The sequence below is a fragment of the Streptococcus pyogenes genome (assembly GCF_002055535.1).
GTDB classification, from domain to species: domain Bacteria; phylum Bacillota; class Bacilli; order Lactobacillales; family Streptococcaceae; genus Streptococcus; species Streptococcus pyogenes.
The window spans coordinates 1-57,671 of sequence record NZ_LN831034.1; the positions used below are offsets into that span (position 1 = coordinate 1).

At 39.7% G+C, this 57,671-nt stretch carries 38 protein-coding genes, 28 tRNA genes, 6 rRNA genes and 1 pseudogene (1 of these 73 running past the window's edge); 70 read left to right on the forward strand and 3 right to left on the reverse strand.

Annotation, left to right across the window (positions count from 1 at the left end):
• From dnaA to B6D67_RS00235, 48 genes are all read left to right on the forward strand, one after another.
• Window positions 1-1,356 (forward strand): chromosomal replication initiator protein DnaA, encoded by a 1,356-nt coding sequence (dnaA, locus tag B6D67_RS00005; RefSeq protein WP_002987659.1) that lies wholly within the window; start codon window positions 1-3, stop codon window positions 1,354-1,356.
• 154 nt (window positions 1,357-1,510) lie between these two features.
• A complete protein-coding gene (gene dnaN / locus B6D67_RS00010) occupies window positions 1,511-2,647 on the forward strand; it encodes a DNA polymerase III subunit beta (RefSeq protein ID WP_010921762.1) in 1,137 nt (378 codons plus the stop codon).
• Between the two features lie 74 nt (window positions 2,648-2,721).
• Complete coding sequence (locus B6D67_RS00015; protein WP_002981933.1) at window positions 2,722-2,919, forward strand: DUF951 domain-containing protein; 198 nt, start codon at window positions 2,722-2,724, stop codon at window positions 2,917-2,919.
• A gap of 329 nt (window positions 2,920-3,248) precedes the next feature.
• Complete coding sequence (gene ychF / locus B6D67_RS00020; protein WP_011284395.1) at window positions 3,249-4,364, forward strand: redox-regulated ATPase YchF; 1,116 nt, start codon at window positions 3,249-3,251, stop codon at window positions 4,362-4,364.
• Between the two features lie 69 nt (window positions 4,365-4,433).
• Window positions 4,434-5,003: an aminoacyl-tRNA hydrolase gene (gene pth / locus B6D67_RS00025; protein ID WP_002981924.1), complete on the forward strand. Its 570-nt coding sequence runs from the start codon at window positions 4,434-4,436 to the stop codon at window positions 5,001-5,003.
• A gap of 2 nt (window positions 5,004-5,005) precedes the next feature.
• A complete protein-coding gene (mfd, locus tag B6D67_RS00030) occupies window positions 5,006-8,506 on the forward strand; it encodes a transcription-repair coupling factor (RefSeq protein WP_032465835.1) in 3,501 nt (1,166 codons plus the stop codon).
• 165 nt (window positions 8,507-8,671) lie between these two features.
• Window positions 8,672-8,944, forward strand: coding sequence for an RNA-binding S4 domain-containing protein (locus tag B6D67_RS00035; RefSeq protein WP_002987671.1), 273 nt, complete (start codon window positions 8,672-8,674; stop codon window positions 8,942-8,944).
• Entirely contained in the window at window positions 8,931-9,302 is a 372-nt protein-coding gene (locus B6D67_RS00040) for an FtsB family cell division protein (RefSeq protein WP_002981918.1), read from the forward strand. The genes B6D67_RS00035 and B6D67_RS00040 overlap by 14 nt, the downstream gene beginning before the upstream one ends.
• Window positions 9,299-9,424 carry an SP_0009 family protein gene (locus B6D67_RS10490; protein ID WP_002987677.1) on the forward strand — a complete coding sequence of 42 codons (126 nt, stop codon included), beginning with the start codon at window positions 9,299-9,301 and terminating at the stop codon, window positions 9,422-9,424. The genes B6D67_RS00040 and B6D67_RS10490 overlap by 4 nt, the downstream gene beginning before the upstream one ends.
• A gap of 12 nt (window positions 9,425-9,436) precedes the next feature.
• On the forward strand, window positions 9,437-10,723 hold the full coding sequence (locus tag B6D67_RS00045; RefSeq protein ID WP_010921766.1) for a serine hydrolase: 1,287 nt from the start codon (window positions 9,437-9,439) through the stop codon (window positions 10,721-10,723).
• Complete coding sequence (gene tilS, locus B6D67_RS00050; protein ID WP_010921767.1) at window positions 10,720-12,006, forward strand: tRNA lysidine(34) synthetase TilS; 1,287 nt, start codon at window positions 10,720-10,722, stop codon at window positions 12,004-12,006. Before B6D67_RS00045 ends, tilS begins: the two co-directional genes overlap by 4 nt.
• Before the next feature lie 4 nt (window positions 12,007-12,010).
• On the forward strand, window positions 12,011-12,553 hold the full coding sequence (gene hpt, locus B6D67_RS00055; protein ID WP_002981912.1) for a hypoxanthine phosphoribosyltransferase: 543 nt from the start codon (window positions 12,011-12,013) through the stop codon (window positions 12,551-12,553).
• Between the two features lie 21 nt (window positions 12,554-12,574).
• On the forward strand, window positions 12,575-14,554 hold the full coding sequence (gene ftsH / locus B6D67_RS00060) for an ATP-dependent zinc metalloprotease FtsH (protein ID WP_010921768.1): 1,980 nt from the start codon (window positions 12,575-12,577) through the stop codon (window positions 14,552-14,554).
• A 324-nt stretch (window positions 14,555-14,878) separates the two neighbouring features.
• Complete coding sequence (locus B6D67_RS00065; RefSeq protein ID WP_002987685.1) at window positions 14,879-16,270, forward strand: APC family permease; 1,392 nt, start codon at window positions 14,879-14,881, stop codon at window positions 16,268-16,270.
• A 564-nt stretch (window positions 16,271-16,834) separates the two neighbouring features.
• A 16S ribosomal RNA gene (locus B6D67_RS00070) occupies window positions 16,835-18,383 on the forward strand.
• A gap of 51 nt (window positions 18,384-18,434) precedes the next feature.
• Window positions 18,435-18,507, forward strand: a tRNA-Ala gene (locus B6D67_RS00075).
• Between the two features lie 298 nt (window positions 18,508-18,805).
• Window positions 18,806-21,708, forward strand: a 23S ribosomal RNA gene (locus B6D67_RS00080).
• An 85-nt stretch (window positions 21,709-21,793) separates the two neighbouring features.
• Window positions 21,794-21,909, forward strand: a 5S ribosomal RNA gene (rrf, locus tag B6D67_RS00085).
• Window positions 21,910-21,926: 17 nt separating this feature from the next.
• Window positions 21,927-21,999: transfer RNA gene (locus B6D67_RS00090), tRNA-Val, on the forward strand.
• Window positions 22,000-22,016: 17 nt separating this feature from the next.
• Window positions 22,017-22,089: transfer RNA gene (locus B6D67_RS00095), tRNA-Asp, on the forward strand.
• Between the two features lie 31 nt (window positions 22,090-22,120).
• Window positions 22,121-22,193 (forward strand) — tRNA-Lys (locus tag B6D67_RS00100).
• 5 nt (window positions 22,194-22,198) lie between these two features.
• A tRNA-Leu gene (locus B6D67_RS00105) sits at window positions 22,199-22,280 on the forward strand.
• Between the two features lie 10 nt (window positions 22,281-22,290).
• Window positions 22,291-22,363 (forward strand) — tRNA-Thr (locus tag B6D67_RS00110).
• A 12-nt stretch (window positions 22,364-22,375) separates the two neighbouring features.
• Window positions 22,376-22,447: transfer RNA gene (locus B6D67_RS00115), tRNA-Gly, on the forward strand.
• Between the two features lie 8 nt (window positions 22,448-22,455).
• A tRNA-Leu gene (locus B6D67_RS00120) sits at window positions 22,456-22,540 on the forward strand.
• Between the two features lie 16 nt (window positions 22,541-22,556).
• Window positions 22,557-22,630 (forward strand) — tRNA-Arg (locus B6D67_RS00125).
• Between the two features lie 6 nt (window positions 22,631-22,636).
• A tRNA-Pro gene (locus tag B6D67_RS00130) sits at window positions 22,637-22,710 on the forward strand.
• A 125-nt stretch (window positions 22,711-22,835) separates the two neighbouring features.
• A 16S ribosomal RNA gene (locus tag B6D67_RS00135) occupies window positions 22,836-24,384 on the forward strand.
• Between the two features lie 51 nt (window positions 24,385-24,435).
• Window positions 24,436-24,508: transfer RNA gene (locus B6D67_RS00140), tRNA-Ala, on the forward strand.
• A 298-nt stretch (window positions 24,509-24,806) separates the two neighbouring features.
• Window positions 24,807-27,709, forward strand: a 23S ribosomal RNA gene (locus B6D67_RS00145).
• 85 nt (window positions 27,710-27,794) lie between these two features.
• A 5S ribosomal RNA gene (gene rrf / locus B6D67_RS00150) occupies window positions 27,795-27,910 on the forward strand.
• Together the 16S, 23S and 5S rRNA genes with 28 tRNA genes alongside form the textbook arrangement of a ribosomal RNA operon.
• A 17-nt stretch (window positions 27,911-27,927) precedes the next feature.
• Window positions 27,928-28,000: transfer RNA gene (locus B6D67_RS00155), tRNA-Val, on the forward strand.
• 17 nt (window positions 28,001-28,017) lie between these two features.
• A tRNA-Asp gene (locus B6D67_RS00160) sits at window positions 28,018-28,090 on the forward strand.
• Between the two features lie 31 nt (window positions 28,091-28,121).
• Window positions 28,122-28,194: transfer RNA gene (locus B6D67_RS00165), tRNA-Lys, on the forward strand.
• A 5-nt stretch (window positions 28,195-28,199) separates the two neighbouring features.
• Window positions 28,200-28,281 (forward strand) — tRNA-Leu (locus B6D67_RS00170).
• Window positions 28,282-28,291: 10 nt separating this feature from the next.
• Window positions 28,292-28,364 (forward strand) — tRNA-Thr (locus B6D67_RS00175).
• A gap of 12 nt (window positions 28,365-28,376) precedes the next feature.
• A tRNA-Gly gene (locus tag B6D67_RS00180) sits at window positions 28,377-28,448 on the forward strand.
• A gap of 8 nt (window positions 28,449-28,456) precedes the next feature.
• Window positions 28,457-28,541: transfer RNA gene (locus B6D67_RS00185), tRNA-Leu, on the forward strand.
• A gap of 16 nt (window positions 28,542-28,557) precedes the next feature.
• A tRNA-Arg gene (locus B6D67_RS00190) sits at window positions 28,558-28,631 on the forward strand.
• A 6-nt stretch (window positions 28,632-28,637) separates the two neighbouring features.
• A tRNA-Pro gene (locus B6D67_RS00195) sits at window positions 28,638-28,711 on the forward strand.
• A gap of 5 nt (window positions 28,712-28,716) precedes the next feature.
• A tRNA-Met gene (locus tag B6D67_RS00200) sits at window positions 28,717-28,790 on the forward strand.
• 20 nt (window positions 28,791-28,810) lie between these two features.
• Window positions 28,811-28,884: transfer RNA gene (locus tag B6D67_RS00205), tRNA-Ile, on the forward strand.
• Window positions 28,885-28,906: 22 nt separating this feature from the next.
• A tRNA-Ser gene (locus B6D67_RS00210) sits at window positions 28,907-28,996 on the forward strand.
• A gap of 9 nt (window positions 28,997-29,005) precedes the next feature.
• Window positions 29,006-29,079: transfer RNA gene (locus tag B6D67_RS00215), tRNA-Met, on the forward strand.
• Window positions 29,080-29,099: 20 nt separating this feature from the next.
• A tRNA-Phe gene (locus tag B6D67_RS00220) sits at window positions 29,100-29,172 on the forward strand.
• A gap of 12 nt (window positions 29,173-29,184) precedes the next feature.
• Window positions 29,185-29,255 (forward strand) — tRNA-Gly (locus tag B6D67_RS00225).
• Window positions 29,256-29,289: 34 nt separating this feature from the next.
• Window positions 29,290-29,363: transfer RNA gene (locus B6D67_RS00230), tRNA-Ile, on the forward strand.
• A 9-nt stretch (window positions 29,364-29,372) separates the two neighbouring features.
• A tRNA-Ser gene (locus B6D67_RS00235) sits at window positions 29,373-29,460 on the forward strand.
• Window positions 29,461-29,543: 83 nt separating this feature from the next.
• Here the strand turns inward: B6D67_RS00235 and B6D67_RS10590 are convergent.
• Window positions 29,544-29,750, reverse strand: a pseudogene (locus B6D67_RS10590) (hypothetical protein); the annotation flags it as partial.
• A 155-nt stretch (window positions 29,751-29,905) separates the two neighbouring features.
• Window positions 29,906-30,187 carry a transposase gene (locus B6D67_RS10595; RefSeq protein WP_111689438.1) on the reverse strand — a complete coding sequence of 94 codons (282 nt, stop codon included), beginning with the start codon at window positions 30,185-30,187 and terminating at the stop codon, window positions 29,906-29,908.
• Between the two features lie 746 nt (window positions 30,188-30,933).
• Between B6D67_RS10595 and pcsB the strand changes: the two genes are divergently transcribed.
• The 11 genes from pcsB (at window position 30,934) to purH (ending at window position 45,453) form a co-directional block, all read left to right on the forward strand.
• Entirely contained in the window at window positions 30,934-32,130 is a 1,197-nt protein-coding gene (gene pcsB / locus B6D67_RS00240) for a peptidoglycan hydrolase PcsB (RefSeq protein ID WP_010921769.1), read from the forward strand.
• A gap of 252 nt (window positions 32,131-32,382) precedes the next feature.
• The gene (locus tag B6D67_RS00245) at window positions 32,383-33,345 is read left to right on the forward strand and encodes a ribose-phosphate diphosphokinase (protein ID WP_002986722.1); all 963 of its coding nucleotides are present in this window, start codon (window positions 32,383-32,385) and stop codon (window positions 33,343-33,345) included.
• A gap of 185 nt (window positions 33,346-33,530) precedes the next feature.
• The gene (gene recO, locus B6D67_RS00250) at window positions 33,531-34,286 is read left to right on the forward strand and encodes a DNA repair protein RecO (protein ID WP_002986719.1); all 756 of its coding nucleotides are present in this window, start codon (window positions 33,531-33,533) and stop codon (window positions 34,284-34,286) included.
• A 102-nt stretch (window positions 34,287-34,388) separates the two neighbouring features.
• Window positions 34,389-35,396, forward strand: coding sequence for a phosphate acyltransferase PlsX (gene plsX, locus B6D67_RS00255; protein ID WP_002987696.1), 1,008 nt, complete (start codon window positions 34,389-34,391; stop codon window positions 35,394-35,396).
• Window positions 35,389-35,631, forward strand: a complete 243-nt coding sequence (locus tag B6D67_RS00260; RefSeq protein WP_010921770.1) for a phosphopantetheine-binding protein — start codon at window positions 35,389-35,391, stop codon at window positions 35,629-35,631. Before plsX ends, B6D67_RS00260 begins: the two co-directional genes overlap by 8 nt.
• 150 nt (window positions 35,632-35,781) lie before the next feature.
• Window positions 35,782-36,486: a phosphoribosylaminoimidazolesuccinocarboxamide synthase gene (gene purC / locus B6D67_RS00265; RefSeq protein ID WP_015055882.1), complete on the forward strand. Its 705-nt coding sequence runs from the start codon at window positions 35,782-35,784 to the stop codon at window positions 36,484-36,486.
• 123 nt (window positions 36,487-36,609) lie between these two features.
• Window positions 36,610-40,335, forward strand: a complete 3,726-nt coding sequence (locus B6D67_RS00270) for a phosphoribosylformylglycinamidine synthase (RefSeq protein ID WP_015055883.1) — start codon at window positions 36,610-36,612, stop codon at window positions 40,333-40,335.
• 160 nt (window positions 40,336-40,495) lie between these two features.
• Entirely contained in the window at window positions 40,496-41,950 is a 1,455-nt protein-coding gene (purF, locus tag B6D67_RS00275) for an amidophosphoribosyltransferase (RefSeq protein ID WP_010921773.1), read from the forward strand.
• A gap of 27 nt (window positions 41,951-41,977) precedes the next feature.
• Entirely contained in the window at window positions 41,978-43,000 is a 1,023-nt protein-coding gene (gene purM, locus B6D67_RS00280; RefSeq protein ID WP_010921774.1) for a phosphoribosylformylglycinamidine cyclo-ligase, read from the forward strand.
• A gap of 167 nt (window positions 43,001-43,167) precedes the next feature.
• Complete coding sequence (gene purN, locus B6D67_RS00285; RefSeq protein WP_010921775.1) at window positions 43,168-43,722, forward strand: phosphoribosylglycinamide formyltransferase; 555 nt, start codon at window positions 43,168-43,170, stop codon at window positions 43,720-43,722.
• Window positions 43,723-43,905: 183 nt separating this feature from the next.
• Window positions 43,906-45,453 carry a bifunctional phosphoribosylaminoimidazolecarboxamide formyltransferase/IMP cyclohydrolase gene (purH, locus tag B6D67_RS00290; protein WP_011285343.1) on the forward strand — a complete coding sequence of 516 codons (1,548 nt, stop codon included), beginning with the start codon at window positions 43,906-43,908 and terminating at the stop codon, window positions 45,451-45,453.
• A gap of 57 nt (window positions 45,454-45,510) precedes the next feature.
• Here the strand turns inward: purH and scrM are convergent, their stop codons facing one another.
• Window positions 45,511-46,635 (reverse strand): peptidoglycan hydrolase ScrM, encoded by a 1,125-nt coding sequence (gene scrM, locus B6D67_RS00295; protein ID WP_010921776.1) that lies wholly within the window; start codon window positions 46,633-46,635, stop codon window positions 45,511-45,513.
• Window positions 46,636-46,887: 252 nt separating this feature from the next.
• On the opposite strand from scrM, the gene purD reads away from it, so the two are divergent.
• The 11 genes from purD to B6D67_RS00345 form a co-directional block, all read left to right on the forward strand.
• Complete coding sequence (gene purD, locus B6D67_RS00300; RefSeq protein WP_010921777.1) at window positions 46,888-48,153, forward strand: phosphoribosylamine--glycine ligase; 1,266 nt, start codon at window positions 46,888-46,890, stop codon at window positions 48,151-48,153.
• A 277-nt stretch (window positions 48,154-48,430) separates the two neighbouring features.
• Window positions 48,431-48,922 (forward strand): 5-(carboxyamino)imidazole ribonucleotide mutase, encoded by a 492-nt coding sequence (gene purE / locus B6D67_RS00305; RefSeq protein ID WP_002987716.1) that lies wholly within the window; start codon window positions 48,431-48,433, stop codon window positions 48,920-48,922.
• Window positions 48,909-49,982: a 5-(carboxyamino)imidazole ribonucleotide synthase gene (purK, locus tag B6D67_RS00310; protein ID WP_029714261.1), complete on the forward strand. Its 1,074-nt coding sequence runs from the start codon at window positions 48,909-48,911 to the stop codon at window positions 49,980-49,982. The genes purE and purK overlap by 14 nt, the downstream gene beginning before the upstream one ends.
• Window positions 49,983-50,008: 26 nt before the next feature.
• A complete protein-coding gene (locus tag B6D67_RS00315) occupies window positions 50,009-51,652 on the forward strand; it encodes an AIPR family protein (protein WP_010921779.1) in 1,644 nt (547 codons plus the stop codon).
• A 17-nt stretch (window positions 51,653-51,669) separates the two neighbouring features.
• Window positions 51,670-52,962: an adenylosuccinate lyase gene (purB, locus tag B6D67_RS00320; protein ID WP_010921780.1), complete on the forward strand. Its 1,293-nt coding sequence runs from the start codon at window positions 51,670-51,672 to the stop codon at window positions 52,960-52,962.
• 131 nt (window positions 52,963-53,093) lie between these two features.
• Window positions 53,094-54,005 (forward strand): transcriptional regulator Rgg4/ComR, encoded by a 912-nt coding sequence (gene rgg4 / locus B6D67_RS00325; RefSeq protein ID WP_029714263.1) that lies wholly within the window; start codon window positions 53,094-53,096, stop codon window positions 54,003-54,005.
• A gap of 83 nt (window positions 54,006-54,088) precedes the next feature.
• The gene (locus B6D67_RS10600) at window positions 54,089-54,184 is read left to right on the forward strand and encodes a quorum-sensing system DWW-type pheromone (RefSeq protein WP_198462994.1); all 96 of its coding nucleotides are present in this window, start codon (window positions 54,089-54,091) and stop codon (window positions 54,182-54,184) included.
• 46 nt (window positions 54,185-54,230) lie between these two features.
• Window positions 54,231-55,229 (forward strand): Holliday junction branch migration DNA helicase RuvB, encoded by a 999-nt coding sequence (ruvB, locus tag B6D67_RS00330; RefSeq protein WP_002986679.1) that lies wholly within the window; start codon window positions 54,231-54,233, stop codon window positions 55,227-55,229.
• 137 nt (window positions 55,230-55,366) lie between these two features.
• Complete coding sequence (locus B6D67_RS00335) at window positions 55,367-55,804, forward strand: low molecular weight protein-tyrosine-phosphatase (protein WP_002994668.1); 438 nt, start codon at window positions 55,367-55,369, stop codon at window positions 55,802-55,804.
• Between the two features lie 22 nt (window positions 55,805-55,826).
• A complete protein-coding gene (locus B6D67_RS00340; RefSeq protein WP_010921781.1) occupies window positions 55,827-56,228 on the forward strand; it encodes an MORN repeat-containing protein in 402 nt (133 codons plus the stop codon).
• Window positions 56,225-57,671 carry the 5' portion of an acyltransferase family protein gene (locus B6D67_RS00345; RefSeq protein WP_010921782.1) on the forward strand. Its footprint extends 329 nt past the window's final position, so the window shows 1,447 of its 1,776 coding nt (coding positions 1-1,447); its start codon is at window positions 56,225-56,227; the stop codon falls past the right edge of the window. Before B6D67_RS00340 ends, B6D67_RS00345 begins: the two co-directional genes overlap by 4 nt.

The window sequence follows — 57,671 nt, forward strand, 5'->3', positions numbered from 1 at the left end:
ATGACTGAAAATGAACAAATTTTTTGGAACAGGGTCTTGGAATTAGCTCAGAGTCAATTAAAACAGGCAACTTATGAATTTTTTGTTCATGATGCCCGTCTATTAAAGGTCGATAAGCATATTGCAACTATTTACTTAGATCAAATGAAAGAGCTCTTTTGGGAAAAAAATCTTAAAGATGTTATTCTTACTGCTGGTTTTGAAGTTTATAACGCTCAAATTTCTGTTGACTATGTTTTCGAAGAAGACCTAATGATTGAGCAAAATCAGACCAAAATCAACCAAAAACCTAAGCAGCAAGCCTTAAATTCTTTGCCTACTGTTACTTCAGATTTAAACTCGAAATATAGTTTTGAAAACTTTATTCAAGGAGATGAAAATCGTTGGGCTGTTGCTGCTTCAATAGCAGTAGCTAATACTCCTGGAACTACCTATAATCCTTTGTTTATTTGGGGTGGCCCTGGGCTTGGAAAAACCCATTTATTAAATGCTATTGGTAATTCTGTACTATTAGAAAATCCAAATGCTCGAATTAAATATATCACAGCTGAAAACTTTATTAATGAGTTTGTTATCCATATTCGCCTTGATACCATGGATGAATTGAAAGAAAAATTTCGTAATTTAGATTTACTCCTTATTGATGATATCCAATCTTTAGCTAAAAAAACGCTCTCTGGAACACAAGAAGAGTTCTTTAATACTTTTAATGCACTTCATAATAATAACAAACAAATTGTCCTAACAAGCGACCGTACACCAGATCATCTCAATGATTTAGAAGATCGATTAGTTACTCGTTTTAAATGGGGATTAACAGTCAATATCACACCTCCTGATTTTGAAACACGAGTGGCTATTTTGACAAATAAAATTCAAGAATATAACTTTATTTTTCCTCAAGATACCATTGAGTATTTGGCTGGTCAATTTGATTCTAATGTCAGAGATTTAGAAGGTGCCTTAAAAGATATTAGTCTGGTTGCTAATTTCAAACAAATTGACACGATTACTGTTGACATTGCTGCCGAAGCTATTCGCGCCAGAAAGCAAGATGGACCTAAAATGACAGTTATTCCCATCGAAGAAATTCAAGCGCAAGTTGGAAAATTTTACGGTGTTACCGTCAAAGAAATTAAAGCTACTAAACGAACACAAAATATTGTTTTAGCAAGACAAGTAGCTATGTTTTTAGCACGTGAAATGACAGATAACAGTCTTCCTAAAATTGGAAAAGAATTTGGTGGCAGAGACCATTCAACAGTACTCCATGCCTATAATAAAATCAAAAACATGATCAGCCAGGACGAAAGCCTTAGGATCGAAATTGAAACCATAAAAAACAAAATTAAATAACATGTGGAAAAGAATATCTTTTATGAAATAGTTATCCACAAGTTGTGAACATCCATTTAGTCTTGGATTCTCTCGTTTATTTAGAGTTATCCACTATATACACAAGACCTACTACTACTACTTATTATTATACTTATTAAATAAAGGAGTTCTCATGATTCAATTTTCAATTAATCGCACATTATTTATTCATGCTTTAAATACAACTAAACGTGCTATTAGCACTAAAAATGCCATTCCTATTCTTTCATCAATAAAAATTGAAGTCACTTCTACAGGAGTAACTTTAACAGGGTCTAACGGTCAAATATCAATTGAAAACACTATTCCTGTAAGTAATGAAAATGCTGGTTTGCTAATTACCTCTCCAGGAGCTATTTTATTAGAAGCTAGTTTTTTTATTAATATTATTTCAAGTTTGCCAGATATTAGTATAAATGTTAAAGAAATTGAACAACACCAAGTTGTTTTAACCAGTGGTAAATCAGAGATTACCTTAAAAGGAAAAGATGTTGACCAGTATCCTCGTCTACAAGAAGTATCAACAGAAAATCCTTTGATTTTAAAAACAAAATTATTGAAGTCTATTATTGCTGAAACAGCTTTTGCAGCCAGTTTACAAGAAAGTCGTCCTATTTTAACAGGAGTTCATATTGTATTAAGTAATCATAAAGATTTTAAAGCAGTAGCGACTGACTCTCATCGTATGAGCCAACGTTTAATCACTTTGGACAATACTTCAGCAGATTTTGATGTAGTTATTCCAAGTAAATCTTTGAGAGAATTTTCAGCAGTATTTACAGATGATATTGAGACCGTTGAGGTATTTTTCTCACCAAGCCAAATCTTGTTCAGAAGTGAACACATTTCTTTTTATACACGCCTCTTAGAAGGAAATTATCCCGATACAGACCGTTTATTAATGACAGAATTTGAGACGGAGGTTGTTTTCAATACCCAATCCCTTCGCCACGCTATGGAACGTGCCTTCTTGATTTCTAATGCTACTCAAAATGGTACTGTTAAGCTTGAGATTACTCAAAATCATATTTCAGCTCATGTTAACTCACCTGAGGTTGGTAAGGTAAACGAGGATTTAGATATTGTTAGTCAGTCTGGTAGTGATTTAACTATCAGCTTCAATCCAACTTACCTTATTGAGTCTTTAAAAGCTATTAAAAGTGAAACAGTAAAAATTCATTTCTTATCACCAGTTCGACCATTCACCCTAACACCAGGCGATGAGGAAGAAAGTTTTATCCAATTAATTACACCAGTACGAACAAACTAAGTAAGAAAAAGCTCCCTTTTAGGAGTTTTTTTGTTATTATAAATATTAACGATAATATAAGTGGAGAAAAGGGAATGTATCAAATTGGATCATTTGTTGAAATGAAAAAACCTCATGCTTGTGTAATTAAAGAAACTGGTAAAAAGGCTAATCAATGGAAGGTACTGAGAGTAGGAGCTGATATTAAAATTCAGTGTACTAACTGTCAGCATGTGATTATGATGAGTCGTTATGATTTTGAGCGAAAATTAAAAAAAGTACTGCAACCATGAAAGTCCTTTTAAATAAATAATTCTAGCTATATTTGCAACCAATACTTTGCTAAAAAATTGCTAGTATGCCGTTGGAAAATTAGCTATTCTAATGTTATCGAAAGAAGAAAGATGGCCATTGACAATGACGAAAGTTGTAGCACAGTTACTTAGTTTCTCGGCAAACTATATCAAAATGAGAATAATACACCAAACTTTGATAATTTAAATGAAGGTGAAAGAGTGGCATAATGATAAGCAAATCTGAAATTTTCTTCTTATTCATACCGCTTTTTCTTCTATTTTTTGGTATAATAATCTTGATTGAAATTTGAATGGAGATTCGCTAAATGGCTTTAACAGCAGGTATTGTAGGCTTACCAAATGTTGGTAAATCAACCTTATTTAACGCAATTACAAAAGCAGGAGCAGAAGCTGCTAATTATCCTTTTGCGACTATTGATCCCAATGTTGGTATGGTAGAGGTTCCAGATGAGCGTCTGCAAAAATTGACAGAATTGATTACACCTAAAAAAACAGTTCCGACAACCTTTGAATTTACTGATATTGCAGGTATCGTTAAAGGTGCTTCTAGAGGGGAAGGTCTAGGAAATAAATTTTTAGCTAATATTCGTGAAGTCGATGCTATTGTTCATGTGGTACGTGCTTTTGATGATGAAAATGTCATGCGTGAACAAGGTCGTGAGGATGCTTTCGTTGATCCTATAGCAGATATTGACACTATTAATCTTGAATTAATCTTAGCTGATTTAGAGTCAATCAATAAACGTTATGCGCGTGTTGAAAAAATGGCACGAACTCAAAAAGATAAAGAATCAGTAGCAGAGTTTAATGTTTTGCAAAAGATTAAACCTGTTTTGGAAGATGGGAAATCAGCTAGGACAATTGAGTTTACAGAAGATGAAGCAAAAGTTGTTAAAGGTCTCTTTTTATTAACAACTAAACCTGTTTTATATGTAGCTAATGTCGATGAAGATAAAGTTGCTAATCCAGATGGTATTGATTATGTCAAACAAATTCGTGACTTTGCAGCTACTGAAAATGCTGAAGTAGTTGTTATCTCAGCGCGTGCAGAAGAAGAAATTTCAGAGCTTGACGATGAGGATAAAGAAGAATTTTTGGAAGCTATCGGTCTTACTGAATCAGGCGTTGATAAATTAACCAGAGCAGCTTATCATCTCTTAGGCCTTGGAACCTATTTTACAGCAGGTGAAAAAGAGGTTCGTGCTTGGACGTTTAAGCGTGGTATAAAAGCTCCACAAGCTGCTGGTATTATCCATTCAGATTTTGAAAGAGGTTTTATTCGTGCAGTAACCATGTCTTATGATGATCTAATGACCTACGGTTCAGAAAAAGCCGTCAAAGAAGCTGGACGCTTGCGTGAAGAAGGAAAAGAATATGTTGTCCAAGATGGGGACATCATGGAATTCAGATTTAATGTGTAATTATATTAAAACAATATCAGAAGGTTGGAAGAACATTCCAGCCCTTTTGGCATTTTAGAAAGAGAAAATATGGTAAAAATGATTGTTGGTCTGGGAAATCCAGGCTCTAAATATGAAAAAACAAAGCACAATATTGGTTTTATGGCTATTGACAATATTGTCAAGAACCTTGACGTTACCTTTACAGATGATAAAAATTTTAAAGCACAGATAGGAAGTACTTTTATTAATCATGAAAAAGTTTACTTTGTGAAACCTACTACTTTTATGAATAATAGCGGCATAGCAGTAAAAGCATTACTAACCTACTATAATATTGACATAACAGATTTAATTGTTATCTATGATGATTTAGACATGGAAGTCAGTAAATTACGTTTACGTAGTAAGGGTTCAGCAGGAGGACATAATGGCATTAAGTCAATCATTGCCCACATTGGAACTCAGGAATTTAACCGAATCAAAGTTGGTATTGGACGACCTTTAAAAGGTATGACTGTTATTAACCATGTGATGGGCCAATTCAATACCGAAGATAATATTGCTATTTCGTTAACTCTTGACAGAGTTGTCAATGCTGTCAAGTTTTATTTACAAGAAAATGATTTTGAAAAAACAATGCAGAAATTTAATGGATAATCATGGATATTTTAGAATTATTTAGTCAGAATAAGAAAGTCCAATCCTGGCACTCTGGATTAACCACCTTAGGAAGACAACTGGTAATGGGGTTATCGGGTTCAAGTAAAACATTGGCTATAGCTTCCGCTTATTTAGATGATCAAAAAAAAATAGTTGTGGTTACATCAACTCAAAATGAGGTTGAAAAATTAGCCAGCGATTTATCTAGTTTACTTGATGAAGAACTTGTTTTCCAATTTTTTGCAGACGATGTGGCTGCAGCGGAATTTATCTTTGCGTCAATGGATAAAGCTCTATCAAGAATAGAAACCCTGCAATTTTTAAGGAATCCTAAATCTCAGGGCGTTTTAATTGTTAGTTTATCAGGCTTAAGAATTTTATTGCCAAACCCAGATGTTTTTACAAAGAGTCAGATTCAACTAACAGTTGGAGAAGATTATGATAGTGATACTCTTACTAAACAACTGATGACAATTGGCTATCAGAAGGTCTCACAGGTTATTAGTCCAGGAGAATTTAGCCGTCGAGGGGATATTTTAGATATCTATGAGATTACACAAGAATTGCCTTATCGATTGGAATTTTTTGGCGATGATATTGATAGTATTAGGCAATTTCATCCAGAAACTCAAAAATCTTTTGAACAACTAGAAGGTATTTTTATTAATCCAGCAAGTGATCTTATTTTTGAGGTTAGTGATTTTCAACGTGGCATTGAGCAATTAGAAAAGGCTCTACAAACAGCACAAGATGATAAAAAATCTTATTTAGAAGATGTATTAGCTGTTTCAAAAAACGGTTTTAAACATAAGGATATCCGTAAATTTCAATCATTATTTTATGAAAAAGAGTGGTCATTATTAGATTATATTCCTAAGGGAACGCCAATCTTTTTTGATGATTTTCAAAAACTAGTTGATAAAAATGCAAGATTTGATTTAGAGATTGCTAATCTCTTGACAGAAGATTTACAGCAAGGAAAGGCTCTTTCCAATCTTAACTACTTTACAGATAATTATCGAGAGCTTAGGCACTATAAGCCAGCGACCTTCTTTTCAAATTTTCATAAGGGACTTGGAAATATCAAATTTGATCAGATGCATCAGCTAACTCAGTATGCCATGCAGGAATTTTTTAATCAATTTCCTTTGTTGATTGATGAGATTAAACGGTATCAAAAAAATCAAACAACGGTTATTGTACAGGTAGAGTCTCAGTATGCTTACGAACGACTTGAAAAATCTTTTCAAGATTACCAATTTCGCCTTCCTTTAGTGAGTGCTAATCAAATTGTTTCACGTGAATCACAAATTGTAATTGGAGCTATCTCCAGTGGTTTTTATTTTGCTGATGAAAAGTTAGCGTTAATCACAGAGCATGAAATTTATCATAAAAAGATCAAACGACGCGCTAGACGATCTAATATTAGCAATGCTGAGCGTTTGAAAGATTACAATGAGTTAGCAGTAGGTGATTACGTGGTTCATAATGTCCATGGTATCGGTCGCTTTCTTGGAATTGAAACGATTCAGATTCAGGGAATCCATCGAGATTATGTTACTATTCAATATCAAAATTCAGACCGTATTTCTCTTCCAATTGACCAAATTAGTAGCTTATCAAAGTACGTTTCTGCTGATGGAAAAGAACCTAAAATTAATAAACTCAATGATGGTCGTTTTCAAAAGACAAAGCAAAAGGTCGCTAGACAAGTAGAGGATATTGCTGATGACCTTCTAAAATTATATGCTGAAAGAAGTCAGCAAAAAGGATTTTCATTTTCACCAGATGATGACTTGCAGCGCGCTTTTGATGATGATTTTGCTTTTGTAGAAACAGAAGATCAACTTAGGTCTATAAAGGAAATTAAAGCTGATATGGAGAGCATGCAGCCTATGGATCGTCTTTTAGTAGGCGATGTAGGATTTGGTAAGACAGAAGTAGCTATGAGGGCAGCCTTTAAAGCGGTGAATGATCACAAACAAGTAGCTGTCTTAGTTCCAACCACAGTCTTGGCCCAGCAGCATTATGAAAACTTCAAAGCACGCTTTGAAAATTACCCTGTTGAGGTTGACGTCTTAAGTCGTTTCCGTAGTAAAAAAGAGCAAGCTGAAACACTAGAACGTGTACGAAAAGGTCAAATTGACATTATTATCGGAACCCATCGACTCCTATCAAAAGATGTGGTCTTTTCTGATTTAGGATTGATTGTGATTGATGAGGAACAACGGTTTGGTGTTAAGCATAAAGAAACTTTAAAGGAATTAAAAACTAAGGTTGACGTCTTAACCTTAACAGCTACTCCGATTCCTAGAACCTTACACATGTCTATGTTAGGTATCCGAGATTTATCGGTTATTGAGACCCCACCAACCAATCGTTATCCTGTTCAAACCTATGTTTTGGAAAATAATCCAGGTCTCGTTAGAGAAGCTATCATTCGTGAAATGGATCGCGGAGGACAAATTTTTTACGTTTACAATAAAGTTGACACTATTGAAAAGAAAGTTGCAGAGCTACAAGAATTAGTCCCAGAAGCTTCTATAGGTTTTGTTCATGGGCAAATGAGTGAAATTCAACTTGAAAATACCTTGATTGACTTTATAAATGGTGATTATGATGTCCTTGTGGCTACAACAATCATCGAAACAGGAGTTGACATTTCTAATGTAAACACTTTGTTTATTGAGAATGCTGATCATATGGGATTGTCAACTTTATATCAACTACGAGGGCGCGTCGGAAGAAGTAATCGTATTGCTTATGCTTACCTGATGTATCGTCCTGATAAGGTCCTAACAGAGGTTTCTGAAAAGCGTTTAGAGGCTATTAAAGGCTTTACTGAATTAGGTTCAGGCTTCAAGATTGCTATGCGAGATTTGTCTATACGAGGAGCAGGTAATATTTTAGGGGCTTCTCAGAGTGGCTTTATTGATTCGGTCGGTTTTGAAATGTATTCTCAGTTATTGGAACAGGCTATTGCTAGCAAGCAGGGAAAAACGACTGTTCGTCAAAAAGGCAATACTGAAATCAATCTTCAGATTGATGCCTATTTACCAGATGATTATATTGCAGATGAGCGCCAAAAAATTGACATTTACAAGCGTATTCGAGAAATTCAATCAAGAGAAGATTATCTCAATTTGCAAGATGAGCTTATGGATCGTTTTGGAGAGTATCCTGATCAAGTTGCCTATTTGTTAGAGATAGCTCTGCTAAAACATTATATGGACAATGCCTTTGCGGAATTAGTTGAACGCAAAAATAATCAGGTCATTGTTCGATTTGAAGTAACTTCTTTAACTTATTTCTTGACTCAGGATTATTTCGAAGCCTTATCGAAAACCCATCTTAAAGCTAAAATTAGTGAACATCAGGGGAAAATCGATATCGTCTTTGACGTTCGCCATCAAAAAGATTATAGAATTTTAGAAGAATTGATGTTATTTGGAGAAAGGCTTAGTGAGATAAAAATCAGAAAAAAACAATTCAGTTTTTAAATAATAATTTGAAACAACTTTTAGACTGAATAGTATTAATGACAATGGAACGAACTAGCTCTTTATACTTTTGTCAAAAATCTAAGATCTTTGCTGCGAAATTAGGATCTTTTCTACCATTTAAAAAATAAAAATGATAAAATGAAGAGGATTGTAGGAGAAATTATGAGACTAGATAAATATCTAAAGGTATCGCGCCTTATTAAACGTCGTTCAGTAGCAAAAGAAGTTGCGGATAAGGGACGAATTAAAGTTAATGGGATACTTGCTAAAAGTTCAACGAATATAAAACTAAATGATCACATTGAAATTAGTTTTGGAAATAAATTACTGACAGTAAGAGTCATTGAAATAAAAGATAGTACAAAAAAAGAAGATGCTCTTAAGATGTATGAGATAATCAGTGAAACAAGGATAACATTAAATGAAGAAGCCTAGTATTGTTCAATTAAATAATCATTATATTAAGAAAGAGAATCTCAAAAAAAAATTTGAAGAAGAAGAATCTCAAAAAAGAAATCGTTTTATGGGATGGATCCTTGTAAGTATGATGTTTTTATTTATTTTGCCAACTTATAATCTTGTCAAAAGTTATGTTGATTTTGAAAAGCAAAATCAACAGGTGGTTAAATTAAAAAAAGAGTATAATGAATTGTCAAAGAGTACAAAAAAAGAAAAACAATTAGCAGAACGACTAAAAGATGATAATTTTGTCAAAAAATATGCTAGGGCAAAATACTATTTATCGCGTGAAGGAGAAATGATTTATCCTATTCCAGGACTATTACCAAAATGATGATGGACAATATTGTAAAAAAAATAGAAGCATTTCTTGCTTTTTCTGATAAAAAATTAGCAGAGCTGCAACAGGAAAATCAAAAAGTTAAAGAAGAAAGTCAGTATATTCAAAAAAACTAGAAAGGAGTCAATATGAGAAAATTATTAGCGGCTATGTTAATGACTTTTTTTCTGACTCCTTTACCAGTGATTAGTACAGAAAAAAAACTTATATTTTCAAAAAATGCTGTTTATCAATTGAAACAAGATGTCGTTCAATCAACACAATTCTATAATCAAATACCCTCTAATCCAAATCTTTATCAAGAAACGTGTGCCTATAAAGACAGTGATTTAACTCTACCAGCAGGAAGATTAGGTGTAAATCAACCATTACTTATTAAATCGCTTGTGCTTAACAAAGAATCTTTACCGGTTTTTGAGTTAGCTGATGGTACCTATGTTGAGGCTAATCGACAATTGATTTATGACGATATTGTACTTAATCAAGTAGATATAGATAGCTATTTTTGGACACAAAAGAAACTTAGGCTTTATTCAGCCCCTTATGTTTTAGGTACGCAAACAATTCCTTCTTCTTTTTTATTTGCTCAAAAAGTTCATGCCACTCAAATGGCACAAACAAACCATGGAACTTATTATCTTATTGATGATAAGGGCTGGGCATCACAAGAAGATCTAGTTCAATTTGATAACCGCATGTTAAAAGTCCAGGAAATGCTCTTACAAAAATATAATAACCCAAATTATTCAATTTTTGTAAAGCAACTCAACACACAAACAAGTGCTGGTATTAATGCTGATAAAAAAATGTATGCTGCAAGTATCTCGAAGTTAGCACCACTTTATATTGTTCAAAAACAATTACAAAAAAAGAAATTAGCAGAGAATAAAACTTTGACTTATACTAAAGATGTTAATCATTTTTATGGAGACTATGATCCATTGGGAAGTGGTAAAATTAGTAAAATAGCTGATAATAAAGATTATCGTGTTGAAGACCTACTGAAAGCTGTAGCACAACAATCGGATAATGTAGCAACTAATATTTTAGGTTATTATCTATGTCATCAGTATGATAAAGCTTTCCGCTCAGAGATAAAAGCTTTATCAGGTATCGATTGGGATATGGAGCAGCGCTTATTAACTTCTCGTTCAGCTGCAAATATGATGGAAGCTATTTATCATCAAAAAGGCCAAATTATTTCTTACCTTTCAAATACCGAATTTGATCAACAACGTATCACAAAAAATATTACTGTTCCAGTTGCACATAAAATTGGTGATGCTTATGATTATAAACATGACGTTGCTATTGTTTACGGTAATACTCCATTTATTTTGTCTATTTTTACAAATAAATCAACCTATGAAGATATTACGGCTATTGCAGATGACGTTTATGGTATTTTAAAATGATGACCTATCAAGAAATTTTTAATGAAATAAAAAATAAAGCCTACTTTAAAAATCATAGACATGTGTTAATAGCCGTATCTGGTGGAGTAGATTCAATGAATTTATTGCACTTTTTATACCTGTTTCAAGACAAATTGAAAATTCGTATTGGTATTGCTCATGTTAATCACAAACAAAGATCAGAATCAGATTCAGAAGAAGCTTATTTAAAGTGTTGGGCTAAAAAACATGACATACCTATTTATGTTTCTAATTTTGAAGGAATATTTTCAGAAAAAGCAGCACGTGATTGGCGCTATGCTTTTTTTAAGAGTATTATGTTAAAAAATAACTATTCAGCTTTAGTAACAGCTCACCATTCAGATGATCAAGCAGAAACTATTTTGATGAGGCTAATTAGAGGAAGCCGATTGAGGCACTTGTCGGGTATAAAAAGCGTGCAACCATTTGCCAATGGTCAACTTATAAGACCTTTTTTAACTTTCTCAAAAAAGGACTTGCCAGAAATTTTTCATTTTGAAGATTCTTCAAATAGAGAATTATCATTTTTAAGAAATAGAGTTAGAAATAATTATTTACCACTGTTAAAGCAGGAAAATCCTAGGTTCATTCAGGGATTAAATCAATTAGCACTTGAAAATAGCTTACTTTTTCAAGCTTTTAAGGAGCTAACAAATCATATTACTACCACTGATTTAACAGAATTTAATGAGCAATCTAAGTCAATTCAATACTTTTTGTTACAAGATTATTTAGAAGGTTTTCCAGATTTAGATTTAAAAAAATCTCAATTTACTCAATTATTGCAAATTATCCAAACTGCTAAACAAGGCTATTATTATCTCAAAAAAGACTATTATATATTCATTGATAAATTCTCTTTTAAAATTACAAAAATCGTTCCTAAGACTGAGTTAGTTAAAGAAGAAAAAATGTTAGAATACGATAGTAACTTATGCTACAGAGATTATTATTTTTCATTTATGCCAAAAAGTAACGAAGATCAAGGACAGGTAAGTATACCTTTATTTAGTTTATCGTCTATTAAATTAAGAAGTCGCCAATCTGGAGATTATATTTCTTTTGGTCACTTTTCAAAAAAAATAAGACGTTTATTTATAGATGAAAAATTCACAATAGCTGAACGTCAAAATGCTATTATTGGAGAGCAAGATGAGCAGATTATATTTGTATTGATAGGTAATAAAACTTATTTGAGAAAAGCTTGTAAACATGATATAATGTTGGCTAAACTGTATATTGATAAATTAGAAAAAGGGTGACAGCATGCTCGAGCAAGATATTCAAAAAATTCTTTACTCTGAAAATGATATTATTCGGAAAACTAAAAAATTAGGAGAACAATTAACAAAAGATTATCAAGAAAAAAATCCGCTTATGATTGGTGTATTAAAAGGATCAGTTCCTTTTATGGCAGAACTAATGAAACACATCGATACTCATGTTGAAATTGATTTTATGGTAGTATCAAGTTATCATGGCGGTACATCTAGCAGTGGTGAAGTTAAAATTTTAAAAGATGTAGATACCAATATTGAAGGAAGAGATATCATAATTGTTGAAGATATTATTGACACCGGTCGCACCTTAAAATATTTACGAGATATGTTTAAGTACCGTAAAGCTAATACTATCAAAATTGCAACACTGTTTGATAAACCTGAAGGTCGTGTTGTTAAAATTGAAGCAGATTATGTTTGTTACAATATTCCAAATGAATTTATCGTAGGCTTTGGTTTAGATTACGCAGAAAATTATCGCAATCTTCCTTACGTAGGTGTATTAAAAGAAGAAGTCTATTCAAAATAGAAAAAGGTCAATGTTTACTGTATGAAAAATAATAAAAATAATGGTTTTGTTAAAAATTCTTTTATATATATATTGATGATTATTGTTGTCATCACAGGATTTCAATTTTATCTTAAGGGAACCAGCACACAAAGCCAACAGATTAGTTATTCCAAATTAATTAAACATCTTAAGGCTGGAGATATAAAATCTTTAAGTTATCAGCCTAGCGGTAGTATTATTGAAGTTAAAGGGAAATATGAGAAACCTCAAAAAGTGACAGTTAATTCAGGACTATCATTTTTAGGTGGAAGAGCTTCAACACAGGTAACAGAGTTCTCATCTTTAGTATTACCTAGTGATACCATCTTGAAAGAAATGACAGCAGCAGCTGATAAAAATGGAACAGAGCTTACAGTTAAGCAGGAAAGTTCAAGTGGTACTTGGATTACCTTCTTAATGAGCTTTTTACCTATTGTTATTTTTGCTGCTTTCATGATGATGATGATGAATCAAGGTGGTGGAGGAGCTCGTGGTGCTATGAGTTTCGGCAAAAATAAGGCAAAATCTCAATCAAAAGGTAATGTTAAAGTGAGATTTACAGACGTTGCTGGTGCCGAAGAAGAAAAACAAGAATTAGTAGAAGTTGTTGATTTTTTGAAAAATCCTAAAAAATATAAATCACTAGGAGCACGGATTCCAGCGGGAGTTCTTCTAGAGGGGCCTCCAGGTACTGGTAAAACATTACTAGCTAAAGCTGTAGCAGGTGAAGCTGGAGTGCCATTTTTCAGTATTTCAGGTTCGGATTTTGTCGAAATGTTTGTCGGTGTAGGTGCTAGTCGTGTTCGTTCTTTATTTGAGGATGCTAAAAAAGCTGAGCGTGCGATCATCTTTATCGATGAAATTGACGCTGTAGGTCGTCGTCGTGGTGCTGGCATGGGAGGCGGTAACGATGAACGAGAACAGACCCTTAACCAATTACTCATTGAAATGGATGGTTTTGAGGGTAATGAGAACATTATCGTTATTGCTGCAACTAACCGTAGTGATGTTTTAGATCCAGCTTTACTAAGACCAGGTCGTTTTGATCGTAAGGTTTTAGTTGGTCGCCCTGATGTTAAAGGACGTGAAGCCATTTTACGTGTTCATGCTAAAAATAAACCACTTGCAAATGACGTTAATTTGAAAGTAGTAGCCCAACAGACTCCAGGTTTTGTAGGTGCTGATCTTGAAAATGTTTTAAATGAAGCTGCGTTGGTTGCTGCTCGCAGAAATAAAATTAAAATTGATGCTAGTGATATTGATGAAGCTGAAGATCGTGTTATTGCTGGACCATCAAAGAAAGATCGCACTATTTCGCAAAAAGAGCGAGAAATGGTTGCTTATCACGAAGCTGGTCATACTATTGTTGGTTTAGTTTTATCTAATGCGCGTGTAGTTCACAAGGTAACTATTGTACCTCGTGGACGAGCAGGTGGTTATATGATCGCTCTTCCAAAAGAAGATCAAATGCTTCTTTCTAAAGAAGATCTGAAAGAGCAATTAGCAGGATTGATGGGTGGTCGTGTTGCTGAAGAAATTGTTTTTAATGCTCAAACATCAGGTGCGTCAAATGACTTTGAGCAAGCTACTCAGATAGCAAGGGCCATGGTTACGGAATATGGTATGAGTGAAAAGCTTGGACCAGTTCAATATGAAGGTAACCATGCGATGATGCCAGGACAGATCTCTCCTGAAAAAGCTTACTCTGCCCAAACAGCTCAAATGATTGATGATGAGGTTCGTGAACTCTTAAATCAAGCTCGTAATCAAGCAGCTGATATCATCAATGAGAATCGAGATACTCATAAATTGATTGCTGAAGCTCTTCTCAAATATGAAACTCTAGACGCTGCACAAATTAAATCAATTTATGAAACTGGTAAAATGCCAGTTGATTTAGAAACTGATGATAATGAAGCTCATGCGTTATCTTATGACGAAATTAAAAATAAAATGACAGAATCTGAATCTGCAGAATGATATAAAAAAGCTGAACTTATAGATTAAGTTCAGCTTTTTTATCAACACAATATCCTTGTAAACGTTATGAATTGTAATAGGTGCCTAATTGCTAGAAATGAGAAGATGACATACTTTTTTTCTTTATTACTTAAAGTGAGAAAGACTTTGGTATTTAAAACTAGAAAATTGTTAAAGCCATTTGAAAAATCTATTAGTGTTTTCTTAGAATAATAGAAGAACAGAAGATAGCAAAAGTTTCAGTCAACCAATAAGATGAAATTTACAATCATTACTAACTATGATACACTTAGTAGAAAATCATTTACTATAGAAGGTGATAACATGACTATTTTTCGTAAAAAAAAGAAATATTCCAATAAAACAGAAATGCAAAGGCACTTCAAAGTTATTGATTTAGTTTTTTTAGGCCTAGGTTCAATGGTTGGAACAGGTATCTTTACAGTTACTGGCATAGGCGCTGCTAAGTATGCAGGTCCTGCTTTAACAATATCGATTATCATTTCCGCGATTGCTATTGGAATTTTAGCCTTATTTTATGCAGAATTTGCGTCTCGTATGCCTTCTAACGGTGGTGCTTATAGTTATGTTTATGCAACCTTGGGAGAGTTTCCAGCATGGCTTGTTGGCTGGTATATTATTATGGAATTTTTAACAGCTATATCTAGTGTTGCTGTTGGCTGGGGAAGTTATTTAAAAGGATTACTTGCCAATTATAATATAGTATTACCAAACGCTTTAAATGGCACGTTCAATCTTAAGAATGGAACTTACATAGATATTCTTCCTGTTTTAGTGATGTTTTTCGTGACAGGGATTGTCCTAATGAATTCGAAATTAGCCCTGAGATTCAATAGTTTTTTAGTTATTTTAAAATTTTCAGCACTGGCTTTATTTATCTTTGTAGGCATTTTTTTTATTGATCACAATAATTGGTCTCATTTTGCTCCATATGGTGTAGGACAAATTACTGGAGGTAAAACAGGTATCTTTGCTGGTGCTTCTGTTATGTTCTTTGCATTTTTAGGATTTGAATCTATTTCAATGGCAGTTGATGAAGTGAAAGAACCACAAAAAACAATCCCTAAAGGCATCATTTTATCTTTGATTATTGTAACAGCACTCTATATAGTTGTCACCACTATTTTAACGGGAATTGTACACTACACTAAATTAAATGTTCCAGACGCGGTGGCTTTTGCTTTAAGAAATATTAGACTTTATTGGGCAGCTGACTATGTGTCGATAGTTGCTATTTTGACTCTTATTACGGTATGTATTTCTATGACCTATGCATTAGCTAGAACAATTTACAGTATTAGTAGAGATGGTTTATTACCTAAATCACTTTATACTCTCACTAAAAAAAATAAAGTGCCTCAAAATGCTACTCTTGTCACTGGACTACTTGCTATGATTTGTGCGGGAATATTTCCTTTATCGAGTCTAGCAGAGTTTGTTAATATTTGTACTTTAGCATATTTAATTATTCTGTCGGGTGCAATTATTAAACTCAGAAGAATAGAAGGAGAACCAAAAGCAAATGAATTTAAAACTCCTCTAGTACCATTCCTACCAATGTTGGCAATTATCATTTGTCTATCATTTATGAGCCAATATAAAGCTTTTACTTGGATTGCTTTTGCTATTGCCACAATTATTGGAACATTAATCTACTTAGCTTATGGTTATACTCATTCAATAGAAAATAAATAATGTTTTGATAATAAGATTTGACATTACATTATAGACTATAACGTTTAGAAGTAAATGAGTAGTAAAATCAATACCTACTTACTTATCAAAGTTGTAATATTTAAAATTACCCAACCCCTAGATAATTGATTAGTCTCTAGGGGTTGATTGGTACAATGACATAGACTCTAAAACGATTTTAATACTAAATATATAGATATAACTTTCAAAAAAGAAAATTAGTTCATTTTTGTTACACAATAAAATTTGTTATTTAGCAGTAATATAATTGAAAAACAGAAACATTTTGTAAAAAAAGAGTTGACAATGACAGTAAAGATATCGTATACTAATAAAGCTGTCAGAGAGGTTCCTGTAACACACTTATTGAAAAAAGATGAAAAAGTAGTTGACAGGCTATGAGAAACCTGATAGAATAAAGAAGTTGTCTCTTAGGAGACGTTAAGACCTTTGAGAACTGAATAAGACGAACCAAACGTGAGGGTGATATGGAGACATATTACCCGTCAAGAAACGAGAAATAAATCTGTCAGCGACAGAAGGAACGAGTAAGTTCAAACGCAAATTAAAGAGAGTTTGATCCTGGCTCAGGACGAACGCTGGCGGCGTGCCTAATACATGCAAGTAGAACGCTGAGAACTGGTGCTTGCACCGGTTCAAGGAGTTGCGAACGGGTGAGTAACGCGTAGGTAACCTACCTCATAGCGGGGGATAACTATTGGAAACGATAGCTAATACCGCATAAGAGAGACTAACGCATGTTAGTAATTTAAAAGGGGCAATTGCTCCACTATGAGATGGACCTGCGTTGTATTAGCTAGTTGGTGAGGTAAAGGCTCACCAAGGCGACGATACATAGCCGACCTGAGAGGGTGATCGGCCACACTGGGACTGAGACACGGCCCAGACTCCTACGGGAGGCAGCAGTAGGGAATCTTCGGCAATGGGGGCAACCCTGACCGAGCAACGCCGCGTGAGTGAAGAAGGTTTTCGGATCGTAAAGCTCTGTTGTTAGAGAAGAATGATGGTGGGAGTGGAAAATCCACCAAGTGACGGTAACTAACCAGAAAGGGACGGCTAACTACGTGCCAGCAGCCGCGGTAATACGTAGGTCCCGAGCGTTGTCCGGATTTATTGGGCGTAAAGCGAGCGCAGGCGGTTTTTTAAGTCTGAAGTTAAAGGCATTGGCTCAACCAATGTACGCTTTGGAAACTGGAGAACTTGAGTGCAGAAGGGGAGAGTGGAATTCCATGTGTAGCGGTGAAATGCGTAGATATATGGAGGAACACCGGTGGCGAAAGCGGCTCTCTGGTCTGTAACTGACGCTGAGGCTCGAAAGCGTGGGGAGCAAACAGGATTAGATACCCTGGTAGTCCACGCCGTAAACGATGAGTGCTAGGTGTTAGGCCCTTTCCGGGGCTTAGTGCCGGAGCTAACGCATTAAGCACTCCGCCTGGGGAGTACGACCGCAAGGTTGAAACTCAAAGGAATTGACGGGGGCCCGCACAAGCGGTGGAGCATGTGGTTTAATTCGAAGCAACGCGAAGAACCTTACCAGGTCTTGACATCCCGATGCCCGCTCTAGAGATAGAGTTTTACTTCGGTACATCGGTGACAGGTGGTGCATGGTTGTCGTCAGCTCGTGTCGTGAGATGTTGGGTTAAGTCCCGCAACGAGCGCAACCCCTATTGTTAGTTGCCATCATTAAGTTGGGCACTCTAGCGAGACTGCCGGTAATAAACCGGAGGAAGGTGGGGATGACGTCAAATCATCATGCCCCTTATGACCTGGGCTACACACGTGCTACAATGGTTGGTACAACGAGTCGCAAGCCGGTGACGGCAAGCTAATCTCTTAAAGCCAATCTCAGTTCGGATTGTAGGCTGCAACTCGCCTACATGAAGTCGGAATCGCTAGTAATCGCGGATCAGCACGCCGCGGTGAATACGTTCCCGGGCCTTGTACACACCGCCCGTCACACCACGAGAGTTTGTAACACCCGAAGTCGGTGAGGTAACCTATTAGGAGCCAGCCGCCTAAGGTGGGATAGATGATTGGGGTGAAGTCGTAACAAGGTAGCCGTATCGGAAGGTGCGGCTGGATCACCTCCTTTCTAAGGAAATGGAACACGTTTATCGTCTTATTTAGTTTTGAGAGGTCTTGTGGGGCCTTAGCTCAGCTGGGAGAGCGCCTGCTTTGCACGCAGGAGGTCAGCGGTTCGATCCCGCTAGGCTCCATCAGGATACAATCCTACTAAACTTAATACAAGTGAAGTTGAACACGCAACTCACTTCCTAGGAAAATGGACAATCTTCCCTTGTGTGCAAGGCCCACATGGTCAGATTCCTAATTTTCTACAGAAGTTTCGCTAAAGCGAGCGTTGCTTAGTATCCTATATAATAGTCCATTGAAAATTGAATATCTATATCAAATTCCACGATCTAGAAATAGATTGTAGAAAAGTAACAAGAAAATAAACCGAAAACGCTGTGACTATTTAATAAGTTTTCTAGTTTAAAAAAACTAGGTTAATAAGGTTAAGTTAATAAGGGCGCACGGTGGATGCCTTGGCACTAGAAGCCGAAGAAGGACGTGACAAACGACGAAATGCTTTGGGGAGCTGTAAGTAAGCGCTGATCCAGAGATGTCCGAATGGGGGAACCCACTAACTAATGGTTAGTATCCATAACTGTTAAGGTTATGAGAAGGAAGACGCAGTGAACTGAAACATCTAAGTAGCTGCAGGAAGAGAAAGCAAACGCGATTGCCTTAGTAGCGGCGAGCGAAACGGCAGGAGGGCAAACCGAAGTGTTTACACTTCGGGGTTGTAGGACTGCGACGTGGGACTTTAAAAGGATAGAAGAATTACCTGGGAAGGTAAGCCAAAGAGAGTAAAAGCCTCGTATTTAAAATTCTTTTGAGCCCTAGCAGTATCCTGAGTACGGCGAGACACGTGAAATCTCGTTGGAATCTGGGAGGACCATCTCCCAACCCTAAATACTCTCTAGTGACCGATAGTGAACCAGTACCGTGAGGGAAAGGTGAAAAGCACCCCGGGAGGGGAGTGAAATAGAACCTGAAACCGTGTGCCTACAACAAGTTCGAGCCCGTTAATGGGTGAGAGCGTGCCTTTTGTAGAATGAACCGGCGAGTTACGATATGATGCGAGGTTAAGTTGAAGAGACGGAGCCGTAGGGAAACCGAGTCTTAATAGGGCGATTTAGTATCATGTTGTAGACCCGAAACCATGTGACCTACCCATGAGCAGGTTGAAGGTGAGGTAAAACTCACTGGAGGACCGAACCAGGGCACGTTGAAAAGTGCTTGGATGACTTGTGGGTAGCGGAGAAATTCCAAACGAACTTGGAGATAGCTGGTTCTCTCCGAAATAGCTTTAGGGCTAGCGTCGATGTTAAGTCTCTTGGAGGTAGAGCACTGTTTGGGTGAGGGGTCCATCTCGGATTACCAATCTCAGATAAACTCCGAATGCCAACGAGATATCATCGGCAGTCAGACTGCGAGTGCTAAGATCCGTAGTCGAAAGGGAAACAGCCCAGACCACCAGCTAAGGTCCCAAAATAACTGTTAAGTGGAAAAGGATGTGGGGTTGCACAGACAACTAGGATGTTAGCTTAGAAGCAGCTATTCATTCAAAGAGTGCGTAATAGCTCACTAGTCGAGTGACCCTGCGCCGAAAATGTACCGGGGCTAAAACAGTTTACCGAAGCTGTGGATGACACAAAAGTGTCATGGTAGGAGAGCGTTCTATGTGTGAAGAAGGTGTACCGTGAGGAGCGCTGGAACGCATAGAAGTGAGAATGCCGGTATGAGTAGCGAAAGACAGGTGAGAATCCTGTCCACCGTAAGACTAAGGTTTCCAGGGGAAGGCTCGTCCGCCCTGGGTTAGTCGGGACCTAAGGAGAGACCGAAAGGTGTATCCGATGGCCAACAGGTTGATATTCCTGTACTAGAGTATATAGTGATGGAGGGACGCAGTAGGCTAACTAAACCGGACGATTGGAAGAGTCCGGCTAAGCAGTGAGGTGTAAGATGAGTCAAATGCTTATCTTTATAACATTGAGCTGTGATGGGGAGCGAATTTTAGTAGCGAAGTTAGTGATGTCACACTGCCAAGAAAAGCTTCTAGCGTTTAATGATACTCTACCCGTACCGCAAACCGACACAGGTAGTCGAGGCGAGTAGCCTCAGGTGATCGAGAGAACTCTCGTTAAGGAACTCGGCAAAATGACCCCGTAACTTCGGGAGAAGGGGTGCTGACTTAGGTCAGCCGCAGTGAATAGGCCCAAGCAACTGTTTATCAAAAACACAGCTCTCTGCTAAATCGTAAGATGATGTATAGGGGGTGACGCCTGCCCGGTGCTGGAAGGTTAAGAGGAGGGTTTAGCGCAAGCGAAGATCTGAATTGAAGCCCCAGTAAACGGCGGCCGTAACTATAACGGTCCTAAGGTAGCGAAATTCCTTGTCGGGTAAGTTCCGACCCGCACGAAAGGCGTAATGATTTGGGCACTGTCTCAACGAGAGACTCGGTGAAATTTTAGTACCTGTGAAGATGCAGGTTACCCGCGACAGGACGGAAAGACCCCATGGAGCTTTACTGCAGTTTGATATTGAGTATCTGTACCACATGTACAGGATAGGTAGGAGCCATTGACTTCGGGACGCCAGTTTCGAATGAGGCGTTGTTGGGATACTACCCTTGTGTTATGGCTACTCTAACCCAGATAGGTTATCCCTATCGGAGACAGTGTCTGACGGGCAGTTTGACTGGGGCGGTCGCCTCCTAAAGAGTAACGGAGGCGCCCAAAGGTTCCCTCAGATTGGTTGGAAATCAATCGCAGAGTGTAAAGGTATAAGGGAGCTTGACTGCGAGAGCTACAACTCGAGCAGGGACGAAAGTCGGGCTTAGTGATCCGGTGGTACCGAATGGAAGGGCCATCGCTCAACGGATAAAAGCTACCCTGGGGATAACAGGCTTATCTCCCCCAAGAGTTCACATCGACGGGGAGGTTTGGCACCTCGATGTCGGCTCGTCGCATCCTGGGGCTGTAGTCGGTCCCAAGGGTTGGGCTGTTCGCCCATTAAAGCGGCACGCGAGCTGGGTTCAGAACGTCGTGAGACAGTTCGGTCCCTATCCGTCGCGGGCGTAGGAAATTTGAGAGGATCTGCTCCTAGTACGAGAGGACCAGAGTGGACTTACCGCTGGTGTACCAGTTGTCTTGCCAAAGGCATCGCTGGGTAGCTATGTAGGGAAGGGATAAGCGCTGAAAGCATCTAAGTGCGAAGCCCCCCTCAAGATGAGATTTCCCATGATTTTATATCAGTAAGAGCCCTGAGAGATGATCAGGTAGATAGGTTAGGAGTGTAAGTGTAGCGATACATGTAGCGGACTAATACTAATAGCTCGAGGACTTATCCAAAAAGAAATATTGACAACGTTACGGATTCTTGTTAGACTATAGATATTCAATTTTGAGTGGGTTATGAAAATAGCACATTTACAAGTTAAGTGACGATAGCCTAGGAGATACACCTGTACCCATGCCGAACACAGCAGTTAAGCCCTAGAACGCCTGATGTAGTTGGGGGTTGCCCCCTGTGAGATAAGGTAGTCGCTTAGCTTAATGACACACTCAATGGGAGTTTAGCTCAGCTGGGAGAGCATCTGCCTTACAAGCAGAGGGTCAGCGGTTCGATCCCGTTAACTCCCATAGTATTGGAAAATACAGGTCCCGTAGTGTAGCGGTTATCACGTCGCCCTGTCACGGCGAAGATCGCGGGTTCGATTCCCGTCGGGACCGTTCAAAGAGTAGTCATATTTTTTGAAGGAAAGACTCGTTAGCTCAGTTGGTAGAGCAATTGACTTTTAATCAATGGGTCACTGGTTCGAGCCCAGTACGGGTCATAAAAGCGGGTTTGGCGGAATTGGCAGACGCACCAGATTTAGGATCTGGCGCTTAACGGCGTGGGGGTTCAAGTCCCTTAACCCGCATAAAAGATTAGCCGGCTTAGCTCAGTTGGTAGAGCATCTGATTTGTAATCAGAGGGTCGCGTGTTCAAGTCATGTAGCCGGCATTGAGATTAGTTGCGAACGTAGTTCAGTGGTAGAACATCACCTTGCCAAGGTGGGGGTCGCGGGTTCGAATCCCGTCGTTCGCTTTTGAGGAGCCGGGGTGGCGGAACTGGCAGACGCACAGGACTTAAAATCCTGCGATGGTTTACATCGTACCGGTTCGATTCCGGTCCTCGGCATTAATTTTTTGAAATAGCACCCTTAGCTCAACTGGATAGAGTACCTGACTACGAATCAGGCGGTTAGAGGTTCGACTCCTCTAGGGTGCATCAGTTCGGGAAGTAGCTCAGCTTGGTAGAGTACTTGGTTTGGGACCAAGGTGTCGCAGGTTCGAATCCTGTCTTCCCGATTAGAAGACCTTTGAGAACTGAATAAGACGAACCAAACGTGAGGGTGATATGGAGACATATTACCCGTCAAGAAACGAGAAATAAATCTGTCAGCGACAGAAGGAACGAGTAAGTTCAAACGCAAATTAAAGAGAGTTTGATCCTGGCTCAGGACGAACGCTGGCGGCGTGCCTAATACATGCAAGTAGAACGCTGAGAACTGGTGCTTGCACCGGTTCAAGGAGTTGCGAACGGGTGAGTAACGCGTAGGTAACCTACCTCATAGCGGGGGATAACTATTGGAAACGATAGCTAATACCGCATAAGAGAGACTAACGCATGTTAGTAATTTAAAAGGGGCAATTGCTCCACTATGAGATGGACCTGCGTTGTATTAGCTAGTTGGTGAGGTAAAGGCTCACCAAGGCGACGATACATAGCCGACCTGAGAGGGTGATCGGCCACACTGGGACTGAGACACGGCCCAGACTCCTACGGGAGGCAGCAGTAGGGAATCTTCGGCAATGGGGGCAACCCTGACCGAGCAACGCCGCGTGAGTGAAGAAGGTTTTCGGATCGTAAAGCTCTGTTGTTAGAGAAGAATGATGGTGGGAGTGGAAAATCCACCAAGTGACGGTAACTAACCAGAAAGGGACGGCTAACTACGTGCCAGCAGCCGCGGTAATACGTAGGTCCCGAGCGTTGTCCGGATTTATTGGGCGTAAAGCGAGCGCAGGCGGTTTTTTAAGTCTGAAGTTAAAGGCATTGGCTCAACCAATGTACGCTTTGGAAACTGGAGAACTTGAGTGCAGAAGGGGAGAGTGGAATTCCATGTGTAGCGGTGAAATGCGTAGATATATGGAGGAACACCGGTGGCGAAAGCGGCTCTCTGGTCTGTAACTGACGCTGAGGCTCGAAAGCGTGGGGAGCAAACAGGATTAGATACCCTGGTAGTCCACGCCGTAAACGATGAGTGCTAGGTGTTAGGCCCTTTCCGGGGCTTAGTGCCGGAGCTAACGCATTAAGCACTCCGCCTGGGGAGTACGACCGCAAGGTTGAAACTCAAAGGAATTGACGGGGGCCCGCACAAGCGGTGGAGCATGTGGTTTAATTCGAAGCAACGCGAAGAACCTTACCAGGTCTTGACATCCCGATGCCCGCTCTAGAGATAGAGTTTTACTTCGGTACATCGGTGACAGGTGGTGCATGGTTGTCGTCAGCTCGTGTCGTGAGATGTTGGGTTAAGTCCCGCAACGAGCGCAACCCCTATTGTTAGTTGCCATCATTAAGTTGGGCACTCTAGCGAGACTGCCGGTAATAAACCGGAGGAAGGTGGGGATGACGTCAAATCATCATGCCCCTTATGACCTGGGCTACACACGTGCTACAATGGTTGGTACAACGAGTCGCAAGCCGGTGACGGCAAGCTAATCTCTTAAAGCCAATCTCAGTTCGGATTGTAGGCTGCAACTCGCCTACATGAAGTCGGAATCGCTAGTAATCGCGGATCAGCACGCCGCGGTGAATACGTTCCCGGGCCTTGTACACACCGCCCGTCACACCACGAGAGTTTGTAACACCCGAAGTCGGTGAGGTAACCTATTAGGAGCCAGCCGCCTAAGGTGGGATAGATGATTGGGGTGAAGTCGTAACAAGGTAGCCGTATCGGAAGGTGCGGCTGGATCACCTCCTTTCTAAGGAAATGGAACACGTTTATCGTCTTATTTAGTTTTGAGAGGTCTTGTGGGGCCTTAGCTCAGCTGGGAGAGCGCCTGCTTTGCACGCAGGAGGTCAGCGGTTCGATCCCGCTAGGCTCCATCAGGATACAATCCTACTAAACTTAATACAAGTGAAGTTGAACACGCAACTCACTTCCTAGGAAAATGGACAATCTTCCCTTGTGTGCAAGGCCCACATGGTCAGATTCCTAATTTTCTACAGAAGTTTCGCTAAAGCGAGCGTTGCTTAGTATCCTATATAATAGTCCATTGAAAATTGAATATCTATATCAAATTCCACGATCTAGAAATAGATTGTAGAAAAGTAACAAGAAAATAAACCGAAAACGCTGTGACTATTTAATAAGTTTTCTAGTTTAAAAAAACTAGGTTAATAAGGTTAAGTTAATAAGGGCGCACGGTGGATGCCTTGGCACTAGAAGCCGAAGAAGGACGTGACAAACGACGAAATGCTTTGGGGAGCTGTAAGTAAGCGCTGATCCAGAGATGTCCGAATGGGGGAACCCACTAACTAATGGTTAGTATCCATAACTGTTAAGGTTATGAGAAGGAAGACGCAGTGAACTGAAACATCTAAGTAGCTGCAGGAAGAGAAAGCAAACGCGATTGCCTTAGTAGCGGCGAGCGAAACGGCAGGAGGGCAAACCGAAGTGTTTACACTTCGGGGTTGTAGGACTGCGACGTGGGACTTTAAAAGGATAGAAGAATTACCTGGGAAGGTAAGCCAAAGAGAGTAAAAGCCTCGTATTTAAAATTCTTTTGAGCCCTAGCAGTATCCTGAGTACGGCGAGACACGTGAAATCTCGTTGGAATCTGGGAGGACCATCTCCCAACCCTAAATACTCTCTAGTGACCGATAGTGAACCAGTACCGTGAGGGAAAGGTGAAAAGCACCCCGGGAGGGGAGTGAAATAGAACCTGAAACCGTGTGCCTACAACAAGTTCGAGCCCGTTAATGGGTGAGAGCGTGCCTTTTGTAGAATGAACCGGCGAGTTACGATATGATGCGAGGTTAAGTTGAAGAGACGGAGCCGTAGGGAAACCGAGTCTTAATAGGGCGATTTAGTATCATGTTGTAGACCCGAAACCATGTGACCTACCCATGAGCAGGTTGAAGGTGAGGTAAAACTCACTGGAGGACCGAACCAGGGCACGTTGAAAAGTGCTTGGATGACTTGTGGGTAGCGGAGAAATTCCAAACGAACTTGGAGATAGCTGGTTCTCTCCGAAATAGCTTTAGGGCTAGCGTCGATGTTAAGTCTCTTGGAGGTAGAGCACTGTTTGGGTGAGGGGTCCATCTCGGATTACCAATCTCAGATAAACTCCGAATGCCAACGAGATATCATCGGCAGTCAGACTGCGAGTGCTAAGATCCGTAGTCGAAAGGGAAACAGCCCAGACCACCAGCTAAGGTCCCAAAATAACTGTTAAGTGGAAAAGGATGTGGGGTTGCACAGACAACTAGGATGTTAGCTTAGAAGCAGCTATTCATTCAAAGAGTGCGTAATAGCTCACTAGTCGAGTGACCCTGCGCCGAAAATGTACCGGGGCTAAAACAGTTTACCGAAGCTGTGGATGACACAAAAGTGTCATGGTAGGAGAGCGTTCTATGTGTGAAGAAGGTGTACCGTGAGGAGCGCTGGAACGCATAGAAGTGAGAATGCCGGTATGAGTAGCGAAAGACAGGTGAGAATCCTGTCCACCGTAAGACTAAGGTTTCCAGGGGAAGGCTCGTCCGCCCTGGGTTAGTCGGGACCTAAGGAGAGACCGAAAGGTGTATCCGATGGCCAACAGGTTGATATTCCTGTACTAGAGTATATAGTGATGGAGGGACGCAGTAGGCTAACTAAACCGGACGATTGGAAGAGTCCGGCTAAGCAGTGAGGTGTAAGATGAGTCAAATGCTTATCTTTATAACATTGAGCTGTGATGGGGAGCGAATTTTAGTAGCGAAGTTAGTGATGTCACACTGCCAAGAAAAGCTTCTAGCGTTTAATGATACTCTACCCGTACCGCAAACCGACACAGGTAGTCGAGGCGAGTAGCCTCAGGTGATCGAGAGAACTCTCGTTAAGGAACTCGGCAAAATGACCCCGTAACTTCGGGAGAAGGGGTGCTGACTTAGGTCAGCCGCAGTGAATAGGCCCAAGCAACTGTTTATCAAAAACACAGCTCTCTGCTAAATCGTAAGATGATGTATAGGGGGTGACGCCTGCCCGGTGCTGGAAGGTTAAGAGGAGGGTTTAGCGCAAGCGAAGATCTGAATTGAAGCCCCAGTAAACGGCGGCCGTAACTATAACGGTCCTAAGGTAGCGAAATTCCTTGTCGGGTAAGTTCCGACCCGCACGAAAGGCGTAATGATTTGGGCACTGTCTCAACGAGAGACTCGGTGAAATTTTAGTACCTGTGAAGATGCAGGTTACCCGCGACAGGACGGAAAGACCCCATGGAGCTTTACTGCAGTTTGATATTGAGTATCTGTACCACATGTACAGGATAGGTAGGAGCCATTGACTTCGGGACGCCAGTTTCGAATGAGGCGTTGTTGGGATACTACCCTTGTGTTATGGCTACTCTAACCCAGATAGGTTATCCCTATCGGAGACAGTGTCTGACGGGCAGTTTGACTGGGGCGGTCGCCTCCTAAAGAGTAACGGAGGCGCCCAAAGGTTCCCTCAGATTGGTTGGAAATCAATCGCAGAGTGTAAAGGTATAAGGGAGCTTGACTGCGAGAGCTACAACTCGAGCAGGGACGAAAGTCGGGCTTAGTGATCCGGTGGTACCGAATGGAAGGGCCATCGCTCAACGGATAAAAGCTACCCTGGGGATAACAGGCTTATCTCCCCCAAGAGTTCACATCGACGGGGAGGTTTGGCACCTCGATGTCGGCTCGTCGCATCCTGGGGCTGTAGTCGGTCCCAAGGGTTGGGCTGTTCGCCCATTAAAGCGGCACGCGAGCTGGGTTCAGAACGTCGTGAGACAGTTCGGTCCCTATCCGTCGCGGGCGTAGGAAATTTGAGAGGATCTGCTCCTAGTACGAGAGGACCAGAGTGGACTTACCGCTGGTGTACCAGTTGTCTTGCCAAAGGCATCGCTGGGTAGCTATGTAGGGAAGGGATAAGCGCTGAAAGCATCTAAGTGCGAAGCCCCCCTCAAGATGAGATTTCCCATGATTTTATATCAGTAAGAGCCCTGAGAGATGATCAGGTAGATAGGTTAGGAGTGTAAGTGTAGCGATACATGTAGCGGACTAATACTAATAGCTCGAGGACTTATCCAAAAAGAAATATTGACAACGTTACGGATTCTTGTTAGACTATAGATATTCAATTTTGAGTGGGTTATGAAAATAGCACATTTACAAGTTAAGTGACGATAGCCTAGGAGATACACCTGTACCCATGCCGAACACAGCAGTTAAGCCCTAGAACGCCTGATGTAGTTGGGGGTTGCCCCCTGTGAGATAAGGTAGTCGCTTAGCTTAATGACACACTCAATGGGAGTTTAGCTCAGCTGGGAGAGCATCTGCCTTACAAGCAGAGGGTCAGCGGTTCGATCCCGTTAACTCCCATAGTATTGGAAAATACAGGTCCCGTAGTGTAGCGGTTATCACGTCGCCCTGTCACGGCGAAGATCGCGGGTTCGATTCCCGTCGGGACCGTTCAAAGAGTAGTCATATTTTTTGAAGGAAAGACTCGTTAGCTCAGTTGGTAGAGCAATTGACTTTTAATCAATGGGTCACTGGTTCGAGCCCAGTACGGGTCATAAAAGCGGGTTTGGCGGAATTGGCAGACGCACCAGATTTAGGATCTGGCGCTTAACGGCGTGGGGGTTCAAGTCCCTTAACCCGCATAAAAGATTAGCCGGCTTAGCTCAGTTGGTAGAGCATCTGATTTGTAATCAGAGGGTCGCGTGTTCAAGTCATGTAGCCGGCATTGAGATTAGTTGCGAACGTAGTTCAGTGGTAGAACATCACCTTGCCAAGGTGGGGGTCGCGGGTTCGAATCCCGTCGTTCGCTTTTGAGGAGCCGGGGTGGCGGAACTGGCAGACGCACAGGACTTAAAATCCTGCGATGGTTTACATCGTACCGGTTCGATTCCGGTCCTCGGCATTAATTTTTTGAAATAGCACCCTTAGCTCAACTGGATAGAGTACCTGACTACGAATCAGGCGGTTAGAGGTTCGACTCCTCTAGGGTGCATCAGTTCGGGAAGTAGCTCAGCTTGGTAGAGTACTTGGTTTGGGACCAAGGTGTCGCAGGTTCGAATCCTGTCTTCCCGATTAATGGCGGTGTAGCTCAGCTGGCTAGAGCGTCCGGTTCATACCCGGGAGGTCGGGGGTTCGATCCCCTTCGCCGCTATTATTTTTATGGATGACTTGGGACCTTTAGCTCAACTGGTTAGAGCACTCGGCTCATAACCGAGCGGTCGTAGGTTCGAGTCCTACAAGGTCCATATCATAGATAATCATTATTTTGGAGGATTACCCAAGTCCGGCTGAAGGGAACGGTCTTGAAAACCGTCAGGCGTGTAAAAGCGTGCGTGGGTTCGAATCCCACATCCTCCTTTTAACTATCGCGGGATGGAGCAGTTAGGTAGCTCGTCGGGCTCATAACCCGAAGGTCGTAGGTTCAAATCCTGCTCCCGCAATACATAAGTATGTAGTTGTTGGCTCGGTAGCTCAGTTGGTAGAGCAATGGATTGAAGCTCCATGTGTCGGCGGTTCGATTCCGTCTCGCGCCATGTTATCATATTGCGGGTGTAGTTTAGTGGTAAAACTACAGCCTTCCAAGCTGTTGTCGCGAGTTCGATTCTCGTCACCCGCTTTATAGTTTTCCCAAGCTATATCAATAAAAGCTTGGGCGCGTAGCTCAGGTGGTTAGAGCGCACGCCTGATAAGCGTGAGGTCGGTGGTTCGAGTCCACTCGTGCCCATATATATTTGGAGAATTACTCAAGAGGCTGAAGAGGACGGTTTGCTAAATCGTTAGGTCGGGTAACTGGCGCAAGGGTTCGAATCCCTTATTCTCCGTTTTGTAAACATATTAATGGATGAATTGTAAATAAAGGGGAAAGAAGACGGTTATCGTCTTTTTTTGTAATCTTCAAAACCAACTAAATAGAATATTTAAATTGTTCATTATTTCGATAACTAAAATGATAGGCTCTTTGACTACTGTAGAGGAGTAAAACATTTAACTTCATGGCTTTGATAAGGTTGTTGACTGTTTCTAATTTGGCCTTAGAGTAGTTGAGTTTAAGTATATTGCTAATCTTGTTCTTTTCTTTTAGAAAAATTTTAAAAATTGTCTGAAAAATGGGAAGAGCAAGAGTTGATAGAGTTAGGAATAATTATTGAAATTCAGAGATCTTGTGAGTAAGAGCTTTTCTTTTCTAGATGTTAGTTATGGGCGTACGAAAAATTGGGCAATAAAGCTATTATTGATGAGCTTCCATGAATCATGCTGTATGAGTTTTCAGTAAAGTTTGAGAGTTCTATACGCGATAGGTTTTATAGCAGAAGTATTTATGATTCGGATACGAAAGCGAGTTATAGCTTGTCTAAGACGTTGGGGGATATGAAAACAATCGAGGATAATTTTAGCCTGTAGAAAAAGCATAGTAATCTCATAGTAGTGGGCACTGAGTATGCCTATGGTAATAACTTTGACATGCCTTCTAACCTGTCTGGTATAATGAAAGAGATGATTATGAATGTTTTTTGCGTCCCCAGCATTTACATAATTTAAAACCGTGATGCTAAGGTTTTAGATTCCTAATGAAATTATACTATAATCGGATTATTCTATATGAGTCTTTCTGAAATGATAGTTTGGTCGCTTTTCATTATAGATCGTCATATGGAACTTTTTATATATGTTTAAAAAGACTCTATAATCTTTGAGGTGGATTTACCTACTACAGAAAGTATAGAATTAAAAGTTGTGAAAGTTTGCGAGTCTTTATGAATTGTGATTGAGTGATGGAATACTAAGATTTATAGATGACCAGTTTTCGATAGTTAGCTTATAAAAAAACAAGGTCTGACTATACTTATATTAATAATGATAAGGTCAAAAAAGATGTCTAATATTCTAATTGGAAAATGGAAAGGCATAAACTGATAATAGAAAATGTCACTATTGTGGATAATATTTTAGGCGAAAAGAAGTTATTAACCTGTGGATAAGTAACTAAAAATTCATTCTAAGAAGGATAAGGTGTCTGAGTGAAGATAAACAATTTTGTATTACTTATAGCGTTATTAAGATATAATATTCAAACTTTTTGTGTAATTTTATACAATTTTATGTATTTAAATTGATTTTACTGTATTCTATTTTAAATGAAAGATATATCTTTTTGGCTGCTTTACTTTTATAAGATAATCCCTAAAATATTTTTATTGTTTATTACATATAACTGTAACAATTGCGTAATATTAAATACTTTTTTTTTTGGTAAAATATAAGATGTCTTATCGAAAAGGAGTAGTTTTTTTATTATGAAAAAAAGAATTTTATCAGCAGTTCTTGTAAGTGGTGTTACCCTCGGAGCAGCTACAACTGTAGGAGCGGAGGATTTAAGTACTAAGATTGCTAAGCAAGATTCTATTATCTCAAATCTGACTACAGAGCAAAAAGCTGCACAGAATCAAGTTTCAGCGTTACAGGCTCAAGTAAGTTCACTACAATCTGAACAAGATAAACTGACCGCAAGAAATACAGAACTTGAGGCGCTTTCAAAGCGATTTGAGCAAGAAATTAAGGCTCTAACAAGTCAAATTGTTGCTCGTAATGAAAAATTAAAAAATCAAGCTCGTAGTGCTTATAAAAACAATGAAACTTCTGGTTATATTAATGCACTTTTGAATTCTAAATCAATTTCTGATGTTGTAAACCGTTTAGTAGCAATTAATAGAGCTGTCTCTGCTAACGCTAAATTGTTAGAACAACAAAAAGCTGATAAAGTTTCCCTTGAAGAAAAGCAAGCTGCTAACCAAACAGCTATTAATACCATTGCCGCTAATATGGCAATGGCTGAAGAAAACCAAAATACATTACGTACTCAACAAGCTAATTTGGTAGCTGCAACTGCAAATTTAGCTCTCCAATTAGCATCTGCTACTGAAGATAAAGCTAATTTGGTAGCTCAAAAAGAAGCTGCAGAAAAAGCTGCTGCTGAAGCCTTAGCACAAGAACAGGCTGCTAAAGTTAAGGCACAAGAACAGGCTGCACAACAAGCAGCATCTGTTGAAGCAGCAAAATCTGCTATTACTCCAGCACCACAAGCTACTCCGGCAGCGCAAAGTAGTAATGCTATTGAACCAGCTGCACTCACGGCTCCGGCAGCTCCTTCTGCAGGACCACAAACATCATATGATTCTTCTAATACTTATCCAGTTGGACAATGCACATGGGGAGCTAAATCTTTAGCTCCTTGGGCAGGAAATAATTGGGGAAATGGTGGTCAATGGGCTTATAGTGCTCAAGCAGCTGGTTATCGTACTGGTTCAACGCCGATGGTAGGTGCGATTGCCGTTTGGAACGATGGTGGTTATGGACATGTCGCCGTTGTAGTTGAGGTTCAAAGTGCCTCAAGTATTCGTGTGATGGAGTCTAACTACAGTGGTAGACAGTACATTGCTGACCACCGTGGCTGGTTTAATCCAACAGGTGTTACATTTATTTATCCACACTAACATATTATTTAGGTTAGAACAGTTGTTCTAACCTTTTTGATTACTCCTATTGTGGAATAGTTCTGAGAGTATTGACGATATAGTTAATTTATAAGAGAGTTGTTTGGCCAATCGCTTATGTATAATATAAGAGAAGTATATAAAGTCGATAAAAGGTATATTTAATACATTCTTTAACGGTTTTTCAATTTCATTTGATAATTCACTTGAAAAGCGTTAAAATGGTATAGGATTAAAACTTTGGAGGAAAAAATGTCTTATTCTGATTTAAAATTGTTTGCTTTATCGTCAAACAAGGAATTAGCAGAAAAAGTTGCGTCTGCAATGGGTATTCAACTTGGAAAGTCTACGGTTCGCCAGTTTTCAGATGGTGAAATCCAAGTAAATATTGAAGAATCAATTCGTGGTCATCATGTCTTTATTTTGCAATCAACTAGCTCACCTGTCAATGATAATTTAATGGAAATTTTGATTATGGTCGATGCTTTAAAGCGTGCTAGTGCTGAAAAAATTTCAGTTGTGATGCCTTACTACGGCTATGCACGCCAAGACCGTAAAGCGCGTTCTCGTGAACCTATTACTTCAAAATTAGTTGCTAATATGTTAGAAGTTGCTGGTGTAGATCGCTTATTAACGGTTGATTTACATGCTGCTCAAATTCAAGGGTTCTTTGATATTCCAGTTGATCACTTGATGGGTGCACCTTTAATTGCAGACTATTTTGATCGTCATGGTTTAGTGGGTGAAGATGTTGTCGTTGTTAGTCCTGACCATGGTGGTGTGACTCGTGCGCGTAAATTAGCACAATTCCTCCAAACACCAATTGCAATTATCGATAAGCGTCGTAGTGTGGATAAGATGAACACCAGTGAAGTGATGAATATTATCGGAAATGTTTCGGGGAAGAAATGTATCTTGATTGACGATATGATTGATACCGCAGGGACTATTTGCCATGCAGCAGATGCGCTTGCTGAAGCGGGGGCAACAGCTGTGTATGCGTCATGTACGCATCCCGTTCTTTCTGGACCAGCACTTGATAATATTCAACGTTCGGCTATCGAAAAACTAATTGTTCTTGATACTATTTATCTGCCAAAAGAACGCCTTATTGATAAAATTGAACAAATTTCAATTGCTGATTTGGTTGCAGAAGCGATTATTCGTATTCATGAAAAACGTCCGTTGTCACCTTTATTTGAGATGGGCAATTAAACTTAACGAAGCCTGAGATAATAGATCTCGGGCTTTTTGACTTGAATAAAATGTAAGGGTAATGTGGTATTAATTATTGTGGGATGAACTATGCAATTCTAAAGGATTTTGGGTATAATAAGAAAGATAACAACAGTTTATTGTAAACTAAGATAAAAGGTAAGAGAAAAATACGACGAGGTAATATGCAACTAACAGAATCACTAGGCATCGTTCTTTTTAATAGGAATTATCGAGAAGATGATAAATTAGTCAAAATATTTACTGAAGTAGCAGGTAAGCAGATGTTTTTCGTGAAACATATTAGTCGTTCCAAAATGTCCTCAATCATTCAACCACTAACGATTGCTGATTTTATTTTCAAGTTAAATGATACAGGCTTGTCTTATGTTGTTGACTATAGTAACGTTAACACTTATCGGTATATTAATAATGATATTTTTCGATTAGCCTATGCTAGTTATGTCTTAGCATTAGCTGATGCTGCGATTGCAGATAATGAATCAGATTCGCATTTGTTTACGTTTTTGAAAAAAACACTTGATTTGATGGAAGAGGGCCTAGATTATGAAATTTTGACAAATATTTTTGAAATTCAGATATTAGATCGTTTTGGTATTAGTCTAAACTTTCATGAGTGTGCCATTTGTCATCGCACTGATTTACCGCTTGATTTTTCCCATCGTTTTTCAGCTGTACTTTGTTCTGAACATTATTACAAAGACAACCGACGTAATCATTTAGATCCAAATGTTATCTACTTGTTGAGTCGATTTCAAAAAATCACATTTGATGATTTGAGAACTATTTCATTGAATAAAGACATCAAAAAGAAGCTTCGTCAGTTCATTGATGAGTTGTATCACGACTATGTAGGAATCAAATTAAAAAGTAAAACATTCATTGATAATTTAGTTAAGTGGGGAGATATTATGAAATGATAGGGTCTCTTTCGTTTATGGGAATTGGTTTCAGAATATGCTATAATAAAAATATTATTAATAGATTGTGTAAGAACACAAGATATAATTAAAGGAGTGGAAATGAAGAGAATTGCAATAGATGCTATGGGTGGAGATAACGCTCCTAAAGCTATTGTTGAGGGTGTTAATCAAGCAATAGAAGCATTTTCAGATATCGAAATTCAACTTTACGGTGATCAGACAAAGATTAACTCCTATCTTATTCAATCAGATCGTGTTGCTATTATTCATACAGATGAAAAAATTATGTCAGATGATGAACCTGCAAAAGCTGTTCGCCGTAAAAAGAAGGCTTCAATGGTTTTAGCAGCTAAGGCAGTGAAAGAAGGAAAAGCAGATGCCATTATTTCAGCAGGGAATACAGGTGCTCTTTTAGCTGTAGGTTTGTTTGTTGTGGGGCGTATCAAGGGAGTTGATCGTCCAGGATTATTATCAACTATTCCCACAGTAACCGGATTAGGATTTGATATGTTGGATCTTGGAGCTAATGCTGAAAATACGGCAAAACATTTACATCAATATGCTATTTTAGGCTCTTTCTATGCTAAGAATGTACGTGGGATTGCTAATCCACGTGTTGGTCTATTAAACAATGGTACAGAAGAAACAAAAGGAGATCCCCTTCGTAAGGCCACTTATGAACTTTTAACAGCAGATAATACAATATCTTTTGTTGGTAATGTCGAGGCGCGAGAACTTATGTCAGGTGTTGCAGATGTTATTGTATCAGATGGTTTCACGGGAAACGCAGTGTTGAAATCAATAGAAGGAACAGCTATTAGCATTATGGGGCAACTGAAACAGATAATTAATAGCGGCGGTATTAAGACTAAAATTGGAGCTAGTCTACTTAAAAGTAGTCTTTACGAGATGAAGAAGACTCTTGACTACTCTAGTGCTGGAGGTGCAGTTTTATTTGGTTTAAAGGCACCTGTTGTAAAGTCTCATGGTTCTAGTGATGTAAAAGCTATTTTTTCAACGATAAAACAAGTACGTACGATGCTAGACACTAACGTGGTCGGACAATTAGTAGAAGAATTTGCTAAGGAGACTCAAGTAAATGACTAGACAGGAGATTTTTGAAAGGCTGATTAACTTAATTCAGAAGCAAAGAAGCTATTTGAGTGTAGCTATTACAGAACAAACACATTTAAAAAATGATTTAGCGGTTGACTCTATTGAACTAGTTGAATTTATTATTAATGTTGAAGATGAATTTCATATTGCTATTCCTGATGAAGATGTTGAGGATATGGTATTTATGAGAGACATTTTAGATTATTTAGTTCAGCGTTTGACTTAGTTAGAATAATAAAAAGAGCGTAAGCTCTTTTTATTATTCTTTAAAAACGAACCTTTTTTTAAAAAAACTTATAAACGTAAATAATATCTTGAATATTTTTATAGAGTATGTTACTCTTAAATGAAAACAGAAAGAAAGGCGAATAATCAAGTGACTAACCAGCTTATTTATAAAGGAAAAGCGAAAGATATTTATAGTACAAAAGATGAAAATGTGATTAGAACGGTCTATAAAGACCAAGCTACTATGTTGAATGGAGCTCGTAAGGAGACTATTGATGGCAAGGGAGCACTAAATAATCAGATTTCATCTCTTATTTTTGAGAAATTAAATAAGGCTGGTGTGGTGACACATTATATTGAGCAAATTTCAAAAAACGAACAATTGAATAAAAAAGTTGATATTATTCCACTTGAGGTGGTGTTACGGAATGTGACAGCAGGCTCATTTTCAAAACGTTTTGGAGTGGAAGAAGGACATGTTCTTGAAACGCCAATTGTGGAATTTTACTACAAAAATGATGATCTGGATGATCCTTTTATCAATGATGAGCATGTGAAGTTTTTGGGTATTGTTAATGATGAGGAGATTGCTTATCTGAAAGGAGAGACTCGCCGTATTAATGAACTCTTGAAAGGTTGGTTTGCTCAGATTGGGCTTAACTTGATTGACTTCAAGTTGGAGTTCGGATTTGATCAAGAAGGTACAATTATCTTAGCAGATGAATTTTCGCCTGATAACTGTCGCCTATGGGATAAGAATGGTAACCATATGGACAAGGATGTTTTTAGAAGAGACCTTGGCAACCTGACGGATGTCTATCAAGTTGTACTTGAGAAGTTGATAGCATTGTAACTAGAAGAGGAAGGAATTGAATCCGTTCGGGAAACTCCGAAAAAAAGATGGAACTTACTGAAATCTCAATTTCAGATGTCCTCCTATTTTCCAGTCGCTCCCTTGTCGGACTTGGTATCTTATATGAATAAACGTATTTTTGTTGAGAAAAAGGCTGACTTTGGTATTAAATCGGCTAGTCTTGTGAAAGAGTTGACGCATAATCTACAACTGACCTCTTTGAAGGCTTTGCGTATTGTGCAGGTCTATGATGTCTTCAATTTGGCTGAGGATTTGCTGGCGCGTGCTGAGAAGCATATTTTCTCTGAGCAGGTGACAGACTGTCTTTTGACGGAAACTGAAATCACTGCGGAGCTTGATAAGGTTGCCTTCTTTGCCATTGAGGCGCTTCCTGGTCAATTTGACCAACGTGCTGCTAGTTCGCAAGAAGCTTTGCTATTATTTGGAAGTGACAGTCAGGTTAAGGTCAATACAGCCCAGCTATACTTGGTCAATAAGGATATTACAGAAGCAGAGCTTGAAGCCGTTAAGAACTATCTTTTGAACCCTGTTGATTCGCGTTTCAAGGACATTACTTTGCCGCTTGAAGAGCAGGCTTTCTCTGTATCTGATAAGACGATCCCTAATCTTGATTTCTTTGAAACTTATCAAGCTGACGATTTTGCGACTTATAAGGCAGAGCAGGGCTTGGCTATGGAGGTCGATGACCTTCTCTTCATCCAAAATTATTTCAAATCAATCGGATGTGTGCCAACTGAGACTGAGTTGAAAGTTTTGGATACTTACTGGTCAGACCACTGCCGTCACACAACCTTTGAAACTGAATTGAAGAACATTGATTTTTCAGCTTCTAAATTCCAAAAACAATTGCAGACAACTTATGACAAATATATCGCCATGCGTGATGAGCTTGGTCGTTCTGAAAAGCCACAAACACTTATGGATATGGCGACTATTTTTGGTCGTTATGAGCGTGCCAACGGTCGTCTGGACGATATGGAAGTCTCAGATGAAATCAATGCCTGCTCAGTTGAGATTGAAGTAGATGTTGATGGTGTGAAAGAGCCTTGGCTCCTCATGTTTAAGAACGAGACTCACAATCACCCAACAGAAATTGAGCCATTCGGTGGAGCGGCGACTTGTATCGGTGGTGCTATTCGTGACCCATTGTCAGGACGTTCATACGTTTATCAGGCTATGCGTATTTCAGGCGCAGGCGATATCACGACTCCGATTGCGGAAACACGTGCTGGTAAATTGCCACAACAAGTTATTTCTAAAACTGCGGCGCACGGCTATTCTTCATATGGTAACCAAATTGGGCTTGCGACAACTTATGTGCGCGAGTACTTCCACCCTGGCTTCGTAGCCAAACGTATGGAGCTTGGAGCTGTGGTTGGTGCTGCACCTAAGGAAAATGTGGTTCGTGAAAAACCAGAAGCAGGCGATGTGGTCATCTTGCTCGGTGGTAAAACAGGTCGTGATGGTGTCGGTGGTGCGACAGGTTCATCTAAGGTTCAAACGGTTGAATCTGTGGAAACAGCTGGCGCAGAGGTACAAAAAGGGAATGCCATTGAAGAACGTAAGATTCAACGTCTTTTCCGTGATGGCAATGTCACTCGTCTTATTAAGAAATCAAATGACTTCGGTGCAGGTGGTGTCTGTGTTGCCATCGGTGAATTGGCTGACGGTCTTGAAATCGATTTGGACAAGGTGCCTCTTAAATACCAAGGTCTTAATGGTACTGAAATTGCAATCTCAGAATCTCAAGAGCGTATGTCAGTCGTTGTTCGTCCAAATGATGTGGATGCCTTCATCGCAGCCTGCAACAAGGAAAATATCGATGCAGTCGTTGTTGCGACCGTTACTGAAAAACCAAATCTTGTCATGACTTGGAATGGCGAAATCATCGTTGATTTGGAACGCCGTTTCCTTGATACCAATGGTGTCCGTGTCGTTGTTGATGCTAAAGTCGTTGACAAGGACTTGACAGTTCCAGAAGCACGCACAACATCAGCAGAGACACTTGAAGCAGATACGCTTAAGGTCTTGTCTGACCTCAACCACGCTAGTCAAAAAGGTCTTCAAACTATCTTTGACTCATCTGTTGGTCGTTCAACCGTTAACCACCCAATCGGTGGTCGTTACCAAATCACACCGACAGAAAGTTCTGTTCAAAAATTGCCAGTTCAACATGGTGTGACAACAACTGCATCTGTTATGGCTCAAGGTTACAATCCTTATATTGCAGAGTGGTCACCTTATCACGGTGCTGCCTATGCTGTCATTGAAGCGACAGCTCGCTTGGTAGCAACGGGTGCTGACTGGTCTCGTGCACGTTTCTCTTACCAAGAGTACTTTGAGCGTATGGATAAACAGGCAGAGCGTTTTGGTCAGCCAGTATCAGCTCTTCTTGGTTCTATTGAGGCTCAGATTCAACTTGGTTTGCCATCAATCGGCGGTAAGGACTCTATGTCTGGTACTTTCGAAGACTTGACAGTACCACCAACCTTGGTAGCTTTCGGCGTGACAACAGCGGACAGCCGCAAGGTTCTCTCTCCTGAGTTTAAAGCGGCTGGCGAAAACATTTACTATATCCCAGGTCAAGCTATTTCAGAAGATATTGATTTTGACCTTATCAAGGATAACTTTAGCCAGTTTGAAGCTATTCAAGCTCAACATAAGATTACAGCTGCCTCAGCCGCTAAATACGGTGGTGTCCTAGAAAGTCTTGCTCTCATGACTTTTGGTAACCGTATCGGTGCTTCTGTTGAAATTGCAGAGCTTGACAGCAGCTTGACAGCTCAACTCGGAGGTTTTGTCTTTACATCAGCTGAGGAAATTGCTGACGCGGTGAAAATCGGTCAAACTCAGGCAGACTTTACAGTCACTGTCAATGGAAATGACCTTGCTGGCGCTAGCCTTCTAGCAGCCTTCGAAGGCAAATTGGAAGAGGTTTACCCAACAGAATTTGAGCAGACAGATGTTCTTGAAGAAGTTCCTGCTGTGGTATCAGATACTGTTATCAAGGCTAAGGAAACAATTGAAAAACCAGTGGTTTACATTCCAGTCTTCCCTGGTACCAACTCAGAATACGATTCAGCTAAGGCCTTTGAACAGGTTGGAGCTAGTGTCAACTTGGTACCATTTGTAACCTTGAATGAGGTTGCTATTGCTGAGTCAGTTGACACTATGGTTGCTAATATTGCTAAGGCAAATATCATCTTCTTTGCTGGAGGTTTCTCAGCAGCGGATGAACCAGATGGGTCTGCTAAGTTTATCGTCAATATCTTGCTTAACGAGAAGGTCCGCGCAGCTATTGACAGCTTCATCGAAAAAGGTGGCCTTATCATCGGTATCTGTAATGGTTTCCAAGCCCTTGTTAAATCAGGTCTTCTTCCATACGGAAACTTCGAGGAAGCTGGTGAGACAAGTCCAACTCTCTTCTATAATGATGCTAATCAGCATGTTGCCAAGATGGTTGAGACTCGTATCGCAAATACCAACTCACCTTGGTTGGCAGGAGTTGAGGTCGGCGATATTCATGCCATTCCAGTTTCACATGGTGAAGGTAAACTTGTTGTCAGCGCTTCTGAATTTGCAGAGCTAAGAGACAATGGTCAAATCTGGAGCCAATATGTGGACTTTGACGGACAACCATCTATGGATTCTAAATACAATCCAAACGGCTCTGTCAATGCCATCGAAGGGATTACCAGCAAGAATGGTCAAATCATCGGTAAGATGGGACACTCAGAACGCTGGGAAGACGGACTCTTCCAAAATATCCCTGGTAACAAAGACCAAATCCTCTTTGCAAGTGCTGTAAAATACTTTACAGGGAAGTAAAAAGGTTCAGTGAACCTTTTTAGCCCTCGCCTTGAATTAGTGAAGGGCGAGGTTAGAAAGAATCTCGCTTAATTTTTGAGAAATAGTAAACACGGGCGATAAGTTGTGCGAAAAACTTTCTATTTTCGCTTTACTTGACAGCCTTTGTATCGAGGTAAAAATGACATACGAAGTAAAATCTCTAAATGAAGAATGTGGAGTCTTTGGTATCTGGGGACATCCTCAGGCAGCTCAAGTCACTTACTTTGGGCTTCATAGCCTTCAACATCGCGGTCAAGAAGGAGCTGGTATTGTTTCAAATGACAATGGGAAACTCTATGGTTATCGAAATGTTGGGCTCCTTTCTGAAGTTTTTAAGAATCAATCTGAATTAGATAATTTAACTGGGAATGCGGCTATTGGACATGTTCGGTATGCTACTGCAGGTTCTGCAGATATTCGCAATATTCAGCCTTTTCTTTATAAATTTCATGACGGGCAATTTGCTTTATGCCATAATGGTAATTTGACAAATGCTATTTCCTTAAGGAAAGAATTAGAAAAGCAAGGTGCAATTTTCAATGCCTCCTCAGATACTGAAATTTTGATGCACTTGATTCGTCGAAGCCATAACTCAAGTTTCATGGGAAAGGTAAAAGAAGCTCTAAATACAGTAAAGGGTGGCTTTGCCTATCTACTGATGACAGAAAATAAACTCATTGCTGCTCTTGACCCTAATGCCTTTCGTCCTTTGTCAATTGGACAAATGCAAAATGGTGCCTGGGTTATTTCCAGTGAGACCTGTGCTTTTGAGGTGGTAGGCGCAAAATGGGTTAGAGATGTTGAACCTGGCGAAGTTATTCTTATAGACGATCGTGGTATTCAATGTGATCGTTATACTGATGAAACGCAACTGGCAATTTGTTCGATGGAATATGTCTATTTTGCAAGGCCGGATTCAACTATACATGGTGTTAATGTTCATACGGCTCGAAAAAATATGGGAAAGCGTCTTGCACAAGAATTTAAACAGGATGCTGATATTGTAATTGGTGTCCCAAATTCGTCCTTATCGGCTGCTATGGGCTTTGCTGAAGAATCCGGATTACCAAATGAGATGGGTCTTGTAAAAAATCAGTATACGCAGCGAACCTTTATTCAACCGACACAAGAATTAAGGGAACAAGGTGTTCGAATGAAACTATCAGCGGTATCCGGTGTTGTCAAAGGAAAGCGCGTTGTTATGATTGATGACTCAATTGTAAGAGGAACGACTTCTAGAAGGATTGTCGGATTATTAAGAGAAGCAGGAGCTAGTGAAGTACATGTTGCTATAGCTAGTCCAGAATTAAAGTATCCTTGTTTTTATGGTATTGATATTCAGACTCGTCGTGAGTTGATTTCAGCCAATCACTCTGTTGATGAAGTGTGTGATATTATTGGCGCAGATAGTCTGACCTATCTCTCACTGGATGGGTTGATTGAATCAATTGGACTCGAAACAAAAGCACCAAATGGTGGTTTATGCGTAGCTTACTTTGATGGGCATTATCCAACACCGCTTTATGATTATGAAGAAGAATACCTCAGAAGTTTAGAAGAGAAAACAAGTTTTTATATTCAAAAAGTGAAATAAGCTCTGCTAATTATATAAGGAGAAAACATGTCTGAAAAAAATGCTTATGCAAAATCTGGTGTTGATGTTGAAGCTGGTTATGAAGTGGTTGAAAGAATAAAAAAACACGTTGCTCGTACAGAACGTGCGGGAGTCATGGGAGCTCTAGGTGGCTTTGGTGGGATGTTTGACTTGAGTAAAACAGGAGTTAAAGAGCCTGTCTTGGTTTCAGGGACTGACGGTGTCGGAACAAAACTTATGCTTGCTATCAAGTACGACAAGCACGACACAATCGGTCAAGACTGTGTTGCCATGTGTGTCAATGATATTATTGCAGCAGGTGCTGAGCCATTATATTTTTTAGATTATATTGCGACAGGAAAAAATAACCCAGTCAAACTTGAAGAAGTTGTTTCTGGTGTTGCAGAAGGTTGTGTTCAAGCAGGAGCAGCACTCATTGGAGGTGAGACCGCTGAAATGCCTGGAATGTATGGTCAAGATGATTATGACCTTGCAGGCTTTGCTGTTGGTGTGGCTGAAAAATCTCAAATCATCGACGGTTCAAAAGTAAAAGAAGGCGATATTCTTTTGGGACTTGCTTCAAGTGGTATCCATTCAAACGGTTATTCTTTGGTACGTCGTGTCTTTGCTGACTATACTGGTAAAGAGCTGCTTCCAGAGCTTGAAGGCAAACAACTTAAGGATGTCCTCCTTGAGCCAACTCGTATCTATGTTAAAGCAGCTCTGCCATTAATCAAGGAAGAACTAGTCAAAGGTATCGGCCACATCACGGGTGGTGGCTTTATCGAGAATATTCCTCGTATGTTTGCGGATGATTTGGCTGCGGAAATCGATGAGGACAAGGTGCCAGTGCTTCCGATTTTCAAGGCGCTTGAAAAATATGGTGACATCAAGCACGAAGAAATGTTTGAAATCTTCAATATGGGTGTCGGTCTTATGCTAGCTGTTAGTCCTGAAAATGTTAACCGCGTCAAAGAGCTCTTGGATGAACCAGTTTATGAAATCGGTCGTATCATCAAGAAAGCAGACGCTAGTGTGGTGATTAAATAAGTCACTAAATTTTATAAGAAAGGAGTGTTTAGTTAGTTTGCCTAACTGAACACGGGATTAAATTTCTAGGAAAAAAGATAAAATGACTTAGACGCAAGCGTCGTTGTTCGTTTTCCTATTTTTCTACGAAATTTTTCGGCAAGCCGAATCATCCCTTTGTATCGAATATGAAAATCGCTGTTTTTGCTTCTGGTAATGGTTCCAACTTTCAGGTCATAGCAGAGCAGTTTCCAGTTAGTTTTGTCTTTTCAGATCATCGTGATGCCTATGTTTTAGAGCGTGCTCAGAATTTAGCCATTCCAAGCTTCGCTTTTGAACTCAAGGAGTTTGAGAATAAGGTGGCTTACGAGCAAGCCATCGTTGATTTGTTGGACAAACACGAGATTGACTTAGTCTGTCTGGCAGGCTATATGAAGATTGTTGGAGAAACCTTACTCTTGGCCTATGAGAGGCGTATTATCAATATTCACCCAGCCTACCTGCCTGAATTTCCAGGTGCCCACGGTATCGAGGATGCTTGGGAAGCTGGTGTTGACCAGTCTGGCGTGACCATCCACTGGGTTGACTCTGGTGTGGATACCGGTCAGGTCATCCAACAAGTGCGCGTGCCACGCCTAGCAGACGATAGCCTAGAAAGCTTTGAAACCCGTATCCATGAAACCGAATATCAACTCTACCCAGCTGTCTTAGATAGCTTGGGAGTGGAGAGGAAAGTAATCTAGCCTTTATCTTAAAATTTTAGGTAAAGTTAGGAAAGATAGTAAAGAAGAATTAACGTTCCAAAAAGAAAGGAATTGAACCCGTCTGGAAGGCACAGAAAAAAGATAAACATCTCCTAGGCGCAAGCGTCTTCGTCGAGTTTCCTATTTTTCCTTGGCCTTCTAGTCGGACTTGGTATCTTAAATATGACTAAACGTGCTTTAATCTCAGTGTCTGACAAGTCAGGAATTGTTGACTTTGCAAAAGAATTGAAAAACTTGGGTTGGGATATTATCTCAACTGGTGGGACTAAGGTTACCCTTGACGATGCTGGTGTTGAGACCATTGCCATCGACGATGTGACTAGATTCCCAGAGATGATGGACGGTCGTGTTAAGACCCTCCACCCAAACATTCACGGTGGGCTTTTGGCTCGTCGCGACGCTGACAGCCACCTTCAGGCTGCTAAGGACAACAATATCGAGCTGATTGACCTCGTGGTTGTCAACCTCTATCCCTTCAAGGAGACTATCCTTCGTCCAGACATAACCTATGATTTGGCGGTGGAAAACATCGACATCGGCGGTCCATCAATGCTTCGCTCAGCCGCTAAAAATCACGCTAGCGTGACCGTTGTGGTTGACCCAGCGGATTATGCGACTGTTTTGGGAGAATTGGCTGACGCTGGTCAGACGACATTTGAAACGCGTCAACGCTTGGCAGCTAAGGTCTTTCGTCACACAGCAGCCTACGACGCTTTGATTGCTGAGTACTTCACAACTCAAGTGGGAGAGGCTAAGCCTGAAAAATTAACCATCACTTACGACCTTAAACAGGCTATGCGTTACGGAGAAAATCCACAACAAGACGCTGATTTCTATCAAAAAGCCTTGCCAACAGACTACTCAATTGCTTCTGCTAAACAGCTCAACGGAAAAGAATTGTCTTTCAATAATATCCGTGATGCCGATGCGGCAATCCGTATTATCCGCGATTTCAAAGACCGTCCAACTGTTGTTGCTCTCAAACACATGAACCCATGTGGTATCGGACAGGCTGATGACATTGAGACTGCTTGGGATTACACTTATAAAGCTGACCCAGTTTCAATCTTTGGCGGAATTATTGTCCTTAACCGTGAAGTTGACGCAGCGACAGCCAAGAAGATGCACCCTATCTTCTTGGAAATCATCATCGCACCATCATACTCAGAAGAAGCGCTAGCTATTCTCACAAATAAAAAGAAAAACTTGCGAATCCTTGAGTTGCCGTTTGATGCCCAAGCTGCCAGCGAAGTGGAAGCTGAGTACACTGGCGTAGTTGGTGGACTTTTGGTGCAAAACCAAGACGTTGTGGCTGAAAATCCATCTGACTGGCAAGTGGTGACAGACCGCCAACCAACAGAACAAGAGGCGACTGCCCTTGAGTTTGCCTGGAAGGCTATCAAGTATGTTAAGTCTAACGGGATTATTATTACTAACGATCACATGACGCTTGGACTCGGTGCAGGTCAAACCAACCGTGTCGGCTCAGTCAAGATTGCTATCGAGCAGGCTAAAGACCACCTTGACGGTGCCGTTCTAGCATCAGATGCCTTCTTCCCATTTGCGGACAACATTGAAGAAATCGCTGCCGCAGGGATCAAAGCAATCATCCAACCAGGTGGTTCAGTTCGTGACCAAGACTCTATTGACGCCGCAAACAAACATGGCTTGACCATGATCTTCACAGGTGTGAGACATTTTAGGCATTAATAAAAAAATGTGGTCTAATTAAAACCACATTTTTTATTAAAAGAAAATATAAGTTAACTATAATTTGTTAGCTTTATCAGCATTTACCCATGTTCCACGAGATCCGATTTGAACATAAATACCATTACTTGGTTGATCAATTTTTAATACTTTATAACTACCAGTGACGATAAAATATTCACCCACACGGAGAATTTGATCTCCTAAAACTTTTCCTTGGTTATCTGTTTCATCTAATGGTGTGGGATCAATCCAGTTTAGTGGAGTTGGGTCTCCTCCGGCTAATTCTTTATTAACGATCAAATTATTAACAAGCTGATCTACACGAAAAACGCCAGGGAAGGTAACAGTATCACCGACCTTAATGGAAGGTTTTGTATTGTCATTTTGAACCACAGACTGTGCGGGCTCTTTAATGGGAATATAGCGTCGGTTTCCAGAAAAACTGAGGTAGCTAAGCCATGTATAACCTCCAGCAGTCACGACTTTATCGTAATAAACAGATTGACCTGCTTCATAGTAAGCAAGATCAGGGCTATCGATACTGGTTTGTCCTTTGACTGGTAATCTGGTTGTAAAGTGATAAGTTCCAGAGGGGTCAAATGAAGCTTGAGAAATGTGTTTTAGTTGTCTTGGGTAGGAATGACTTGTCTGAGATGATAAGTCTTTAAAATGGATATAACCACTTACCTGAGATTTTGGAATTTGACGCTTATGGTATCTTTCAGGGCCTTGTCCAGCGTTGTAATTATACTCTTCGATAGTGACAGTGTCTCCACGGATATCAGCTACCCATGCTACATGACCGTAAGCAGCATTTGACTGATAAGCGTTTTTATCAAACCAAGCGATAGCCCCTATGCTTGGTGTCTTATTCACAGGATAACCCTGATTTTTCGCGATATGTCCCCACGTGCAGGCATTACCGTAGCCTTTAGGTAACTGAAAACCATTAGCAGAGCTTAAACGAAAAGCTGCAAAAGAAGTGCATTGGCGGATATACATGTTCCACGAATCGATTCCATTGCCTTTTTTCCACTTACTCGGATAGTTATCGCCTAAAACAGCTGCATGAACAAGATTTTCCTGTTGCGAAATAAGTGTAGATGGCATAGTAGGTACTAGACCATTAAAACCTAAAAGGATTACTCCTGAGACCAAAAAACGATGAAATTTTTTCATTAATTACCTCCTGTAACTTATTATTCGAAAGCAAGAAACAAAAAATGTTATTTTTAGATGATTATTTTGAAAATTGGCTTTACTTGATATTAAATAACTGTTTGATTGGCTAATAGAGTGTTCCTTATTTCAAGAATTGTGGTCTACTATCACATTTTTACAATGTTTCAATTATTGATAACTAATACATTATGTAAAAAAGCGAACGTTTATGATATAATATCTAATTATAATACGAAAGAGGTGGATGTTTTGAAATTACTTGTTGTTGGTTCAGGTGGTCGTGAACATGCGATTGCTAAGAAGTTGTTAGCGTCTAAGGGTGTGGATCAGGTTTTTGTGGCACCTGGTAATGATGGTATGACCTTGGATGGTCTGGACTTGGTGAATATAGTAGTTTCCGAACATTCCAGGTTGATTGCCTTTGCTAAGGAGAATGAGATTTCTTGGGCCTTTATTGGTCCTGATGATGCGCTAGCAGCTGGTATCGTTGATGATTTCAACAGTGCTGGACTCAGAGCTTTTGGTCCAACAAAGGCAGCAGCGGAGCTAGAGTGGTCAAAAGACTTTGCCAAGGAAATCATGGTCAAATACAATGTCCCAACAGCAGCCTATGGCACATTTTCAGACTTTGAAAAAGCCAAAGCCTACATCGAAGAGCAGGGCGCACCTATCGTGGTCAAGGCTGATGGCTTGGCGCTAGGTAAGGGTGTGGTCGTGGCTGAAACCGTTGAGCAGGCGGTAGAGGCGGCGCAAGAGATGCTTCTGGACAATAAGTTTGGCGATTCAGGAGCGCGTGTGGTTATCGAGGAATTCTTGGATGGCGAGGAGTTTTCCCTCTTTGCCTTTGCTAATGGCGATAAGTTCTACATCATGCCGACAGCTCAGGATCACAAGCGTGCCTTTGACGGAGACAAGGGGCCAAACACTGGTGGTATGGGTGCCTATGCGCCAGTTCCTCATCTACCTCAGAGCGTGGTAGACACAGCGGTTGAGATGATCGTTAGGCCTGTCCTTGAGGGCATGGTTGCCGAAGGGCGTCCTTATCTAGGTGTCCTCTATGTGGGGCTTATCCTGACAGCTGATGGACCTAAGGTTATCGAGTTCAACTCACGTTTCGGTGACCCTGAAACTCAGATTATCCTCCCTCGCCTGACTTCTGATTTCGCTCAGAATATTGACGATATCATGATGGGCATTGAGCCTTACATCACTTGGCAGAAGGACGGTGTGACTTTGGGTGTTGTCGTTGCCTCAGAAGGCTATCCATTCGATTATGAGAAAGGTGTGCCACTGCCTGAAAAGACCGACGGCGATATCATCACCTACTACGCAGGAGTTAAGTTTTCGGAAAATAGCGAGCTACTTCTCTCAAACGGAGGACGTGTCTATATGCTCGTCACCACAGAAGACAGCGTCAAAGCAGGGCAGGACAAAATCTATACCCAACTGGCCCAACAAGACACAACAGGTCTCTTCTACCGAAATGATATCGGAAGCAAAGCTATAAGAGAATAAGACTAACCATTCAAATATTAGCGTCAGCAATCAGCGACCGAAGGTCGCTCCAAAAAGAAAGAAGAAAGGAACTGAACACGGGACTAATTTCCTAGGAAAAAAATAAAACTACCTGGACGCAAGCGTCATCGTTAGTTTTCTGCGTCGTAGGCGTCTGATGCTAAAGCACCTAGTCGCCCTGACGTGGGTTCGTCTTCGAAATCAAAGATTTCGGACTTACCTCATATTTTTCTACGGAAAGTTTCGACAAGTCGAAACGCCCCTTTGTATCTTAATTATGAAAACTCCAATTATTTCTATTATCATGGGCTCCAAATCTGACTGGGCAACCATGCAAAAAACGGCTGAAGTTCTAGACAACTTTGGCATTGCTTACGAGAAGAAAGTCGTCTCTGCCCACCGTACGCCAGACCTCATGTTCAAGCATGCTGAGGAAGCACGTGGTCGTGGCATCAAAATCATCATCGCAGGAGCAGGTGGGGCAGCTCACTTGCCTGGTATGGTGGCAGCTAAAACAACGCTGCCTGTTATCGGTGTGCCTGTCAAATCACGTGCCCTTTCAGGTTTGGATTCGCTATATTCCATTGTGCAGATGCCTGGCGGTGTGCCTGTGGCAACCATGGCTATCGGAGAAGCGGGAGCGACTAACGCTGCCCTGACAGCCCTCCGTATCCTCTCTATCGAGGACCAAAATCTGGCTGATGCGCTAGCTCATTTCCATGAGGAACAAGGAAAAATCGCAGAGGAGTCAAGTGGTGAACTCATTTAAGACCATTGGGATTATCGGTGGTGGTCAGCTGGGGCAGATGATGGCCATTGCGGCTATCTATATGGGTCACAAGGTCATCACGCTGGATCCTGCTAGCGACAGCCCTGCCTCCCGCGTTAGCGAGGTAATTGTGGCGCCTTACGATGATGTTGAGGCTTTGGGACAATTGGCTGCGCGTTGCGATGTGTTGACTTATGAGTTTGAGAATGTTGATGCGGACGGTTTGGATGCCGTTGTGTCAGCTTGTCAGCTACCGCAGGGGACCGATCTGCTCCGCATTTCCCAAAACCGTATCGTTGAAAAAGACTTTCTGGCAAATAAGGCTGGTGTGACAGTCGCTCCCTATAAGGTGGTGACGTCTAGCCTTGACCTAGGGGGGCTTGATTTGACCAAGACCTATGTCCTCAAGACAGAGACAGGTGGTTATGACGGTCATGGGCAAAAGATTATCCGCTCAGCAGAAGATTTGCCAGAGGCGCAGCAATTAGCTAACTCAGCTCAGTGTGTCTTGGAAGAGTTTGTCAACTTTGACCTTGAAATCTCAGTCATCGTGTCTGGAAATGGCAAGGATGTGACGGTCTTTCCCGTTCAGGAAAATATCCACCGCAACAATATCCTGTCAAAAACCATCGTACCAGCTCGCATCTCAGATCAACTGGCTGATAAGGCTAAGAAAACGGCGGTGCAGATTGCCAAGAAACTCCAGCTGTCAGGAACTCTCTGTGTGGAAATGTTTACGACCGCAGATGATATCATTGTCAATGAAATTGCCCCACGCCCCCACAACTCAGGGCACTATTCTATCGAAGCCTGCGACTTTTCACAGTTTGACACCCACATCTTGGGTGTGTTGGGCGCACCACTTCCTCAGATTCAGCTCCACGCCCCAGCCGTCATGCTCAATGTCCTAGGACAACATGTCCAGCAGGCAACTGACTATGTTGCCAAAAACCCTAGCGCCCACCTCCACATGTATGGTAAACTAGAAGCGAAACATAACCGCAAAATGGGACATGTGACGGTGTTTGCAAAAGATGCGGATGAGGTGAAGGAGTTTTAAAGAGTTAATTAGGAGATGTTTATTTTATGGCAAATATTCAAATAAATAGAATAAAAAGTAAATTGACAGAACTGTTTAGTAGTATTATCTATATGGGTAATATCAAAGTTGATGAGGACTCTGAAGAGTATAAAAAAATGTGGTATAGTAGGGCTTACTCAGCTTATTCAACTTTTCTACTTGGAGCAGAAAATGTAGATGAAGCAACTAAGTCAGTTACGGATGGATTTGCTGATAATGGCATAGATGCCATCTATAACGATAAAAATAAAAAAATTTTATATTTTATTCAAACTAAATTTAGCAATGAAGCAAACGGAAGCATTTCTGAAGGTGATACATTAAAATTTATTAAAGGGGTTAAAAAAATCACCACTTCAGATTTTTCAAATTTTAATGATCTCATAGTAGCAAAGCAAAAAGAAATAGAAAAAGCTTTATCAGATTTTAATTATCGAATAGAAATTATAGTTTGTACTTCCTCTAATCAAAATATATCTTCAAATAGTCAAGAAGTAATAGATGATTTTTTGCAGGGTGTAAATTCTGATGGTAGTGATGATGTAGTAACATACAGACATATAAAACTTAATGATGTTTATGATCATATGGCTAATCAAGGAGTGGCTCCTAAAATAGATTTCGAGGACGTTGTCGTTCATAATTGGGGCAGACCTACATTATACAATGACAGTTATAAAGTCTATTATGGATGGTTATCTGCTACTGATATAGTTAACTGGAAAGAGCAATATGGAGATCGAATATTTGAAAAGAATATTCGGAACTTTAAGCAAAATACGGATGTTAATAACGGAATAAAAATAATTTCTGAAAAAGTTGAAAAAAATCTAAAAGGTGTTTCAACAACGGATTATATCAATTTAAAATTGATTGGAGCAAGTATAATTAATGGAGCGCAAACAACGGGTTCTTTATTTGAAGCATACCATTCTGAAGATATTGATTTGACAAATGTTTCAGTCCAAGTTCAAATAATAGTATTAGGAGAAGATATTGATAATATCGGACCTAAAATAACTAAGTTATCGAATACTCAAAATAGAATAGAAAATAAAGATTTTGCTGCTCAGGATAAAGAACAAGAAAGATTGATGAAAGATCTTGCAATTGATGGTAAACAGTATGTGTATCGTCAAGGTGTCGAGCTACCTAATTCTGATGAAGGTTGTGATCTGGATAGTGCAACAGTGGCTCTAGGTTGCTATTTAGATGATGTTGCAATTTCTACACAGATGAAGAGAGCATATGGTAGCATTTTTGACAATACTAATAAACCTCCATATAAGCTAATCTTTAATTCCGGAACTTCTGCATATAAATTATGGAATTGCGTTGAAGTGTATCGCGAATTACAAAACATAGAAGGGGAGTATCAACAAGATCCAAATAATCAATCTAAAAAGTTGATGTCTATTCATGGAAATAGATTTATTCTTCATTTGATTTTCCAAAAGTTAAAAAATAACCCAAGTTTAGATTTCGAGAATGGATATATTACAACTTTTCCAAATTTAACTGAAGAGTATTGTTTAATAATGGAAGAATTGATAAGAGCGAAGGAAGAGTTATACCCAGAAGCTTATCCAGCTAATATATTTAAAAATGGTAAACGTACTAAAGAATTAAAAGAAAAAATGTCTTTTTAATAAGATAAGGGGAAAAAATGCTAGAACGTTATTCACGCCCTGAGATGGCGGCAATTTGGACAGAGGAAAATAAATACCATGCTTGGTTGGAGGTCGAGATTTTGGCTGACGAGGCATGGGCTGAGTTGGGTGAGATTCCTAAGGAGGATGTGGCTAAGATTCGTGAGAAGGCGGATTTTGACATTGACCGCATTCTTGAAATTGAGCAGGACACGCGTCACGATGTGGTGGCTTTCACGCGTGCGGTTTCTGAAACGCTTGGTGAGGAGCGCAAGTGGGTGCACTACGGTTTGACCTCGACTGACGTGGTGGACACTGCCTATGGTTACCTCTACAAGCAAGCTAACGACATTATCCGTCGCGATCTTGAGAATTTCACCAATATCGTGGCAGACAAGGCGCGTGAGCACAAAATGACCATCATGATGGGTCGTACCCACGGTGTTCACGCCGAGCCAACGACTTTCGGTCTTAAGTTGGCGACTTGGTACAGCGAGATGAAACGTAATATTGAGCGTTTTGAACATGCTGCCGCAGGTGTGGAAGCTGGTAAGATTTCAGGTGCCGTTGGTAACTTTGCCAACATCCCACCTTTTGTGGAAGAATATGTCTGTGACAAATTAGGCATTCGTCCGCAAGAAATTTCAACACAAGTTCTTCCACGTGACCTTCACGCAGAATATTTTGCAGTGCTTGCAAGTATTGCAACTTCTATCGAACGTATGGCGACAGAGATTCGAGGTCTGCAAAAGTCAGAACAACGTGAAGTTGAAGAATTCTTTGCCAAAGGTCAGAAAGGTAGCTCTGCTATGCCTCACAAACGCAACCCAATCGGTTCAGAGAACATGACAGGGCTAGCGCGCGTGATTCGTGGTCACATGGTGACAGCTTATGAGAACGTGTCACTTTGGCATGAGCGTGACATTTCGCACTCATCAGCTGAGCGTATCATCACACCTGACACAACTATCTTGATTGACTACATGCTCAACCGCTTTGGTAATATCGTTAAGAACTTGACTGTCTTCCCGGAAAATATGATGCGCAATATGGAATCAACTTTTGGTTTGATTTATAGTCAACGTGTTATGCTCAAATTGATTGAAAAAGGAATGACACGAGAAGAAGCTTATGACTTAGTTCAACCTAAGACAGCTTATTCCTGGGACAATCAAGTGGATTTCAAACCACTTTTAGAAGAAGACACCAAAGTTACCTCTTGTCTTACACAAGAAGAAATTGATGAACTATTTAATCCGATTTATTACACAAAACGTGTTGATGATATTTTTAAGCGTTTAGGGATTTAATATAAAAAAAAGAAGGTGATTCCCTTCTTTTTTATTTAAAAAAACGAATATTTTCTTTAAAAATATTAAAAAGGTTAGTTTTTAATTAGACGCTGTGATATAATAAAGAAAACAGTTGTTGGAGAGAAACCATGTTAGAACATTTTGGTGGAAAAGTAAAAGTGTTAAGACTTGAAAAGAGGATTAGTCGCGAGGACTTGTGTGGGGATGAGTCTGAACTTTCTGTTCGTCAATTAGCACGGATAGAACTAGGTCAATCCATACCAAGTTTAAGTAAGGTTATTTTTATTGCAAAAGCCTTAAACGTTAGTGTCGGTTACTTAACTGATGGTGCTGATTTAGAACTACCTAAGCGTTACAAAGAATTAAAATACCTTATCTTAAGGACACCAACTTACATGGATGATGGAAAATTACAAGTACGAGAAGAGCAGTTTGATGAAATTTTTGAGGATTATTATGATAAATTACCAGAGGAAGAGAAAATAATCATTGATTGTTTACAGACAACTTTAGATACTTTATTGAGTGAGAATACTAACTTTGGCATTGACTTACTTCAAGAATATTTTAATCAAATAAAGACTAAGGTACGCTTTAGGCAAAATGATTTAATACTTCTAGAATTATATTTAGCTTATCTTGATATTGAGGGAATGGATGGACAATATTCAGATAAGATTTTTTATGATTCTTTATTAGATAATCTATCAGAACAATTTGAACAATTTGAATTAGATGAATTATTTATAGTTAATAAGATTATCATTGATATTTCATCACTAAGCTTAAAAAATAACCGACTTGATAATTTAGAAAAAGCGATTGAAATGAGTCAAAAAATTATGGCGAAAATTCAAGATTGGAATAGAATGCCTATTTTAAAACTAATAGAATGGAAATATTTTTTAATCAAACAAAAAGATATAATAAAAGCAGAACAATCATTTATGAAGGCATGTTTGTTCGCCCAAATGACAGCTGATCAGTATTTGGAAAACAAGTTAATTCAAGAGTGGGAAAAAGATGTTAAAAGTTATTAACAGGACAAAAATGTCATTTTTAAATATTTAATAGTAAGATATAATTCCTAATATAAAAAATAATTATTAAGGAGTTTTTATCCATGTTAAAAAAGTATAAGTACTATTTTATATTCGCAGCTCTACTATCTTTTAAAGTAGTTCAAGAGCTTAGTGCTGTTGACTGGTGGCGATTATAATAAAAGTAGGCCACTGCTCTCTTTTACTTTATGTTATAATAGTCTTATGGCTAGAATTTTAGACAATAATGTAATGGGAAATGAGGAGTTTTCGGATCGGACTCTTCGCCCTCAATATCTACACGAATATATTGGACAAGATAAAGTTAAGGAACAATTCGCTATTTTTATAGAAGCAGCTAAAAGACGTGACGAATCTTTAGACCATGTTTTATTATTTGGACCTCCAGGACTGGGAAAAACAACAATGGCATTTGTGATTGCCAATGAATTGGGAGTTAATTTAAAGCAAACTTCAGGTCCTGCCGTTGAGAAAGCTGGAGATTTGGTAGCTATTTTAAATGAATTAGAACCAGGGGATATTTTGTTTATTGATGAAATTCACCGCATGCCAATGTCTGTCGAGGAAGTACTATATAGTGCTATGGAAGACTTCTATATTGATATTATGATTGGCGCTGGAGATACTAGTCGTAGTATTCATTTGGATCTGCCTCCATTTACATTGATTGGTGCTACTACACGTGCAGGCATGTTATCTAATCCCCTCAGAGCTCGTTTTGGTATCACTGGTCACATGGAATACTATCAAGAAAAGGATTTGACAGAGATTGTGGAGCGTACAGCTACTATTTTTGAAATAAAAATAGACCATGAAGCTGCACGGAAATTAGCTTGTCGCAGTAGAGGAACGCCCCGCATTGCTAATCGATTACTAAAACGAGTGCGTGACTATGCTCAAATTATTGGTGATGGCATCATAACGGCTCAAATAACTGATAGAGCTTTGACTATGTTAGATGTTGACCGCGAAGGTCTCGATTACATTGATCAGAAAATTTTACGAACGATGATTGAGATGTATCAGGGAGGGCCAGTTGGTTTGGGGACATTATCTGTGAATATTGCCGAGGAGCGTAATACAGTTGAAGAGATGTATGAACCCTACTTAATTCAAAAAGGCTTTCTCATGCGAACACGAACAGGTCGTGTAGCGACGCAAAAGGCTTATCGTCATCTTGGCTATCCCTATCAAAACACTTAATGATTTTTCAAATCTAAGAAAATTAATCTGAACCTGCTTTTTGTGTTCGGATTTTTTGATAAGTTGACAGAAAATTATTAGATTGATTTCTCCGATATCAGTTAGAAATTTGATATAATAATTCAAAGGAGTATTTAATGAAAAAAGTATGTTTTGTCTGTCTGGGTAATATTTGTCGAAGCCCCATGGCTGAGTTTGTAATGAAGTCAATAGTATCAAGTGATGTTATGATGATAGAAAGTCGTGCTACTTCTGATTGGGAGCATGGAAACCCTATTCACTCAGGTACACAGTCCATATTAAAAACTTACCAAATTAATTATGATATAACTAAATGCTCCAAGCAGATAACTATAACTGATTTTAACACCTTTGACTATATTATTGGTATGGATAGCGATAATGTGAAAAATCTCAAAGAGATGTCGCAACATCAATGGGACTCTAAAATCTACCTGTTTAGAGAAGGGGGTGTTCCTGATCCTTGGTACACTAACGATTTTGAAGAAACCTACCAATTAGTTAGAAAAGGATGCCAGGATTGGCTTTCTCGTTTAATGAGTAAAGAGTATTGATATTAGAAGTTGAGTAAAAGAAATGATAGATATGCAAGATATAGTAAAAAAATGGAGTATTACACGGGCGAAGTTGGAAATTGTCTCGGTGATTGTCATATTGGTTTGTGCAATTTCTGTTTTTAGCGTAAGAATTTCGAATAAGACAAGTTTGACCTATGATAAAGGGCGTATGCACTATACTGGTTACGTGATTAACCATAAAATGAATGGAGAAGGGAAGCTTGTCTACCCCAACGGTGATATCTATGAGGGTACTTTTAAGGATGGCCTATTTGAAGGAAAAGGAACTTTTACTGCTAAGACGGGCTGGTTATATAACGGGGAGTTTCATAAAGGACAAGCAAATGGCAAAGGTGTGTTAAAAGCAAAGAATAATAAAGTCTATAAAGGGATTTTTAAACAGGGGATATTTCAAAAATGAGAATAAAATGGTTTTCGTTTGTTAGGGTAACAGGACTTTTACTGGTTTTACTCTACCACTTTTTTAAAAATGTATTTCCAGGAGGTTTTATTGGTGTTGACATTTTCTTCACCTTTTCAGGATATCTAATCACAGCCCTCTTGATTGATGAATACACAAAAAAAGAGTCTATCGATATTATCGGTTTTTTAAAAAGACGCTTTTATCGAATTGTTCCTCCTTTGGTGTTAATGATTTTATTGACCATTCCTTTTACGTTTTTAATTAAGAAGGATTTCATTGCTAATATAGGAAGTCAGATTACAGCTGTTTTAGGATTTACCACTAATATTTATGAAATATTGACGGGAAGTAGTTATGAAAGCCAATTTATTCCACATCTCTTTGTTCATACGTGGAGCTTAGCTATTGAAGTTCATTTTTACTTGTTTTGGGGTGTATTTGTTTGGTTATTAGCTAGACGCAAGGAGACTCAGAAACAACTGAGAGGACTACTGTTTTTGATTTCTTTGGGAATATTTGCTATTAGTTTCTTGAGCATGTTTATAAGATCTTTTATGACCTCAAATTTTTCCCTGATTTATTTTTCGAGTCTTTCTCACAGTTTTCCCTTCTTTTTAGGGGCGATGTTTGCCACGATAACAGGTATTAACGAGACTACTGTTCGATTTCAAAAAAATGTACGTTTATGGCCGCGCCAGTATGTCCTTGCTGCTATGATTGGAGCATTTACACTTTTGCTTGTGCTAACGGTCACATTGGATTTTAACCATATCACGACCTATCTATTTGGCTTTGCTTTGGCTAGCTTATTCGCATCAATTATGATTTATGCAGCGCGTGTTCTTCATGAGCAAACACCAGATGTACAAGAGCCTAAAGCTATCACTTATATAGCTGATATTAGCTATGGGATTTACCTCTTCCATTGGCCATTTTACATTATTTTTAGCCAATTAATGTCTCATATTTTGGCAGTTATTCTAACAGTTTTCTTTTCAATCTTGTTTGCCACTGTGTCTTACTATATTGTGGAACCTTTGGTCCAAGGGAGAAAACCAAACCTGCTTGGTTTAGAAATTGACTGTTCTCCTTACTATAAGTGGATTGTAGGAGGGTCTCTCGCCTTAGCATTATTAACTTTAGGAACTTGTATGATAGCGCCTAAAGTTGGTAAGTTTGAGAAACAATTGTTGGTCAGTTCCCTACAACAGGCTCAAAGTAATATGGAGCGGACACATACACTAGCTGCAGGAGACGCTAATGCTTTGAGTGACGTAGGTATTATTGGTGATTCTGTAGCATTACGCTCTAGTGCAGCATTCTCACAAATTATGCCACAAGCGCAACTGGATGCAGCGGTCAGTCGGAATTTTAAAGAAGCTTTCGATTTATTTAATAACCAAATTAAATCTAAGAGTCTATCTAAGACTGTTGTCTTAG

Bases quoted from the DNA above. Each gene is read 5' to 3' on its own strand.
- dnaA (WP_002987659.1), top strand. From the start codon at position 1: ATGACTGAAAATGAACAAATTTTTTGGAACAGGGTCTTGGAATTAGCT.
- dnaN (WP_010921762.1), top strand. From the start codon at position 1,511: ATGATTCAATTTTCAATTAATCGCACATTATTTATTCATGCTTTAAAT.
- B6D67_RS00015 (WP_002981933.1), top strand. From the start codon at position 2,722: ATGTATCAAATTGGATCATTTGTTGAAATGAAAAAACCTCATGCTTGT.
- ychF (WP_011284395.1), top strand. From the start codon at position 3,249: ATGGCTTTAACAGCAGGTATTGTAGGCTTACCAAATGTTGGTAAATCA.
- pth (WP_002981924.1), top strand. From the start codon at position 4,434: ATGGTAAAAATGATTGTTGGTCTGGGAAATCCAGGCTCTAAATATGAA.
- mfd (WP_032465835.1), top strand. From the start codon at position 5,006: ATGGATATTTTAGAATTATTTAGTCAGAATAAGAAAGTCCAATCCTGG.
- B6D67_RS00035 (WP_002987671.1), top strand. From the start codon at position 8,672: ATGAGACTAGATAAATATCTAAAGGTATCGCGCCTTATTAAACGTCGT.
- B6D67_RS00040 (WP_002981918.1), top strand. From the start codon at position 8,931: ATGAAGAAGCCTAGTATTGTTCAATTAAATAATCATTATATTAAGAAA.
- B6D67_RS10490 (WP_002987677.1), top strand. From the start codon at position 9,299: ATGATGATGGACAATATTGTAAAAAAAATAGAAGCATTTCTTGCTTTT.
- B6D67_RS00045 (WP_010921766.1), top strand. From the start codon at position 9,437: ATGAGAAAATTATTAGCGGCTATGTTAATGACTTTTTTTCTGACTCCT.
- tilS (WP_010921767.1), top strand. From the start codon at position 10,720: ATGATGACCTATCAAGAAATTTTTAATGAAATAAAAAATAAAGCCTAC.
- hpt (WP_002981912.1), top strand. From the start codon at position 12,011: ATGCTCGAGCAAGATATTCAAAAAATTCTTTACTCTGAAAATGATATT.
- ftsH (WP_010921768.1), top strand. From the start codon at position 12,575: ATGAAAAATAATAAAAATAATGGTTTTGTTAAAAATTCTTTTATATAT.
- B6D67_RS00065 (WP_002987685.1), top strand. From the start codon at position 14,879: ATGACTATTTTTCGTAAAAAAAAGAAATATTCCAATAAAACAGAAATG.
- pcsB (WP_010921769.1), top strand. From the start codon at position 30,934: ATGAAAAAAAGAATTTTATCAGCAGTTCTTGTAAGTGGTGTTACCCTC.
- B6D67_RS00245 (WP_002986722.1), top strand. From the start codon at position 32,383: ATGTCTTATTCTGATTTAAAATTGTTTGCTTTATCGTCAAACAAGGAA.
- recO (WP_002986719.1), top strand. From the start codon at position 33,531: ATGCAACTAACAGAATCACTAGGCATCGTTCTTTTTAATAGGAATTAT.
- plsX (WP_002987696.1), top strand. From the start codon at position 34,389: ATGAAGAGAATTGCAATAGATGCTATGGGTGGAGATAACGCTCCTAAA.
- B6D67_RS00260 (WP_010921770.1), top strand. From the start codon at position 35,389: ATGACTAGACAGGAGATTTTTGAAAGGCTGATTAACTTAATTCAGAAG.
- B6D67_RS00270 (WP_015055883.1), top strand. From the start codon at position 36,610: ATGAATAAACGTATTTTTGTTGAGAAAAAGGCTGACTTTGGTATTAAA.
- purF (WP_010921773.1), top strand. From the start codon at position 40,496: ATGACATACGAAGTAAAATCTCTAAATGAAGAATGTGGAGTCTTTGGT.
- purM (WP_010921774.1), top strand. From the start codon at position 41,978: ATGTCTGAAAAAAATGCTTATGCAAAATCTGGTGTTGATGTTGAAGCT.
- purN (WP_010921775.1), top strand. From the start codon at position 43,168: ATGAAAATCGCTGTTTTTGCTTCTGGTAATGGTTCCAACTTTCAGGTC.
- purH (WP_011285343.1), top strand. From the start codon at position 43,906: ATGACTAAACGTGCTTTAATCTCAGTGTCTGACAAGTCAGGAATTGTT.
- scrM (WP_010921776.1), bottom strand. From the start codon at position 46,635: ATGAAAAAATTTCATCGTTTTTTGGTCTCAGGAGTAATCCTTTTAGGT.
- purE (WP_002987716.1), top strand. From the start codon at position 48,431: ATGAAAACTCCAATTATTTCTATTATCATGGGCTCCAAATCTGACTGG.
- B6D67_RS00315 (WP_010921779.1), top strand. From the start codon at position 50,009: ATGGCAAATATTCAAATAAATAGAATAAAAAGTAAATTGACAGAACTG.
- purB (WP_010921780.1), top strand. From the start codon at position 51,670: ATGCTAGAACGTTATTCACGCCCTGAGATGGCGGCAATTTGGACAGAG.
- rgg4 (WP_029714263.1), top strand. From the start codon at position 53,094: ATGTTAGAACATTTTGGTGGAAAAGTAAAAGTGTTAAGACTTGAAAAG.
- B6D67_RS10600 (WP_198462994.1), top strand. From the start codon at position 54,089: ATGTTAAAAAAGTATAAGTACTATTTTATATTCGCAGCTCTACTATCT.
- ruvB (WP_002986679.1), top strand. From the start codon at position 54,231: ATGGCTAGAATTTTAGACAATAATGTAATGGGAAATGAGGAGTTTTCG.
- B6D67_RS00335 (WP_002994668.1), top strand. From the start codon at position 55,367: ATGAAAAAAGTATGTTTTGTCTGTCTGGGTAATATTTGTCGAAGCCCC.
- B6D67_RS00340 (WP_010921781.1), top strand. From the start codon at position 55,827: ATGATAGATATGCAAGATATAGTAAAAAAATGGAGTATTACACGGGCG.